Genomic DNA, 56,406 nt, shown 5'->3' with positions numbered 1-56,406 from the left:
CGCCTCGGCGGTCGCCACGCACCGGGTCAGCGGCGAGCTGACCACGGCCACGGCGCCCGGCGCCAGCGCGGCCACCCGGGCGGCGGTGGCCCGGATCTGGGCCCGCCCCCGGGCGGAGAGCGCGATGTCGCCACGACCGGAGTAGCGGCCCTGCTCGGTGTACTCGGTCTCGCCGTGCCGGACCAGCACCAGCCGGGTCCCGGTCAGGCTGGGCCGCGGCTCCCACGAGGCGGGCGCCGCCGTCGCGTCGCTGCCGGTGGCCCGCGCGGTGGCGGCACCGGCGGCGACCTCGCGGGCCCGGGCCCGGGCCGCCGAGTCGGGGGCGGCGACCTCCCGGGGCGGCTCGACGATCCGCGGCTTCTCGATCGCCGGCGGGGCGGACGCGCCGGCGGCTGCGGCGTCCATCGCGGCGTTGGCCAGCGCGTCGGCGTGCCGGTTGCGCTCCCGGGGAATCCAATTGAACCGGACGGCGGCGAAGCGGGCGACCAGCCCGGCCGCCTGCGCGGCGAGCGGGCGCAGCCCGGGGTGCTTGATCTGCCAGCGGCCGCACATCTGCTCGACCACCAGCTTGGAGTCCATCCGGACGTCGACCTCGGCGGCGTTCAGCTCGGCGGCGGCCTCCAGCCCGGCGATCAGACCCCGGTATTCGGCCACGTTGTTGGTGGCCACCCCGATCGACTCGGACCGCTCGGCGAGCACCTCGCCGGTCTCCGGGTCACGGACGACCGCGCCGTAGCCGGCCGGGCCGGGGTTGCCCCGGGAGCCGCCGTCCGCCTCGATCTGCACCACCCGTGCCGCCATCGCCGGTTACAGCCCCGACTCGTTGGTACGGACCATGATCCGCCGGCACTCCTCGCAGCGGACCACCTCGTCCGGTGCCGCCTTGCGGATGCGGGCCAGATCGGCGCCCGAGAGCTCGAGCCGACAACCGCCGCACCGGCCGGCGGTGAGCAGCGCGGCGCCGAGCCCGCTCTCCTCGCGGATCCGGTCGTAGAGGGTGACCAGGTCGGCCGGGAGGTCGGCGGCGAGCGGCTGGCGGGCGGAGCGCTTGAACTCCTCCTCCTTGGCGATCTCGGCCAGGCTCTCGTCCCGGCGCTGCTCGGTGGCCGCCCGCTTCTCCCGGGCCTCGGCCAGCCGCTGCTCCACGCCGTCGAGCACCCCCTGCGCGGTCTCCCGCTGCTCCATCAACTCCAGCTCGGCGTCTTCCAGGTCGCTCTGGCGGCGGTTCAGCGACGCCAGCTCGTGCTGCAACGCCTCCAGCTCCCGGGCCGGGCCGGTGCCGGCGGCGAGCCGGGCCTGGTCCTTCTCCTTGCGGGCCCGCACCTGGTCGACGTCCTTCTCCAGCCGGGCGATGTCCCGGTCCAGGTCGTCGACCGCCACCTGGGCACGCACCCGCTCGTCCTCCAGCCCGGACAGCTCCCGGGCGAGGCCCTCCAGCTCGGCCCGCTCCGGCAGCGCCCGACGGCGGTGGGCGAGCTGGGCGAGGGTGGTGTCGATCGCCTGGAGGTCGAGCAGGCGGCGCTGGACCTGGGGGTCAGCCTTCACGGTCGGGGCTCCTTGTCGTCCACAGCGGGTGCGGAGGCGTGTACGGTCCACGGGTCGGTGTCCAGGTCGGACACCAGCGTCTCGACGCCCGGCGTCTCCCGCAGGAGCGCGGCCAGGTCGTCCAGCCAGGGTCGTTCGGTCGCCCAGTGGGCGGCGTCGAGCAGGGCGGGGCCTTCGGCGGCGAGGTGCTCGCCTGCCGGGTGGTGCCGCAGGTCGGCGGTGAGGTACGCGTCCACCCCGGCGGCGGACGCGTCGGCGAGGAAGGCATCTCCCGAGCCGCCGCTGACCGCAAGGGTACGCACCATACGCCCCGGGTCGCCCGCGGCGCGAACGCCCCAGGACGTGGCGGGGAGCACGGCGGCGGCGTGCCGGGTCAGCTCGGCGAGGGTCATCGACCGGGGCAGCTCGCCGATCCGGCCGATCCCCCGGCCGGGCCCGTGGGCGGGCGAGCCGGGCGCCGCCGGGTGCAGCGGCCGCAGCCCGGTCAGCCCGAACCGGGCCGCGAGGGCGTCGGAGACGCCCGGGGCGGCCGTGTCGGCGTTGGTGTGTGCGACGTAGAGCGCCACGCCGGCGCGGATCAGCTGGTGCACGATCCGACCCTTGTACGTGGTCGGCGCGACCGAGGAGACCCCGCGCAGCAGCAGCGGATGGTGGGCGACGATCATGTCGGCCCCGGCGGCGAGCGCCTCGGCCACCGTCTCCGGCACCACGTCCACCACGCAGAGAATCCGGCGTACCGGGGCAGACGGCTCACCGAGCACCAGACCGACCCGGTCCCACTCCTCGGCCCAGACCGGCGGGTAGCGCCGTTCCAGCTCGGCCACCACGTCGGTCACCGTCGGCCCGGATCCGGTTGTGCTCACGGCGGGCCAGCTTACCGGCGCGGGCGGTGCCGGGCGGCCTCCCCCGCCGGAGCGGGCCGATCGGCCTCGACGGCCCCCGCCCGGGTGGGGCGAGGGCCGGAGCGCCGGCTCAGACCAGCGGGCAGAGGCGGGCCCGCAGCGCGGTGAGGCCGACGTCCCAGGGGAAGGCCTGCATCCGCCGCTCCCCGGTGCCGGGCGCGTGCAGCGGAAAGACGTGGTCGCCGAAGACCACCGTGATCCCCCACTCGTCCAGTCGGGCGAGGCCGGCCCGGAAGGCCGGGTGGGCGGCCATGGCGGCGTTGGTGAACGGCACCGCCACGATCGGCAGGCCCAGGCCCTGCCCCTCCACCAGCAGCCCGAGGGCGAGGGTGTCGGTGATTCCGGCCGCCCACTTGTTGACCGTGTTGACCGTGGCCGGGCAGACGATCATCGCGTCCGCCGGCGGCAGCAGGTCCGGGTCGCTGGGTTGCTTGTAGTGCGTCCGGACCGGGTGACCGGTCTGCCGGGCCAGCGCGGGCTGGTCGACGAACTTCGCGCCGTCCGGTGTGGTGATCACGCACACGTCCCAGCTGTCCTGCTGGGCCAGGTCGACGAGACGACCGACGTGACGGGCCAGCGGCGAACCGCAGGCGATGACGTAGAGCACCTCGCGGCGCCCGTTGCTGGACTGCGGGCCGGACATCAGGCCGGCTCCGCGCTCATACCCCTACTCCCATGTGCTCAGCCAACTCCGCAATCGGAGAAGGCGGCGCACCACGTGTGCGACGGAGGATGTCGGACATCACCTCGTGCGCGATCGGCCGGCAGCGGATCTCGGACGGGGCGAGCCGGTCGCCGCGCAGCAGCATCTCGCCCGCGTTGGCCACGTCGCCCACCTGGGCGAAGCCGCGAGCGATGTCGAGCAGGTGGTGCGCGCGCCGCTCGGGCAGCAGCGCGTTGAACGCCGGCTCCTGGATCCGGAGCTGGTGCACCTCCACCGCCCGGCCACCGTCGCCCAGCTCGACGGCCGCCGCGGCCCGGTGCAGCTCGAGGTTGGTGGGCCCGAACGAGGTCCAGTAGTGGTTCTGGTCGCTGCCCAGCAGGGTGGCCGCCTCCTGGGCGCCATTGATCAGGTCGTCGACGGTGGCCGTGTCGCCGATCCGGGAGGCGGCCATGGCCCCCTGGAGCAGCAGCATGCCGTAGACGGAGAGCCGGGCCGGGGAGACGTCGTTGCCGCCGCCGGGGGCGAGCCGGTTGGCGATGGTGACGTTGAGCTCCAGCGCGGGGCGGGCCCGGCCCATGGCGACGAGGGCGTTGCAGACCCGGGTGGTGGCGATGCCGGCGAGCAGCGGGTCGTCGGCCCGCTGGGCGACCGCCATCGACCGGTCGGCGGCGAGCCAGGCCAGCTCGCACTCACCCAGCTTGCGCAGCACCGAGGAGGCGATCTGGTACACCTGCCCGAGCAGGTGGGCGGCCTCGCGGCCGTCGTCGCCGCCGAGGCCGGCGTCGGCCGCCTGGGCGTCGCGCAGCAGCTTCGGCAGGGCCCGGGTGAGCATCCCGTAGCGGCCGTACTGGTAGGTGAGCCAGGCGTGGTTGACGGCCTTGCGCATGTCGGCCAGCGGCGGCGGGTAGGGCGCGGCGTCGAAGTACGCGCTCATCGAGTCGTACCGCTCCAGGGCCGCCCGGATCTCCTCGACCTCGACCTGGTCGATGCAGTTCAGCGCGTCGGTGCGCCGCTCCGGGTCCTTGCCGAGCAGCAGCTGCACGTCGACCTGGAGGATGTCGGCGATCTCGTAGAGGACGGAGAACTTGTCCAGCCGGCGCACCCCGCGCTCGACCTTGTCCACCCAGCTCTTCGACTTGCCCAACCGGTCCGCGAAGACCTGCTGCGACATCTTGCGCCGGCCGCGCCAGTAGGCGACCCGACGGCCTATGGGTAGCTCGTCCATCTCCTGGTCCCTCCCCCTGACTGAGATACCGGCCGATGGCCGGCCACCCCTCGCGGTCGCGGCGCGCGGTGCGTCGTCTCAGGTTTTCGCTGGTCGCACAGCCAGTGCGTCAGCCGTACAGCCAGTCCTCGTACTTTTCGTGCAAGTTGCATGAGCCGTTCGTCAACTCAACGATCGCGGGTTACGGCAGTGACGGTGCTCGACGTAGGACGTGGTGCCCGCGGGGCCCGACGAGGGGAGATGGCACAGATGTGGGGGAATGTCGGCCCACGGGTCGCGGAGTTGTCGCCACTGGAACGGGTCCGGCTGCGCCGGGTCGCGGTGCGGTACGCCGCACACGGCTGGGAGGTGACCCCGGGGGCGTGTCTGGCCCGCAGCCGCTTCGTCTGCGGGCGCGCCGGCTGCCCGACGGTCGGCTGCCATCCCGCCCTGGAAAACTGGGAGAACGCCGCCAGCGCCGACCCGGCCCGGGTGGCGACCTGGTGGCGCGACCGGCCACACGGGGTGCTGTTGCCCACCGGACGGGCGTTCGACGTGCTGGAGGTCCCCGCCCACCTCGGCCGACGGGTGCTGGACGCGGTGCAGACCCACCCGGCCGGCACCGGCGTACGCGGCCCGGTGCTGGTGACCCCGACCGGGCGGTGGATGTTCCTGGTCCGCCCCGGCGACCCGCTCCGGCCGGAGCTGGAGCACTGCTTCCACGTTGTCCGGCACGGACCCGGCTCGTGGATACCGGCTCCGCCCACCCGGCTGCCCGAGGGCACCGTCCGCTGGGCCGTCGCGCCGGAGCAGGCCCGCTGGCAGTTGCCCGACTCGTACCTGGTGCAGAACACGCTGATCGAGGCCCTGCGTGCCACCGGGGTCACGCTCACCTCCGACCTGTTCCCCGGCCACCTGCCGCTGCCCCGCCGCGGCGTCTGAGCGGGTCGCGGGGGCGGCAGCGTCGCCGGGGCGCCTCCCCTCGTTGAGCACGGCGACGGCGCGAACGCGCCAGGAGCGGGGGGAATGATGTCCAGCGACGACACCGCATCGCAGACCGGCGGCAGCGAGCCTCCGTACCGCAGCCGCCCGCGGCACCGCTGGGCCGGCACCCGACCCGCGGGTTCGCGACCCGGCCGACCCCGACCGACCGGTTCCCGCCCCGCCGGTACCCACCGCCCCATCCGCTGACCCAGCGGAGATCGCGCGGGGCGGTCAGGGGGCGAGCGGAAGGCTGCTGGAGCGGAGCAGCCGGGCGTCGTCGGTGACGATCGCGTGGCTGTGGCCCGGGAGCTTGTCCAGCCAGCCGATGCCGGCCACTCCCATCGCCAACGCCGCGGTGGCGTAGGCGTCGGCCACCGCCAGGTCCGGGCCGACCACGGTGACCGAGCGCAGGCCGCTCGCCCGGGCGCCCCGCCTCGGGTCCAGCACGTGGTGGCCACGCTCGTAGACGCCCGAGGTGGCCACCGCGAGGTCGGTGCCGGTGAGCACCAGGCAGGTCGCCCCCGCGTCCCACGGATGTCGGACGCCGACCCGCCACGGTCGCCCCGCCGCCGAGTACCCACGCAGCCGGACGTCCCCGCCGGCGTTCACGCAGTGGTTGACCGCGCCGGCCGCGAGCAGCCGGTCCGAGGCGACCTGGGCGGCCCACCCCTTCACGTAGCCGGACGGGTCGAGTCCGCCGGTGGCGTACGCGTCGAAGAAGCCGTCGGTGGCCCCCCACAGCTCGGCGCAGGCCGCCAGCACCGACCGCAGGTCCGCCGACGCCTCGGAGAGCAGCAGCTCACCACGGTCGAAGCGGCGCACCTCGCTGTCCTCGCGGTACGTGCTGAACCGGGCGTCCACCTCACGCATCCAGTCGAAGACCTCGTCGGCCAGCTCGTGCAGGGTGGCACCGGGCAGGTCGTCGGCGAGGTCCAGGCTGATCGCCGTACCCATGATCTGCTCGACCCGGCGCAACCCGGGCCGGGTCAGCGGCGCGGTCATCTCAGCGGGCCTGCTCGATGGCGGCCCGCAGCGACTGCTCGTACGACGCGCTGGTCTCGGTGGCCCCCGAGACGGTGTCCAGGTCGGCGCTCTGGTTGCGCACCACCTGCCCCGACGTGCCGTTGTACGCCCGCCGCACGTCGTCGCTGTGCCGCTCGGTCTCACCCGGCCCGCTCGGCAACTCCAGGGTGAGCGCCTCGACGATCCGGCTGCCGGAGAGGACGATCTGCACCTGGACGTTGCCGTACTCGTTCTCGACAATCGGCCCGGTCACCCGGCGGGTGGTCGGCTGCGGCGGCTTGCTGGTCGTGGTCCGGGGCGCGGCCGGCGCCTTGCTGGTGGGGCGGCTGGCCGGCGCCTTGGTGGCGCTGCGGCTGGGCCGGGGCGACCCGGCGACGCCGGTCGGCGTGGCGCCCGGCGCCGGGCTCTCCGCCGCGGGTGGGGCCGACCCGGCCGGCGCCGGGCTGACCGGCTGACCGGCCGGCACCTCCTGGGCGACCTGGCTGGTGCCGGGCGAGCCCTTCAGCACCACCAGCGCGGTGGTGCTGGCCGCCAGGCCGGTGATCGCGAGGAACGCGCGGCGCATGGTGATCGTCCTTCTACAGCTCGAAGGTGGCCAGGTGGATCTGCCGGCGGGGCACGCCGGCCCGGCGCAGCGCGCGCACCGACTGCTCGACCAGCCCGGGCGGCCCGCAGAGGTAGACGTCCCGCGCGGTCAGGTCCGGCACCAGCTGGCGCAGGCCGTCGGGGCTCATCACCTGGCGGGGGCCGGGGTCGTCGCGGGAGCCGATGACGTACCAGATGTCGGTGTTCCGGGCCTGGGCCAGCCAGTCCAGTTCCCGGCCGAGCAGCACGTCGGCCGGGGTGCGGGCGCGGTAGATCAGCGCCGCGCCGGGCGGCAGCTCCTCCAGCATTGCCCGGATCGGGGTGATCCCGCTGCCACCGGCGATCAGCAGAGCCCGATCCCGCAGGCGGTGCGCGGCGGTGAAGGTGCCCGATGGCCCCTCCGCCCAGACCCGGGTGCCCGGGTCGAGGTCGCGCAGGTCGGCGGTGTGCGTGCCGACCACCTTGACGGTCAGCCGGAGCCACCGGCCGTTGGCGGCGGCGGAGACGGAGAACGGGTGCGACTGCCACCAGCAGCCCGGGGTGAGGAACCGCCAGCGGAAGAACTGCCCGCCGAGCAGCGCCAACCGGTCCAGCCGCGCGCCGGTGAGGTAGATCGAGATGGTGTCCGGGCTCTCCGCCACCACGTCGGCGACCCGGAGCCGGTGCCGCAGGTTGAACCGCAGCGGCACCACGATCCGGCCCCAGCCGAGCGCGGCGACCACCAGCACGTACATCGCGATCCACCCGGTGCGGACCGGGCCGGGCTGGAACAGCTGCGCGCCGTTGCTGAACTGGTGGCCGAAGCCGAGCAGCAGCACCAGGTAGCTGGAGAGGTGCAGCACGTGCCAGAGCTCGTAGGGCAGCGCGGTGCGGATCGCCCGGACGCTGGTGAAGCCGACCAGCACCATGATGCCGGTGGCCAGGAACGCCCCGAGCATGTCCTCGTAGTCGCGCAGCAGCACGCCGGCCTCGGTGAGCACCGAGTGGTCCCGCAGGCCGGCGTAGCCGAGCAGGATCAGCGACAGGTGCGCGAGCACCGCGACCAGCAGGGTGGCGCCGACGTCGCGGTGCCAGCGGGCGAGCTGCTCGCCGCCGATCCACCGTTCCAGCACCGGCAGCCGACTCATCATCAGCACCTGCACCAGCAGCAGGTAGCCGGCGACCAGGCCGCTGATCCGGCCGGCCGCGGTGAGCGTCGCCGCGGTGGAGCGCAGCGAACCGGCGGGAGTGTCCAGCCACCAGGGCAGCACGCTGGCGAGCAGGCCGGCCACGAGCAGCGCGGCGAGCAGCCGCCGGCCGCCGGGTCCGCGTCGCGCCGGCACCTGCGGCGGTACGGGCGCAGCCGACCGGCCGCCGGACCGGGACGGGGTCCCGGTGCGGCGGCCGGCGGCGTGGGTGTGCTGGTAGGTCACGCGTACAGCTTCATCGGGGCGTACTTCTGCCGGGGGAAGACCTTGTCCACCTCGGCGTTGGTGAGCCCGAACCGGCCCTGCGCGACCGCGCCGTAGACGTTGAACATGTTGTTGTACTCGGGCACGTCACCGGAGTCCAGCTTGTCCAGACCGTTCCAGGTGCCGAGCAGCGAGCCGGCGAGCTTCTTCCCGGAGAGCAGGGTGATCACGCCGCCGTGGCCGTGGTCGGTGCCGCCGCTGTTGGAGCCGACCCGCCGGCCGAACTCGCTGGACACCATGATCGTCACGTCGGCGGCCTTCGGGCCGAGGTCGGTGAAGAACGCGGCCATCGCGCTGGCCAGCTCGTTGAGCCGGCGGTGCAGCTGGCCGCCGGAGCGGGTGCCCTGGTTCTCGTGGGTGTCGTAGCCACCCATGCCGACGGTGGCGACCCGGACGTTGGCGCCGCCCTTGATGAGCTGGGCGAGCTGCTGGAACGCGTTGCCGACGCCCTCGTACTTGACGCCCTCGGCCGGCTGGTAGGGCTTGGCGGCGAGCTTCTGCGCGGTGGCCAGCGCGCCGAGGCCGTCCTGCACGGCCTCCTCGACCGGGTGATTGATCCCGGTGAAGAGCCCCCTGATGGCCTTCTCGGTGGCGGCCCGGAACCGGTCGTCGCCGTTGAGCCGCAGCGAGCCGACGCTGTTCAGCGAGAGCGCGCCGTTGTTGCCGACCAGCGAGCGGGGCAGCGTGCTGCCGACACCGACGCTGCGGAACGCGGTGCCCTTGCCGAGGTTGTCGACCAGGCCGTCGAGCCAGCCCCGGCCGCCGGTCTCGTTGGGCAGCCCGCCCAGGTTGCAGGCGTCCGCCGCCTGGAAGTGGCTGCGGGACAGCCGCTCGTCGGAGACCGCCGGGATGAAGCCCAGCTGGCCGGCCTTGAGCCACTGCTCCAGCGGCTTGAACGCGCTGGTCAGCTTGAAGCCGCGGCCCAGGGCCAGCGAGTCGTCGCCGAGCAGCAGGTCGGGGCGGGCCTTCGCGAGCACCGGGTCGTTGTCCGGCGCGACCAGGCTCAGCCCGTCCAGCCCGCCGTAGAGGAAGACGTGGATCAGGGTGCCGGTCTTGGTGGCCGCGAACGAGGCCGAGGTGGTGACGAACTGGGCGGTGGCCAGCGCGGTGGCGGTGGCGGCGGCGCCGGCGACGAAGGTCCGCCGGGTGACGCCGCGACCGTCCTGCTGGGCCTCCTCCAGGTCCTCCAGCCGGCGGTAGCGGTCCCGCTCGGCGGCGTTCTCGGCGGCCACGACGTCGGCCTCCGCCCGCAGCAGCGCCTCGGCCGGGTTGTCGGCCAGCCGCCGCAGGTCAGGGCATTCGGGGTGCAGGGGGTAGGTGTTGTACACAGTCTTCTCCATCGGGTGCCTCACCGGAGGTGGTGCTGAGGGGACGCGAGGATCGCCCGCGCGACGGCGGTGATGGCCCCGTTGAACGTGGCGTCGACCTTGGCGGTCGCCGACACGTCGGCCACGCCGAGGATCAGGTTCTTCTCCCGGGCGGTGAGCTTCTGGCCGACCAGACGCAGGGCGAGCGCGTCCACGTACGCCCCGGCGGTGGCCGGCGGCTTCGCGACCAGCTTCTCCGGCTTCACGTACGTGAACTGGGTGCGGTAGCCGGCGACGAGCTCGCCGGCCTCGTTCCACCCGTTGACCATCGTGCCGGCCGAGGTCCACGCGACGTAGACGTCCGGGTAGCCGTCCGGGGTGGGCTGGCCCATCGGGAACTGCCCCAGCTCCCGCATCTTGTCGGAGACCTGCCGCAGGCCCCGGGCGAACGGGGTGCGCTTGTTGTCGCCGTTGTCGTGCTTCGGCGACGCCTCCGGCGAGACGCCGAGGGCGCGGTACGTGGCGACCAGGTACTCCATCGGCCGGCGGACCTTCTGCCCCACGGCGGCCCAGAACTCCGAGGAGCTGAAGAGCGTCATCAGCACCGGCTTGATCATGCCCTTGTTCGCCGTGTACGTCTTGGCCAGCCGGTCCACAAGGGACTTCGGCGGGGTGTCCGAGACGAACCGGGTGGCCAGGCTCTGCGCCACGTACTTGGCGGTCGACGGGTGCAGCGCGATGTAGGCGATGTAGGCGTCGATCGCCGCGTCGGCCTTCTTGGGGTCCTTCGAGTTGTTGGCGTGGGTGAACCCGAGGATCTTCACCTTGCCGACGTAGTGCCGGTCGGCCCGGAAGATGTACTTCCCGTCCTCGACGCCGCGGCCGGTCTGCAGCAGGGCCGCCTGCCGGACGTCCTTCTCGGTGTAGCCGCCGTCGACGCCGACCGAGTAGAGCTCCAGGTTCTCCCGGGCCAGGTTCTCGTTGACCGCGTCGGCGCGGGAGTCGTTCTGGTTCAGGTAGAGCAGCAGCGCCGGGTGCTTGTTCGCCGCGACCAGCATCTCGGGGTAGCTGCCCAGCGCGTGGGCCCGGATGACGTCCCGGTCGAACGAACTGCGGTAGACCTCGCCGCCGTCGAACTCCGCGGCCACGTGCAGGAAGTCGTTCCAGAAGTCGACCATCACCTCGAAGAGCTGGCGCTTGGACCAGATCTGCCGGGCGACCGTGGCGTCCACCATCTCCCGCTCCGGCTGCGCGCCCCGCTCGTTGAGCTGGTCCCGCTGGTCGCGCAACTGCTGCACGGAGAGCTTCTGGGTGGGCAGGTCGGCGAGCTTCAGCTCGGCCCGGCTCGGCTCGATCTTCTCCGGCTCGAACTGTGCCCGGATCCAGGCGTCGATGCCCTGCCGCTTGATGTCGGCGAGCAGCTGGGGCGTGGGGCCGAAGGTGGCCCGGCGGGCCAGGTGCAGCACCGGGTCCTTGGCGAGCACCGTCTTCACGGTCACCTTGGTCTCGGCGGCCGCGGCGGCCGGCCCGGAGAAGGTACGGCCACCGGCCGGCGCGTTCTTCTTCAGCGCCTCGCCGGCCCGCGAGCCCATGTAGCTCTCGTTCTGCTCGGTGTAGGTCCGCACCGTGCTCGGCTGCTGCCCGCTCGGGCGGGCGGCGGTGCCGTCGGTGACCGTGGTGCCGGTGGCGTCACCGGCCGCGGCGTCGCCGCCGAAGAGGCCACGCACCTGCGGGGTCATCGCCAGGGCGGCGCCGCCGGCGACCACCGCGGCGGTGCCGCCGAGCGCGACGAGGGCCTTCCGACGGCCGACGCCACGGCCGGGCCCGTCCCCGTCGTCCAGGTTGGGCAGTCCGGCGCCGGCGGTGCGGGCCGGGGCCGGCCGGCCGAGACCCTCGGGGCCCACCCACTGTGGTCCGCGCGGCGCCGGGTCCGGCTGGCCTGCGAAGTGGTACGAGGTGCGCGGGTCGGCCTGCGCCGGGTAGCCGCCCTGGTGCGGGTGCGGCGTGTCGTACCCGTACGGAGCGGAGGCGGTCAGGTCCTGGTACCCGTCGGAGGAGGGGTGCTGCTGTGCGTCCCAGCCGCGGTCGTCCCGCGGTCGACGTGGTGGCACATTCTGGTCGGCCATGTACCAATCCCGATTTCTGCTGAGCGCCGGCACGACTGCGATCGGGCAGGGATGGCAGCGGCGGCGACTGATGCCTGAGGGGGTTGCTACGGGAAGGTAACCAAGGGGTCTGGCCCCGACAAGGCGAGCGGAATGCCCTCGTGAGGGCACTTAAGACAGCCCTCAGCACAGGGTCCGGGTAGGTGCCGGACGACCACCCGGGCACGAACGCCCCCAGCAGGGGGTACGTGTACCGCGACGGCGCCGATGTGACACTTTCGCCGGGCTGGACGCTTCCTGCACCGTTCACCACCACAGCGAAACTTAAGGATCGGATAAGCCAGGACTGAGACGCTCAGAGCAGCCCGTGGCGGGCACGTGGCGCAGGCCGGGCGGGGAAAAGGACCAGCGGAGGGCGGCGTGAGCCGCCGTCGCAGCGGGTATGCCGCCGGACCGCTGAACGCGTGAGGGGGCACCGCCATGCTCAGCAAAGAGGATCAGCGCAGGTTCGAACAGATCACCCGCCAGCTCCGGGAGAGCGACCCGGCGTTCTTCGCCCGGTTGGACAACCGGGCCAAGGGTCGCCGCGGCCGCTACCTGCTGCTGCTGACCATCGTGCTGTGGGCCTCGCTGCCGGCGATGACCGTGCTGGCAGGGCGGCTGGCCGGCGCGATCTGCGCCGTGGTGCTGGTGGCCAACGCGGTGCTCATGTGGCGCTTCCGCCGTCGCTGGCTATGACCGCCCGGGCTGGTCGGCGCGGCTTCACCGGCCGAACGCCTGATACGCCCGGCGTAGCCGCTCCACCAGCCCGGGCCCGCCGATGGCGGGAGCCGGCGGGCCGAGCTGCCGCAACAGCAGATCCGGTCCGGTGGCCAGGCTGGGCGGCCGGTCCGGCAGCGGCACCGGTGGCAGCCAGAACCGGTCCGCCGCGTCGGCCAGTGGCGTCGACGGCAGGCCGGCAAGCGCCCGGGCGGCGCCCACCGGCGCGCCCTCGACGGGCTCGGCGACGACCGGCGCGGGCACATCGTCCTGCTCGGACGGTGCCGGGGCGCCGGTGGCCGCTGCCCGCAGGGCGCGCAGCCGGCCGAGCAGCTCGGCCCGACCCCGCCCGCGCCAGTGCAGCAGCTCGAACGGGTCGGCGTCGAACGCCTCGGCGAGCAGGTAGAAGGTGGCCGCCAGGTGTTTGCACGGCACGGCGAAGTCCGGGCAGTCGCACCGCTGGGCCAACTCGTCGACCCCGGCCGGAAAGAGCGGTGCGCCCGCCGCGGCGAACAGCTCCTCCAGCTCCGCCGGCAGGTCACCGGCGAGCAGCCGGGCGCTGAAGAAGGCCTGACCGGCCAGCTCGGCCTCGATCCGGTCCCAGAACTCGGGCGGGAACGCGGAAAGTCCGATGTGGACAGTGTACGGTCGCGGTCGGGAACCCTGCACGACCGCGGTCACCGCACCGGGGGCGATGTCGAGGCTGACCACCTGGCCGGCGCGCGCGTACGACCGGCCGCGGGTGAGCCGGGTGCCGAGCGCGAAGGACTCCAGCACCTCCAGGAAGCGCCGCGACCACCAGGACCGGCCGATCGCGCCCCGGGTGCTGCGCGCCTTGAGCCCACCGTCCACCCGGCGGGGCCGGCCGAAGTCGGCGAACCGGCCGGTGGGCGTCCCGCCTCCGCCGTCGGGACGGACCGCTCGCTCACTCACTCGACCACCGCCCCGGACTCCAGCGCGAAGAGCTCGCGCAGCTGCCCGGTGGAGAGCTCGGTGATCCACTGTTCGCCGCTGCCCACCACCCGGGACGCGAGGTTGCGCTTGTCGGCGATCAGCGCGGCCACCTTCTCCTCCACCGTGCCGGCGCAGACGAACTTGCGGACCTGCACCCGCCGGCGCTGCCCGATCCGGAAGGCCCGGTCGGTGGCCTGGTCCTCGACGGCGGGGTTCCACCACCGGTCGACGTGCACCACGTGGTTGGCCGCGGTGAGGGTGAGCCCGGTGCCGCCGGCCTTCAGCGAGAGGACGAAGATCGCCGGGCCGTCCGGGGACTGGAACCGGGTCACCATGGCGTCCCGGTCGGCCTTGCCGACGCCGCCGTGCAGGAACAGCACCTCCCGGCCGAACCGGGCGGAGAGGTGCCCGCGCAGCATCCCGCCGAACTCCGCGTACTGGGTGAAGAGCAGCGCCTTCTCCCCCGCGGCCAGCACCTCGTCCAGGATCTCCTCCAGCCGGGCCAGCTTGCCGGAGCGACCGTCCAGCGCGGAGCCGTCGCGCAGCAGCTGGGCGGGATGGTTGCAGACCTGCTTGAGCCGGGTCATGGTGGCCAGCACCAGCCCGCGCCGCTCGATGCCGTCGCTGGACTCGATCTTCGCCAGCATGTCGTCGACGACGGCCCGATAGAGCGAGGCCTGCTCCGCGGTGAGGTTGCAGACCACCTCCATCTCCAGCTTCTCCGGCAGGTCGGTGATGATCGACGAGTCGGTCTTGAGCCGGCGCAGCACGAACGGGCCGGTGATCCGGCGCAGCCGCTCGGCGACCTCGGCGTCACCATGCCGCTCGATCGGCTCGGCAAACCGCTTCCTAAAGGTCGCCGCCGGGCCGAGCAGGCCGGGATTCGCGAACTGCATGATCGACCAGAGGTCGGCGAGCCGGTTCTCCACCGGCGTGCCGGTGACCGCCACCCGCTGCCGGGCCGGCAGGGCCCGTACCGCCTCGGCCTGCCGGGTCGAGGCGTTCTTGATCGCCTGCGCCTCGTCCACCACCACCCGGTGCCAGTCCACGCCGGCCAGCGCGACCGCGTCGCGGGCCGCCACCGAGTAGGTGGTGAGGACCAGGTCCGCGCCGTGCACGGCCGCGGTGAACTCCGCGCCCCGCGCCCGTTCGGCGCCGTGGTGCACGTGTACGCGCAGCTCCGGCGTGAACCGGGCCGCCTCCCGCTGCCAGTTGCCGACCAGCGACATCGGGCAGACCAGCAGGGTCGGCCCAGCCTCCGGCGGGTCCCCGGCGAGCAGCGCGAGCAGCTGCACCGTCTTGCCCAGGCCCATGTCGTCGGCGAGCACCCCACCGAGCCCGAGCGACTGGAGGAAAGCCAGCCAGGCCAACCCCCGCCGCTGGTACGGGCGCAGCGTGCCGCGGAACGTCGAGGGCGGATCGAGCGGGGTGAGTCGCCGCTCCACCGCGCCAGCGAGCAGGTCACCGAGCGTCCCGTCGGCGGTCACCTCCAGCACCGGCAGCGCCGCGCCGTCGTCGCCGTCGGTGAGCCCGAGCCGGAGCAGGTCGGCGACGGTCAGCTCGCCGGCCGAACGGAGCAGCCGCAGCCCGGCGGCGAGCCGCTTCGGGTCCAGCTCGACCCAGCGCCCGCGCAGCCGCACCAGCGGGGTCTTCAACTCGGCCAGCGCGGCCAGCTCGTCGGCGGAGAGCGGCTGGTCGCCGAGTGCCACCTCCCAGCGGTAGTCGACCAGCGCGTCCAGGCCCACCCCGGGACCCGCTGCGGCGACGGTGCCGGGGGCGGTCCTGCTGCGCGCCCGCAACCGCGCGCCGAGCCGGGACGACGGGCGCTGCCACCAGGACGGCAGCAGCACGCCGAAGCCGGCGGCGTGCAGCACGGGCGCTCCCTCGCGGAGGAACCGGTGCGCGCCCTCGACATCCAGCTCCAGCACCTCGGGGGCGGCGGTGCGCAGCGCCGGGTCGAGGTCCGGCCAGAGCCGACTGGCCCGACCCAGCTCGGCGAGGAGCGTCTCCTGCGCGCTGGTCGCGGGGCCGGCCAGCGCGGCCACCGCCGCCGGCTCCCGCCACACCCGCCCGGCGTCGACGTGCAGGCTCGGTTCGTCGGCCGCCTGGAGCCCGAACTCCAGCCGCCAGCCGGCGAGTGCCGCGTCCGCCTCCGGGTGATCGGGGCGGCCGGCGCCGGAGTCCGGGCCGGCCGAGGCGCGCGGGGCACCGCTCGCGGCGGCCCCGCCGGTGCCGGCCGGGCCGCCGCCGACGGTCACCACCACCGGTTCGGTGATCTCGGCGGCGGGCTCGACCAACCGGAAGCTGGCCCTTACCGCGCCACCGGCCGCGTCCCGCTGCCAGGCCTCCAGCTCCGCGCGGAGGGTGGCCAGCGCGGCCGGGTCGGCGGTGAAGTCCCGGTGTGGTCCGGCGAGGGCGGCCAGCCAGGCGGGCACCGCGCCGCCGGGCCGTACCCCACGGGCCAGCGAGGTCTGCGCGAGGGTGGCCCGGGCGGCGGCGTCGGTCAGCGCGTCCAACGCGTCGGCGACCAGTTGGCCGACGGCGATCGCCGGCTCGGCGGCACGGGCGGCCGGTGGCACGGCGAGCGCCAGGGACCGCGCCCAGGCGGCGTCCGTGCCGGTGAGCAGCGGCCGCCACACCGCCCGCGCCGGCACGCCGGCGTCCGACGGGGAGGTCCACCCGACCGCACCGTCGGCGTCGAAGTCGGAGTCGGCGGGCGCGGCCGGCCGGGCGGCTGACCCGGCGGTGCTCGCCGGGAGAGCGTCGGCGAGACCGGGAAGGATCCGGCCTCGGGTCACCAGGTCGGCCGCGAACTCGGCCAGTTCGGCGAGGTGCCGCAGGGTCGCCCCGGGCACGGCCGGCAGCTCGACCAGCGCGCGCAGCAGCGACAGGGCGGCGTCCGGGGCGTACCGCAGCACCGGAACCCGCCACCCGGCGAGGGTGACCCGCCCGCGGGCCGGGGTGGCCACGGCGGTCCGGACCAGCTCCGGCGAGTCGGCCGGTGAGCCGGCCCGGGTCGGCAGCGTGAGCAGCGCGGTGCCGAGCGCGGTCGGCTCGGCGGCCTCGGCGAGCGCGGCGGCCAGGGTGGGGTGGTCGGCGGCGAACGGGTGCGGGCGCTCCCGCGGGGCCCGGCCGGGGCGGCGCGGCGCCTGCGCCGGCAGCGTGCTCTCCTCGGCCCAGACGGCGAGCTCGGCCTCGGCCGGACCGGGTCGCCACAACCCGTGGATGACCAGCACGCACTCCCCCTTACGACGCCCGGGCCCAGGATAGGCGGCGCCGGCCGGCTAGCGTCGGCGCCATGTTCGACCTCCTCGTCGTCGGCGGGCTCGGGGTGGATGTGCGGGTCAGGGTGCCCGCGCTGCCGCTGCCGGCCGCCGACTCCCTCACCGTCGACCCGGTCGAGCTGCGGATCGGCAACACCGGCGCCGGGGTGGCGCTCGCCGCACACGCGCTCGGGCTCCGCGTGGCCCTGGTCGACGTGCTCGGCGCGGATCCGGCCGGTGACGTGGTCCGGACGGCGCTGGCCCGCACCGGGGTGCATCCGGTGCTGCTGGCGGGCCCGGCCGGCACCCGCCGCTCGGTGAACCTGGTCGACCCGGCCGGGCGGCGGATGTCGCTCTACGACCCTCGCCCCTGGCAGGGCCCGCCGCCGCTGACCGGCGCCGAGCTGGCCGCGCTGGTCCGGGACGCGCGGCACGTACACCTGTCGATCATGGATTGGGCGACCGGCCTGCTGCCCGACCTGCAGGCCCCACGCGGAGTCGGCGTCAGCACCGACCTGCACGACTGGGACGGCGAGAACCCCTACCACCGGCCGTTCGCCGAGTTGGCCGACCTGGTCTTCGTCAGCGGGGTCCGGCTCGGCGAGCGGGCCGCGGCGGTCGCCGCCGGCCTGGCGCCGCGCACCGTCGTGGTGACCCGGGGCGCCGACGGCGCCGAGCTGCACCTCGGCGGCGACGCCCCGACGCCGGTGCCGGCGGCCGTGCCGCCCGCGCCGGTGGTGGACACCAACGGCGCCGGGGACGCGTTCGCGGCCGGCCTGATCGCCGCCCGGCTGGATGGCGCGGCGCTCACCGACGCCGCGGCGTACGCCGCCCGGGTGGCCGCGGCAGCCTGCACCCACGACGGGATGGAGTATCCGCCCGGGCTGCTCCCCGCCGGCTGAGCTGGCCGGCGCTCAGATCGCGCCGGTCTGCCCGTCGGTCAGCTCCCGCAGGATGTCGGCGTGGCCGACGTGCCGGGCGGTCTCCTCGATCATGTGCACCAGGATCCAGCGCACCGAGACCTCGCCGAGCTGCGGGTGCGGCACCACGTGGTCGAGGTCGAAGCGTGCGGCGACCGCACGGGAGCGGGCGCACGCCTGCTCGTAGCCGGCGGCGATCCAGTCGACGGTGTCCTCGTCGGTGACCGTGAAGCTGGCCACCGCCTCCTCCTCGGTGGTCAGGTAGACGTCGCCGGGGCCGGGGGCGAGCAGGCAGGGGAACCAGTTGCGCTCCACCATCGTGAGGTGCTTGACCAGGCCGGCGACGGTGGTCGCCGAGGGCACCAGCCGGCGGGCCGCGTCGGCGTCGGAGAGGCCGCGCAGCTTGCGCAGCAGCACGCCCCGGTGGAAGTCGAGGAAGGATTCGAGCACGGCCCGCTCGTCGCCGGTGCGCGCCAGCACGGGTCCGAGCGTGGGGTCGATCGTCGTCTCCGCCATGACCGGACGCTACCCGCGCATCCCCGCCGGGCGCTGCCCCGCTAACCACTGCGCGGGCCCGCCGGGGAGGGCAGGATGGGCCCATGGCCTCAACGGTAGAGATCCCACTGGTGGGTGGTGTGGCCGACGGTCAGAGCGTCACCGTCGAGCTGGACAGCAACGGCCGCCCGCCGCTGACCCACCACCACCTCGGCCCGGGCGGGCTCGCCGAGGCGGAGATCTACGAGTTGGAAGCCACCGTCGACGGGGCCCAGGACTGGCGCTACTGCTGGCGCGGCCCGGCGGTCTGAGCCGGGCCGGGTGAGCCGGGCCGGTTTCAGGCGCGGGTGAGCCGGCGGGTACGCAGGCTCTCCAGCACCCCCCGGGTCACCTCGGAGGTGCCGCGGGCCTGGTCGCACACCTCGGCGACCCGGCGGGCGGTGGCCTCGGCGCGCGCCTCGCGCTCGTCCCAGAGCCGGTCGACCTCGGCGAGCAGCGGGCCCTCCACCTCCCGCTCGACCCCGCGCAGCGCCGGCACGCCGAGCCGCTGGGCCAGGTCGAAGACCTTCCCGGCGTACGGCAGCGGGAGGAACGGCGTACCCACCATCGCGGCGAAGATCAGGAAGTGCAGCCGCATGCCGACGGCCAGGTCGAAGTGGCGCATCAGGCCCAGCACCTGCTGCGGCGAGTACTTGCCGTGCAGGATGCGGCCGCGCTCGGCGGCGATCATGTGCGACAGCACGCCGTGCGAGTGCCGGATGTCGTCGCGCTCCATCGGCACGAAGAGCACGTACGCGTCGATCCGGTGCACCAGGAAGTCGCCGATCTGGGCCAGCAGGCGGTGGTAGCCGTCCACGTCGAGCCGCTCGGCGGCCCGCCCCGGCTCCCGCACGCTCATCCCCACCAGCCGCCGGCCGGCCGGCACACCCTCCTCGCGCAGCAGCTCGGCCGGGAAGTCCTCCGGTTCGAGCAGGAACGCCGGGTCGGCGGTGACCGTGATCGGGTTGATCAGCCCGGCCTCCTCCAGCACCATCCGGGACTCCTGGTCCCGGACGGTCACCTGGGTGGCGCCGGCGAGCGTCTCCCGGACCATGCCGGTGTCCACCCCGTCGCTGAGCGGCCCCACCCCCACCGCATAGGTGATCAGCGGCAGGCCCCGCTCCTGGGCGACCCGGACCACCCGCAGGTAGCGGCGGGCCTCCCGGTCGTACAGGATGCCGCCGCCGCCCAGGATCAGCAGGTCGAGCTGGGCCAGGACCAACGCCGAGTCGGTCCGGCTCACGCCCTCCCAGGGCACCGCCTCCACGTCCGGATGGGCGACCCGGGTGTGCGCGGGGTTGCGGGAGAAGACGATGATCCGGGCGTTGGGCTCCTGCTGGCGCAGGTCGGTCAGCAGGCCGGTGAGGATCGCCTCGTCACCGAGGTTGCGACCGCCGTACGAGCCCAGCACACCGATGGTCAGTCCGGCCCCATGCGTCATCCGTCGCTCCTCCCGGGTGCGTCGGGGCCAGGGTTCCCGCTGGACCGGCGAACAGTCCTCGGCGCAGGTCAGCGCGGGGCGACGGGGCCGGCCGGCGGGCCGGCGGAGACCGGCTTGGCCATCTGCTGGGCGGTGACCCGGAAGCCGAGGCTCTGGTAGAGCCCGATGGCGACGGTGTTCGAGCCGAACACGTTCAGCCCCAGCTCGGCCACGTCGAGCTGGGCGAGTTCGGCCTCGATGAGCTGGATCATCCGCCGGGCGTGGCCACGTCCCCGGTGCGTCTCGTGCACCTCGATGTTGGGGATCCAGGCCCGTCCGGAGCCGGGCGGCGCGTCGGACGCCCCGGCCGTGCCGGGCAGGGTCACCCAGATCCAACCGACCTCGACGTCACCCACCCGGGCCACCCGCAGCAGCACCCCCGGGGTGGCCGCGCCGTCCGGCAGCAGGTCCCGGATCTGGGCCGCCGCGCGGGCCTGCGCGTCGGCCGGGCTCATCGCCCGGTGCCGGGACAGCTCCTCGGCGTACGAGCGCTCCAGCGCGCCGCTCAGCCGCGCCAGCTCGCCGGCCGTCATCGGGGTCAGCGTCAGCTCCATCGGCGTACCACCCTCTCCTCAACCGTCCAGCGCGTAGTGCAGCAGAGCGACCGGGAACCCGCCACCCGGTAACCGGCGCGGGGCCGTGGTGCAGCCGATCGGAGGGCGTCCAGGAGCGCGAAGGCTGACGATGATGGCGGGGTGAGGATCGCGCACGTCAGCGACAGCCACCTCGCCAACATCGAGGGGGTGGCGACCTCGGTGGGCGCCACGGTCGCGTTGCTGCGCGCCGCCGGGCACGAGGTCACCCTGCACTGCCCCGGCCCGCTGTCCCGGCGGCGGCGCCCTGGCGAGCTGCCCTCGGTGCCGGTGCCCACCCGGCCGTACCGGCTGGCGCTGCCCCGGCTGCCGGACGCGCCGGTGGACGTGGTGCACGTGCACACCACCGGCCCGGTCGGCGTGGCCGGGCTGCGGTTCGCCGCCGCCCGGGGCCTGCCGGTCGTGTTCACCTGGCACACCGACCTGGTCGCGTACGCGGCGTACTACCCGGAGATACCGATCGGAGCCGGGTACGCCGGCCTGCGACTGGGGCTGCGCTGGCAGGCCCGGGACCTGTGGGCGCTGGCCCGTCCCGGGCCGGGCCGGCAGGCGCGGCTCGCCGAACTCGGCCGGTGCCTGCTGGCGCACACCGCCGTGCTGCTCGCCCCCTCGGCGAAGACCGCGGCCGCGATGGCGCCGATGGCCGGCCCGACCCGGATCGTGGTGCTGCCCACCCCGGTCGCCGCGCCCGCCGACGACGCCGACGACCGGCGGCGGCTACGGACCCGACTGGACCTTCCCGCCGACGCCCCGGTGCTGCTCGCCGTGGGCCGGGCCACGCCGGAGAAGAGTCCCCGACTGCTGCTCGCCGCGTTCGCCCGGGTGCGGCGCGAACTGCCGGACGCCCGGCTGGTGCTGCTCGGCGTGCGGCGCCACCGGCCGGCGGTGCGCCGGGCCGCCCGCCGGCTCGGTGTCGCCGACGCGCTGCACCTGCTGCCGCCGGTGCCACGCGAGCGGGTCGGCGCCCACTACCGCGCCGCTGACCTGCTCGCCTTCACCTCCACCACGGACACCCAGGGGCTGGTGCTCGGCGAGGCCGAGGCCCACGGGCTGCCGGTGGCCATGGTGGACGCCGGGCTCGCCACGCGCCCCGGCACCGGCACCACCCGCCCGGTCGCCGCCGGCACGCCGGAGGCTTTCGGGGCGCTGCTCACCCGGCTGCTCACCGAGGTCGAGCTGCGGCGGCGGGTGATCACCGAGGGGCGGGACAGCTGTGCCGCGTGGACCGGCCAGCGCTACCTGGCCGAGTTGACGGCGATCTACGCCGCGGTCGCCGGCGCAGGCTCGTAGTCGCGCCTGTCGATACGCCGGTGGTAGCGTCCGCGCGTGTCCGGCCGGATCCTGCGGGGAAGCATCGTGGTGGTGCTCGCGGTCGGGCTGGCCCTCGCCTTCGTCGCCGCCCGCGAGGAGCCGGTGGAGCTGCTCTGCTACTTCACGATCCAGGTCGACCTGGCCTACCTCGCCGTGCTGCTGCTCGGCGGCGGCGACCGGTTGCGCACCGCGCTCACCGTCTATCTGCTCGTCACCGGCCTGGTCTTCGTCCTGGTGCTGGCTAACCCGTGGAGCGGCTACGCCATGGTGGCGACGGCCGACGCCCGGGGGCCGGTCTCCGACGCCGGCAACCTGCTGCTGCACGCGGTGGCGCCACCGCTGGCCGCCGCCGACTGGCTCGCCCGCCGTCCCCGGCTGGCGCCGACCACCGCGTACGCGGTCGGCCTGCTCGGATATCCGCTGGTCTGGCTCGCCCTGATCCTGGTCCGGGGCGCGGCGTTCAGCCGGGCCGAGGACCGCTACCTCTATCCCTTCCTCGACGTGCCCCGGCTCGGCTACCCGACGATCGCGGTCAACGCGCTGGTCTTCGCGGTGCTGGTGCTGCTGCTCGGCCTCGGCGCGGTCCGGCTGTCGCGCCACCGACCGGGCCCGCTGCCCGGCGGATCGCCCGCCGCCTGAAGCGGCCACCGGCGAGGTCCGGGGCGGCGGCCCGTCGACACCGGTAATCACGTTGCCCGGCGGCGCGCCCGTCGCGCACCGTGGGCGGATGACGGCTTCGATCAGGACCCGGCTCGGCTGGGCCGAGCTGCCCGAGCACGTCCGGGCGGCGGTGCAGGAGATCCTCGGTGACCGGGTGGTCGAGGCGGTCTCCCAGCCCGGCGGCTACTCTCCCGGCTCCGCGGACCGGGTCCGCACCGCGACCGGCCGGCGGGCGTTCGTCAAGGCGGTCAACCCGGCGCGCAACCCGGACAGTCCCCGGCTGCACCGCGCCGAGGCCCAGGTGGCGACCGCGCTGCCGGCGTCCGCGCCCACGCCCCGGTTGCTCGGCTGCCACGACGACGGCGACTGGGTGGCCCTGGTCTTCACCGACGTGGACGGTCGACACCCGGCCACCCCGTGGCGGGCCGACGAGTTGACCGCCGTGCTCGCCGCGCTGGAGGCGATGGCGGTGGCGCTCACCCCGGCCCCGGTGCCGCAGGTGCCGACCGCCGCCGAGCGGCTGGCGCACGACTTCGCCGGCTGGCACCGGATCGCCGCCGACCCACCCGCGAGCCTCGACCCGTGGGCCCGCGCGCACCTGGACGAGCTGCGCGCCGCCGCCGACCGGGGCCTCGCCGCGCTGTCCGGTGACACGCTCTGCCACCTCGACGTCCGGTCGGACAACCTGCTCGTGGACGCGGCCGGTGCGGTCACCGTGGTGGACTGGCCGTGGGCCTGCCGCGGGCCGGCCTGGCTGGACACCGCGCTGCTGCTGGTCAACGTGCGGCTGCACGGCGGGCACGACACCGAGGCGTTGCTGCGCCGGCTGCCGCTCACCGCGGACGTCGACCCGGACGTGCTGACCGGCACGTACGCGGGCCTGGCCGGCTTCTTCACCGACGGGGCCCGGCGGCCCGCGCCGGCCAACATCCCCACGGTGCGCGCGTTCCAGCAGGCCCAGGGCGACGCTCTGCTGCCCTGGCTGGCCGCCCGCCTCTCCTGACCCCTCCGGGGGCCGCCGCCCCGGCCGCGCGGTCGTGGCGCTCTGCTGGACCGGTCATGGTGAAGGCGGGAATCGGACCTGGTGGTGGCCGGCGAACGAGACGTCCGATCATCGCCAGACGTACCGCCCCCACGCTTCCATGATCGTCACATGACGACGAAACTCGACGGAAAAGTCGCCCTGGTCACCGGTGGCGCCCGGGGCATCGGAGCGGGCATCGCGCTGCGGCTGGCACAGGACGGCGCCGACGTGGCGCTCACCTACCGGCAGAACGCGGACCAGGCCACGGTGGTGGTGAAGCGGATCGAGGCGCTGGGCCGGCGTGCGCTCGCCCTGCCGGCGGACAGCGCCGACCCGGCGGCGGTCCGGGACGCGGTGGACCGGACGGCGGCCGAGCTGGGCCGGCTGGACATCCTGGTGAACAACGCCGCGGTGTTCCTGGTCGGCGGCATCGACGAGCTGGGCGTGGACGAGCTGGAGCAGACGCTCGCGGTGAACGTGCGGGCGCCGTACCTGGCCGCGCAGGCCGCGGCACGGCACCTGGCCGACGGCGGGCGGATCATCAGCATCGGCAGCAACGTCGGCGAGCGGGCGGTCTTTCCCGGGCTCGCGCTCTACTCGATGAGCAAGACCGCGCTGACCGGGTTGACCCGCGGCCTGGCCCGGGAGCTGGGGCCGCGCGGAATCACGGTCAACCTGGTCAACCCCGGGCCGACCGACACCGACGCCAACCCGGCCGACGGCCCGAACGCCGCCGCGATCGCCGGCTTCACCGCCCTGGGCCGCTACGCTCGCCCCGCCGACATCGCGGCCACCGTCGCGCACCTGGCCGCACCCGAGGCCGGGTACGTCACCGGCGCGGTGGTCAACGTGGACGGCGGCTTCACCAGTTGATGGAGAGCCGGGCGCGGCGGAAAACCCGTCGCGCCCGGCCTCAACCATTCGCGCGGCGGGTGGCGTCTGTCCCGGTGAGGGGGTGGGCATGACCGAGACGTTCCACGAGTTCGTGGTGCACCGAACGCCGGCCCTGTCCCGGACCGCCTACCTGCTCACCGGCGACCACCAGCTCGCCGAGGACCTGGTGCAGGCCGCGCTGGCCCGCACCTACCGGCACTGGCGGCGGATCCGCGGCGGCGACCCGGAGGCGTACGTCCGGAGGGTGATGTACCACCAGCAGGTCTCCTGGTGGCGGCGGCGCCGGGTCGCCGAGCGGCTGGAGGCCGAGCCCACCGAGCGGGCCGGCGCCGACCACACCGAGACGACCGCGCTGCGGCTGACGCTGACCGCGGCGCTGCGCCAGCTCACCCCGCGCCAACGGGCCGTCATCGTGCTGCGCTACTACGAGGACCTGACCGAGGCGCAGGTCGCCGAGGTGCTCGGCTGCTCGGTCGGCACCGTCAAACGGCACGGTCACGACGCAGTACGCCGGCTGCGGCTCATCGCCCCCGATCTCGTCGACGGCACCCCGGAGAGGAGCACGCGATGACCGCCCGGCTGCGCGAGGCGTTGCGCGTCACCGCGGACGGGGTGCCGGGCTATCCGGTGTACGAGCGGGCGCTGGCCACCGCACACCGCTCCCGCCGCCGGCGCACCGCCGCCGCCGCGGCACTCGTCCTGGTCGTGCTGGCCGGGGTGGCGCTGCCGCTGGCGGGTACGCCCGCGGTGGACCCGGCGACGGGCGCGCGGGCCGCGCTGCCCGACCGGATCGGCCTGCCGCCGCTCGGTACCCGGCACGCCAGCGACCGACCCGCGCTCGGGCCCGCGTCGGTCATCTTCACCGGCCAGGCGCCCCGCCTGCAGGGCTGGAACGAGGACGGCATCGTCGGTGTCGTCGGCGCCGACGCCGACCGCTACCGGATCTTCTCGATGGGATTCGAGGCGCCGGCCGGCGACCAGGTCCTGCTATCCCCCGACGGCCGGTACGTGGCCCGGCCGGCGGGCGATTCCGAACGCCCCCGGGTCGACGTGATCGACCTGTCCACCGGGGGTACCCGACGCCTGCCGAGCAGGGTCGCCGACAGCGTGCTGACCACGCCGGTCGGCTGGTCGCCCGGCGGTGCGCGCCTGGTGGTCCGGGACACCGTGCCGGTCGCCTTCGACGGGGCGACCTACCGCTCGGTGCTGAGCATCGTCACCCTCGACGGCGAGCGGTGGAGCCAACTGGCCAGCGGCGCGCAGGAGGCGAGCTTCGGCTCGGTCGTCGCTTTCTCCGCCGACCACCTCGCCTACCAGTACGGGCGCACGGTGGCCGTCACCGACCTCGACGGACGGGAACTCTCGTCGTTCGCCCTGCCGGCCGAGAGCTGGCTCGCCGGCAAGGGCGCATGGACCCCGGACGGCCGGTTGACGCTCGCCACTCGCCAACCCGGCAGCACCGAGTGGAGCCTGCGCCAGGTCGATGCCCGGACCGGCAGCGGCAGCGGCAGCGGGTCGCTGCCGGCGGTCTCCGACGTGACCGCGATTCGGCTGCTCGGCTGGCGACCGGACGGCTCGGCGCTGGTCGTCGCGTACCAGCCGGAGCCGGCGTCGCCCGCCCGGTTCGACCAGCCGCTGGAGCTGGACCAGCGCGTCGCGTACGGGCACGTCAGGTCGGTACGCCTGCTGGCGTTGACGCCGGGAGCGGCCGAGCCGCACACCGTGACGACCGCACCCGAGCAGGTGCTCGCCATCGACGTCGCCGACGAGGTCGTCCGGAGTGGCCGGGTCCGGGACGCGGAGCCACCGGGCGGGGTGGGGCTGCGGTTCTGGCTCTGGACGGGTCTGATCTTCGTGCTGGTGATCGGGTTGGCCGGCTACTGGAGCCGCGGTTGGCGGGCGGAGCGCCGGGAGCGTCGGCGGCGCTTCAGGCCGGAGCCGCGACAGGGTGGTTGAGGAACGGCAGGACCACGGGCGGCAGGGCGGGTGAGTTGACGATGTCGTAGTGGGTCAGCCCCGGCAGCACGGCCAGTCGGGCGGCCGGTCGGTCGGTGCCGTCCCAGCCCGCGTCGCGGTGACCGCCACCGAGCAGCCCGAAGAACGCCGCCACGTGGGCGGTCGGGATCGAGTCGGCGTCGGCGAAGACCAGCAGGGTGGGCAGGGCCAACGCGGCCACCTCGGCCGACCAGTCGTAGTCGCGGCGGAGCAGGTCGCCCGACTTGGCCCAGAGCCGTGGCCAGTCGTCGGGGCGGGGGGCGATCCGCGTGTAGAGCTGGTGCGGCGGGGTTCCCCGCATCCGCTCGCCGGCCTGCTCGTCGTGCCCGGCCATCGCGGCCAGCACCCCCGGATACCAGCCGGCCCGCCGGCAGGGGGCGGAGACCACCACCAGCCGGCGGATCAGCGCCGGGTGCTGGATCGCCACCCGCAGCGCCACCCCGCCGCCGAGCGAGTAGCCGAGCAGGTCGGCCGCGGGCAGGTCGAGGTGGCGCAGCAGGGCGGCGACGTCGTCAGCCATCGACTCGTAGCGCAGCGGCCGGTCCGCGTCGGCGGTGTGGCCGTGGCCCTGGAGGTCGACGCCGACCACCCGGTGCCGCTCGCTGAGGGCCGGCAGCATCGGGGCGAAGGTCTCGGCCGCGCCGAAGCCACCGTGCAGCAGCACCAGCGGGCGTCCGTCGCCGTGCGACTCGTACCAGAGCCGCAACCCGTTGACCTCGGCGTAGCTCACTGCGGCACCTCCCGTCCGCTCTGATCCAACACCGGATTGCGGACCGGCACGCCTGATCGCGGGCGTCGCGGGTATCCGCGGCGACAGCACCTGCCGGACGCGCAGTCACAGGAGGCACCGTGACCCTCACCGCCCCCACCGCGACCATCGGCCTCGACACCGCCGCCGAACTGGCCGCCCAGCTACGGGTGGACTCGGTCCGTTCCAGCACCAGTGCCGGCTCCGGGCATCCGACGTCCAGCATGTCGGCGGCCGACCTCTTCGCCGTGCTCGCCAGCCGGCACCTGCGCTACGACTGGGACGACCCGCGGTCGCCGGCCAACGACCACCTGGTGTTGTCGAAGGGCCACGCCTCCCCCCTGCTGTACTCGCTCTTCAAGGCCGTCGGGGTGATCTCCGAGGACGAGCTGATGCACGGCTACCGTCGCCTCGGGCAGCGCCTGCAGGGCCATCCCACTCCCGCCCTGCCCTGGGTCGACGTCGCCACCGGCTCGCTCGGTCAGGGGCTGCCGGACGGCGTCGGGATCGCGCTCGCCGGAAAGTACCTGGACAAGCTGCCCTACCGGGTCTGGGTGCTCTGCGGCGACAGCGAGTTCGCCGAGGGTTCCATCTGGGAGGCGCTGGACAAGGCCTCCTACTACCAGCTGTCCAACCTGGTCACCATGGTCGACATCAACCGGCTCGGCCAGCGCGGTCCCACCGACCTGGGCTGGGACGTCGACGTGTACGCCCGCCGGGCCGAGGCGTTCGGCGCCCGCGTGCTGGTCGTCGACGGCCACGACCTGACCGCCGTCGACGACGCGCTCACCGCGGCCGGGGACCCGGCCGGGCACCAGCCGACGGTGATCCTGGCCCGGACCGTCAAGGGCCGCGGCTTCGCCGAGGTGGAGGACAGTAACGACTGGCACGGCAAGCCCTTCCCGCCGGAGATGGCCGACCGGGCGATCCGTGAACTCGGCGGCGTACGCAACCTGACCGTGCGCGGCCCGCGCCCCGCCGCCGGCAGCATCAACGGCGCCAGCCCCGCCAGCGACCCGGCGGCCCGACCCGTCACGACCGAACCGACCCGGCGCACGGCACCGGCGAGCTACGGCGTGGGCGAGCCGGTACCGACCCGCAAGGCGTACGGCGACGCGCTGGCCGCGCTCGGCGCCCGTGACCCGCGCATCGTCGCGCTGGACGGCGAGGTCAGCAACTCGACGTACGCCTTCGAGTTCGCGCGTGCCCACCCCGAGCGGTACTTCGAGATGTTCATCGCCGAGCAGCAGATGGTCGCGGCCGCGACCGGCCTGGCGGTGCGCGGCTACCGCCCCTTCGCCTCCACCTTCGCCGCATTCCTGACCCGGGCGTACGACTTCATCCGGATGGGGGCCGTCTCCGGCGTCGACCTGTGCCTGGTCGGCTCACACGCCGGCATCGAGATCGGCCCCGACGGACCCTCACAGATGGGGCTCGAGGATCTCGCCATGATGCGGGCCGTGCACGGCTCGACGGTGCTCTACCCGAGCGACGCGACCAGCACCGTCGCCCTCACCGAGGCGATGGCCTCCACCTCGGGCATCAGCTACCTGCGCACCACCCGCGGCAAGTACCCGGTGCTGTACCCCGACGGGGAGACCTTCCCGGTCGGCGGGTCCAAGGTGCTGCGCTCGTCCGACGATGACGCGGTCACCCTCATCGGCGCCGGGGTCACCCTGCACGCCTGCCTCGCCGCCGCCGACGCCCTGGGAGACGAGGGGATCAGCGCCCGGGTCATCGACTGCTACTCGATCAAACCGATCGACGACGCGACCATCACGGACGCCGCGCTCGCCACCGCCGGCCGGATCGTGGTCGTCGAGGACCACCACCCGGAAGGCGGCCTCGGGTCGGCGGTGAAGGACAGTCTCGTCGCCGACGGCCGGGTACGCCCGGCACTGGTCCACCTCGCAGTACGGGCCATGCCGGGATCGGGGTCGAGCAAGGAACTCCTCGCCTGGGCGGGCATCGACGCCGACCACGTCACCTCCGCCGCGCGGTACCTGGTGAGCGGCTGACCTGCCCGACGGACGCGAGGACGCCGTTCCGTCAGTCCCGTCACCTACCCTCGTTGCGTGGCCGTCCACGAGCTCACCCGCGCCGACGCGCGCCGCATCGCGATCCGGGCGCAGCTGCTGGACAGCGCGCGGCCGACGGACCTGCTCGGCGTCGTACGCCGGTTGACGCTGCTCCAGATCGATCCCACCGCCGCCATCGCGCCGAACGCCGACCTGGTGGCGTGGAGCCGCCTCGGTTCGTCCTACTCGCCGGCCCAGTTGCGCGCCGCCCTCGACGACCGGGCGCTGCTCGAGCTTCGGGCGATGATCCGGCCCAGCGAAGACCTGGCCCTCTACCGCGCCGAGATGGCGGGATGGCACGAGGAGGTGGGGCGGCCCTGGCAGCGGGCCCGCCGCGACTGGGTGGCGGCCAACGACGCGTGCCGCCGCGACATCCTCGACCGGCTCGCCGCCAGCGGGCCACTGCCGTCGCGCGACCTGCCCGACACCTGCGTGGTGCCGTGGAAGTCCACCGGGTGGACCAACAACCGCAACGTCACCCAGTTGCTGGAGCTCATGGTGGCGCGGGGCGAGGTCGCGATCGCCGGGCGGCGGGGCCGCGACCGGCTCTGGGATCTGGCGACCCGGGTCTACCCCGACGACCCGGTGGTCCCCGCCGACGAGGCGCTGCGCGTCCGCGACCGACGGCGGCTGCGCGCGCTGGGCATCGCCCGCGCCCGGGCCCCGGAGGCGCCGGGCGAGCCGGCGGACGTCGGCGAGGCCGGTGAGCCCGCCGCGGTGCAGGGCGTCCCGGGCCGGTGGCGGGTCGACCCGGCCCACCTGGGTCAACCGTTCTCGGGGCGGACGGCGCTGCTGTCGCCCTTCGACCGGCTGATCCACGACCGCCGGCGCACCGCCGAGCTGTTCGGCTTCGACTACCAGTTGGAGATGTACAAGCCCGTCGGCAAGCGCCGGTGGGGATACTTCGCGCTGCCGATCCTCTCCGGCGACCGGCTGGTCGGAAAGCTCGACGCCACCGCCGACCGCCGAGCCGGCGCGCTCCGGGTCGACGCGATCCACCAGGACGTGGCCTTCGACAAGGCCACGGCCGCCGCGGTCGACGGCGAGATCAAGGAGTTGGCCGACTGGCTCGGTCTCGACCTCCTCCTGCCCGGTCAGCGGGGTCCTGACCGGGCGGGGAAACCTGGCTAGGGTTGCCGGATGACCCGATACGCCGTCGGTCTGCCCAACGTCGGGCCCTTCGCCGACCCGCTCGCCCTGGTCGACCTGGCCGTCGCGGCCGAGGAACACGGTTGGGACGGGGTCTTCCTCTGGGACCACCTGCTCTACCACGACGACTGGCCGGTGGTGAACCCGGTCGTCGTCGCGTCCGCGATCGCGGCCCGCACGAAGCGGATCAGGCTCGGGGTGCTCATGGCGGCCCTACCGCGTCGGCGGGTGCAGACGGTGGCTCGGGAGACGGTCACCCTGGACACGCTCTCCGGCGGCCGGCTCGTCTTCGGCGCCGGCATCGGCTCGATCGACGCCGAGTACGCCGCCTTCGGCGAGGATCCCGACCTGCGGGGCCGGGGCAGACGCCTGGACGAGTCCCTGGAGCAGCTCACCGCGCTGTGGTCGGGTGCGGAGGTGCCCGTGCCGTCCGGTGCGCCGGTGCGGATGCTGCCGACACCGGTGCAGCAGCCGCGCATCCCCGTCTGGTGTGCCGGCCGGTGGCCCAACCGGCCAGGCGTGCGCCGGTCGGCCCGCTGGGACGGCGTGGTGCCCACCTTCGCCCACGCCGGCCGTGACATCCCCGTGCCGGTCGAGGACTTCGCCGACGTGGTCCGCTTCGTGGCCGCCGAGCGGGGCTCGCTGGACGGCTTCGACATCGGGCTCGAAGGCTGGACGTCGCCGGGAAACGCCACGGAGATCATCACGCCGTACGCGGCCGCCGGCCTGACCTGGTGGATCGAGGCGATGGGCTGGTGGCGTGGTGGCGTGGACGCCGCCCGTGACCGGATCCTGGCCGGCCCACCCCGCTGACCGGAGAAGTTCAGGAGTCGGCCGGTACCCCGGCTTCGAGTTGCCCGATCAGCGGGGCGAGGAGTTCGTTCAGCTCGCGAGCCACGGCGGCGACGGCTGTGCGCGCTGCCGGCGGCACGGAATCGTCCGGCCCCTGCGGAGCCGGCGGCAGACCATCGAGCGGGACCGGTGCGTCCACCCGCAGTGTCGCTCGCAGGTGCGGGCTACGGGTCAGGTCCTGCTCCGACGGGGTCGTGTACTGGCCGAACAGCTGCGGCCAGTCCCGCCAGCCCCGGTCGCGCTGCCACTGCCTGGTCCAGGTCAGTTCGGCCGGCCACCGCGAGATCACGGTGACCGCGCAGGTCAGGCTCCCGTCCCATGGGCTTCGCGTGCAGGTCGCGGAGAGGATCCGTCGGTGCCAGCGGACGTAGCCGGGTGACAGCTCGGCGGCCAGCCGCCAGGCTGCCACCGCGAAGGCGACCGGCGCGATGTCGCCCCACGTCTCGCCGAACTCGTCGATCCGGGCGAGCACCTCGGCCTCGTAGCGACCGCGCCCGTCGGCGCCGCGCTCGCGGTCGAAGTCCTCGTCGAGCCAGAAGACCCGCGGTTCAGCCATCGACATCCCCATTCCGGCCGGCGTCGACGCCGGGGCCGCCGCGAAGCCGGTCGAAATTTCCCCGTCGTACCCGTCCACACGGAACCTACCGGGGCCGCGCGCCTCGGAGCATGCCTCGCACCCCGCCGTGTCCCGCCGCGTGTCGGAGACCTGGCCCGCTCCGGCCGATGCCACGGGCCGTCGACCCGATCGCCGCCCACGGCCGGGGGTGACCAGGCATGGTCGCGGCGGTAACGGGAATCGGAGAGCCGCCAGCCGGACCGATCGAGGAGGGGCGTCATGACGGACCGATCGCGCACCGGGTCGGATCGGGGCCGCCCGCAGGACTCGATGCCGCAGGGGCGGGACGTCCCGCCGGGGGGTGGCGTGGCCGTCGTGGAGCTGTTCACCTCCCAGGGCTGCTCGAGCTGTCCGCCGGCGGAGGAGGTGCTGACCGAGATCGAGCGCGATGCCCGGGAGCGGGGACAGCCGGTCTTCGCGCTCGGGTTCCACGTCGACTACTGGGACTACCTGGGCTGGCCCGACCGGTTCGCCGACGAGGCGTACAGCGCTCGGCAGGAGGCGTACGCGCGCGCGTTCGGCACCGGCCGGTTGTACACCCCGCAGATGGTCGTCAACGGCACTGTCGAGTTCATCGGCTCCGACCGCCGACGAGCGGCGACCGCGATCGCGTCCGCCCTGACGGCGGCGGCTCCCACGCCGCTCGCGCTGTCGGTCGAGGCGGCCGGGGGTGACGGGCGCCGGGTGGTGGTGGACTTCCAGACCGAGCGGCCGCCGCAGCAGGCGGTGCTGAACGTGGCGGTCGTGGAACGTGCCCTGGAGAGCGAGGTCGCCCGGGGTGAGAACGCCGGGCGGACGCTGCGGCAGGACAACGTGGTGCGCGCCTTCATGTCGCTCGGCCTGGACGTGGAGCGTGGGCGGTTGGAGCTGGAGGTGCCGCCCGATCTCGACCCTCGACAGGCCTCGGTGGTCGGCTACGTGCAGCACGACGGCGCCAGGGCCATCGTCGGCGCCACGGCCGTCGACGTGCCCGCCGAGGCCTGAGCGCTGGTAGGAGGCTCGCGGCAACCGTCGCAGCATCTCCGCCGGGGCGTCTGGTGGCTACCCGAGCGCCTGCCGGGCGGCCTCGCCCATGGGGTCGTCGCGGGTGGGCAGCCCGTGCATGGTCGGCAGGACCTCCTCCCGGAAGACGCCGTGCAGCCGCCGCAGTTCCCGCGCCGGATGCTCGGCGTCGTCGACCCGCACGTCCCAGAGCGGGTATGGCTGATCGCCGATCACCGTCACGGTCGCCGACCGGGCGCCGTGCCGGTCGCCGCCGGCCTCCTCGCCGGCCTCGATGGCCAGCACGAGCCGCTCCGCCAGGTCGAGTTCCCGGCTCTCCTCGAACACCCGGACGATCTCCGCGAGGGTCTCCGGGCCGACCAGGCGGTTGCCCTGCACCGCGTAACCCGGCCCGGTGTGGTGCCCCGCCCAGTCCCTCGTCCGGGAGCCGGTGAAGGCGTACGAGCGACCCCGACGGTCGACCATGCCGACCTGCCGCACCTCCCGACCCGGATCCCGGGCCAGCAGCTCGGTCAGGACGTCCTGCGGCGAGCGGCCCTCGCCGAGCAGCGGCAGGCCGTCGTAGGCCAGGAAGGGGTTGGGGGTGGCCTGGGTCGCCACCGCACCACCATCGGAGTGGACGTGGGCGACGAGCTTGCCGACCGCGGGTCTGGCCGTCAAGGCTCCCACCCCGAGCTGACCGGTACGCGGACACCGCGCGGCGATCGAGAAGGTCACGCTCGGCTGTACCCGGACGAACGCCCGCCATGCCGGAGCCGACCTGCGCAGGCGTGCTGCTGATCGTTGATCTCCTTTAGCATCGTCGGCATGGCAACGCGGCTTGTTCAGATCAACATGAAGGCTCGGGACGACTCCGCGCTGGGCGGTTTCTGGGCGGAGGTGCTCGGCTGGGGAATCTCCAGCGAGGGACCCGGCGTGACCAACCTGGAACCCGAGGGCTTCGTCTACCCCGACCCCGTCGCTGTCTGCCTCGACCTCATCGTCTCCCCGGAACCCAAGACGGTGAAGAACCGCGTGCACGTCGACCTCGCCACCACGTCGGCGGCCCATCAGGCGGACATGGTCACGCGTCTCAAGGATCTCGGCGCAACACCCGCCGACGTCGGCCAGGGCGACGTCCCGTGGACGGTCATGGCCGACCCGGAGGGCAACGAGTTCTGCGTGCTGGACCCCCGACCGCTCTACCGGGACACCGGACCGATCGCCGCGGTAGTGGTCGACTGCGCGGATCCGCGAGCCATGGCCCGCTTCTGGGGCACGGCCATGGACTGGACCCTGCACGAGGTGACCGACCACAGAGCGGTACTGCGCTCCGCCAAGGGCGTCGGCCCCTATCTGCAGTTCCTCCGCACACCCGACGTGAAGACCGTGTGGAACCGCGTCCATCTCGACGTCCGCCCGTACCCAGGTGACGACCCGGAGGCCGAGGCGGCCAGACTGCGGACTCTCGGTGCCACCGCCATCGACCTCGGCCAGAACGACGTCCCGTGGACGGTCCTCGCCGACCCGGAAGGCAACGAGTTCTGCCTCCTCGCCCCGGCCTGACCCGAACCCTCTTCATCCGCTCACTACGGCCACGAGTCCGGAGGTCGCGACGCGCCCTGGGCGGCCCCGCTGCGTCGCGAACGCCGTCCGTGTGACGCGGCCGCACGATCCAGTCAACGGCAGCACGTCCGCGGTCCCCGCCGGTGCCGCATGTCAGAATGCCCCCAAACCTGGAGCAGAGCTGGCAGAACGGGCGAGCCGATGACGACGCGCAGGGCGGCCGAGCTGGTGCGGAAAGCCGGGGACCCGCAGCGGGCCACGTTCTTGGAACTCTTCTTCGACCTGGTGTTCGTCCTCGCGCTCGCTCAGCTCTCGCGCGGCCTGGCCGAGGATCTCGGGTGGAGCGGTGCCTTCCGGACGCTGGTGCTGTTGGGGGCCATCTGGTGGGTTTGGTCCAGCACCGCGTGGCTGACCGACCGGACGGACCCGCAACGACTGGTGATCCAGGCGCTGGTCATCGCGACCATGGTCGGCAGCCTGGTGATGGCGGCCGCGGTGCCCGAGGCGTTCGGCGACACGGGCCTGATCTTCGCGGGCGCCTACGTCGCCATCCAACTCGGCCGCGGTCTCGTCCTTGTGGTCGTTCTGCGTGGCCACGAGCTGCAGCGCGTCGGCGTGCGCGGGCTTTTCTGGTACGGCCTGTCGACGCTGCCGTGGATCGCGGGGGCGCTCATGCACGGTACGGCGCGTGGCGCGCTGTGGGCACTCGCGGTGGTTCTTGACCACACGGCAGGCAGAATCGGCTTCCCCACCCCGGGGGCGGGCCGAACGCCCAGCCAAGACCTCGTGATCTCAGGCGAACACCTGTCCGAGCGCTACCGGCAGTTCTTCATCATCGCGCTCGGCGAGCTGATCCTGGTCACCGGCCTGGCGCTGAGCAGCAGCGGCTTCGCGCCGGACACGGTTGCCGCGTTCGCAGTGTCGATCGCGACCACCGTGCTGCTGTGGCGGATCTACATCTACCGCGCTGGGCAGGTCCTGGCGGAAGCGATTGCCGTGTCCGCCGACCCGGTCCGCCTCGCCGGATCGGCGTCATACGCCCACCTGGCCATGGTGGCCGGCGTGGTCGCCGCAGCCGTCGCCGACGAACTTGTCATCGCCCATCCACTCGGGCACACCCCACCGGCCTGGATCGCCGTCATCCTCGGCGGACCCGCGCTGTACCTGGCCGGGCGCGCCCGCTTCGAGCACGCGGTATTCGGCCGCGTGTCCCTGTCCCGAACGATCGGCGTCCTTGCGCTGGCCGCCCTGACACCGGCGATGCTGCCCCTGCCGCCGGTCGTGGTCGCCGCCGCCGCTGCCCTCGTGCTGACCGGGATCGCCATATCCGACGCAGCCCGCGCCCGCAGACGCCCGTCCGAGCCGCCGTCACCACCCGGCTAGCCGGATGTGAGGATGGATCTTCGCGCTGGTGTTTGTGCTGGTGGTAAAGGGTGGGCGCGGCAGGTTTCGAACCTGCGACCCCTCGCTTGTAAGGCGAGTGCTCTCCCACTGAGCTACGCGCCCGGAACGCCCGTGCGGCGGGCCGGTGGCTGGCAAGCTTACCTGCTCGCCGCCGGTCCGTTCGCACGGCGTGGCCGGTTGACGATCAGTCGGCGGCCTCGGTCAGCGCCTTGCGCCAGCGGACCTGGTCGCGGGGCTCCCCGGGCATGTTCTGCTCGGCGAAGCGGACCACGCCCGCCTTGTCGATCACGAAGGTGCCCCGGTTGGCGACGCCGGTCGCGTCGTTGAAGACGCCGTACGCCTGGGCGACCGCGCCGTGCGGCCAGAAGTCGGCGAGCATCGGGAACTGGTAGCCCTCGCGGTCCGCCCACACCTTGTGGCTGTAGACCGAGTCGACGCTGACGGTCAGCACCTGGACCTCGTCGTTGACGTACTCGTCGAGGTTGTCCCGGACCTCGCACAGCTCGCCCTGGCAGACGCCGGTGAAGGCGAGCGGGTAGAAGACCAGCAGCACGGTGCGCCTGCCCCGGAAGTCGGCGAGCCGTACCTCCTGGTTGTTCTGGTCCTTGAGCACGAAGTCCGGCGCCTCGGCGCCAACCTCGATGGGCATGCGGGAACTCCTCGGGTGGGTCCGGACGGCACCAGCGTGGCACACCCGGCGGGGTCCCCGCCGGGTGCCTGATCGGCTGCCGCTCGCCCTTGGTGCGACCGGCGACCGACGGCTACTTCTTGGCCTTGGCCCCGCGCCGCAGGACCAGGCGGGCGCCGGTCCAGTCGCGGCCGGCGTTGACCGTCGAGGTCTGCTGCAGCCCGGCCGTGGGGGCGGACTCGGCGATCTCGCTCGGCTCGACGTGCCCCTCGCGCCCCGCCTTCGGGGTGAGCAGCCACACGACCCCGTTGTCGGCCAGTGGGCCGAGGGCGTCGACGAGGAGTTCGAAAAGATCACCGTCGCCGTCGCGGTACCAGACGAGGACAGCGTCGACCACCTCGTCGGTGTCCTCGTCGACCAGCTCTCCACAGCGGTCGGTCAGGGCGTCCCGGAGATCCTGGTCGACGTCATCGTCGTACCCCATCTCCATGACGACCATCCCCGGCTCGAGTCCGAACCGGTCCGCCAGGCTGCGTACCCCGTCGGCGGCCTGACCAGCGGTCGCGCTCACTGTCGCGTGCCTCCTCATCTCGTCCCTGCCAGCGGCGCCCGCTCGACGCCGTCAGGCAAGTCCACACAGTTGTGGCCCCCCGCGCAAGTGGCGCACCGGGTGGAACGGAATTTACCGTGCCAGGAGCGTGCGGGCACCGTGGGTAATGGCTTCCTCGGAGACCAGAACCTGACGCGCGGCCGGACCTAATGGTACAAACGAGTCAAGTCCGGCTACTCGCCGCGCCGCCCCGACATATCCGGCATCGACCAGTGCCGCGATCACCCCTTCGCCCACGCCCCCGGACCGGCGGGTCTCGTCCACCACCAGCACCCGGCCGGTCGCGGAGGCCTCCCGGATGATGTCCGCCACCGGCAGCGGCGCGAGCCAGCGCAGGTCCACCACCCGGGTGCCGATCCCCTCGTCGGCGAGGGTGGCCGCGGCGCGCAGCGAGAGCCGTACGCCGTTACCGAAGGTGATGATGGTGAGGTCCTCGGCCGAGCCCACCCCGTACACCCGGGCCCGACCGATCGGCACGTGCCCGCTCACCCACGCGCCCGGCTCGGGATAGTTGGCCAGCCACTCCCCGTCGCCCTCGGCGTAGAGGTCCCGCGTGTGGTACAGCGCGATCGGCTCCAGGAACACGCAGACGCTGCCGTCCACCGCCGCGCTGGCCAGGCAGGTCCGTAGCATCGGCGCGGCGTCGTCGGGCCGCGCCGGCACGGCGATCACCAGGCCGGGCACGTCCCGGAGTACGGCCACCGAGTTGTCGTTGTGGAAGTGCCCCCCGAAGCCCTGCTGATAGGCCAGCCCGGCCACCCGCACCACCATCGGGTTGCGGAACGCCCCACGGGAGAAGAACTGCATGGTGGCCGCCTCGCCGCGGAGCTGGTCCTCGGCGTTGTGCAGGTACGCCAGGTACTGGATCTCGGGCACCGGGAGCATCCCGGCCAGCCCGGCGCCCAGCCCCAGCCCGAGCACCGACGTCTCGTCGAGCAGGGTGTCGAACACCCGCGCCGGCCCGAACCGGTCGCGCAGCCCCTTCGTCACCCCGTACACGCCGCCCTTGGCGGCCACGTCCTCGCCGAAGATCGCCATCTGCGGATGGTCGAGCATCCCGTCGGCCAGCGCGCCGTTGATGCTCTGCGCCAGCGTCAGCGGGCCGGTCAGCTCCGGCGGCTTGCCGCCGAACGCCTCGGCCCGCGCCGCGGCACCGGGCCCGCTGGCCCGGGCTGCCGCGTCGGCCACCGCCCGGGACACCCGCACCGGACGCCGGGGCGCCAGCGGGGCGACCACCTCGGCCGCGGCGACGAGCTTGGGCTCGCCGATCACCTCCTCGGCGAGCCGGCGTACCTGCCAGCCGATGTCGTCGTACCGGGCCAGCAGCTCCGCGCCGGTGGCCACCCCCGCCTCGACCAGCAGCCGCGCGGTGGCGACCAGCGGATCCCGGTCCAGGTCCGCGGCGACCTCCGCCGGGCTGCGGTACGCGGTCTCGGCGTCCGCGCCGGCGTGCCCCATCAGCCGTACCGTGCGCAGGTGCAGCACGGCCGGCCGGCGGTGCCGCCGCACCCAGGCCGCCGCCTCGCCCGCCACCGCGTACGCCTGCGCCAGGTCGCCGCCGTCGGCACTGAAGTAGCGGATCCCCGGCTTGGCCCGCAGCGTCGCCTCCACCCAGCCCTGCGGCGAGCGGACGCTGATGCCGAGGCCGTTGTCCTCGCAGACGAAGAGCACCGGGATCCGCAGCCCGGTGTGGTCGTACCACCCGGCGGTGTTGAACGCGGCGGTGGCGCTGGCGTGGTTGACCGAGGCGTCGCCGAACGAGCAGACGACGATGGCGTCCGACGGCCAGGGCGACTGCTCGGCGTCGCCGCCGATGCGCACCCCGCCGCCGGCCCGCTCCTGCCGGCGCAGCCGCTCCACGGCGAGCCCCATCCCGACCGCCCGGGGCAGGTGCGAGGCGATGGTGGAGGTGGTCGGCACGACGGCGAGGTCGGGGTGGCCGAAGACCTTGTGCCGGCCGCCGGCGATCGGGTCCTCGGCGGAGGCGACCATTCCGCGCAGCACGTCCCGGGCCGCCCCGGCGTACACCCAGGGGCGCTCGGGTCGGGCGGTCTCCCGGCCCGCCGCGTCGCCGTCCCCGCCCGGATCGGCCATGTCGGGGGCGTCGGTGTCGGGGGCGGCGGTGTCGCCGGTGATCGTGCGCGGGCCGGCGGGCCCGGTCGGGCCGGCGCCGGCCGCCGCCGCGGAGCCGGCCGCCGCCGCCGCGGGAGCCGATTCCCGGCCGGGCGGATCGGCGACCGCGCCGGACGGGTCGACCGGACCGCCGCCGTCCCCGGTGCCGTCAGCCGGTTGCGCGGCGGCCGGGGCGCCGGCGGAGACCGCGGCCTGACCGGCGCGGACGCAGTAGAACGCGCCGGAGCGGTAGTGCAGCAGGGCCGGGTCGGTGGGCCGTAGCGCCGCGGCGACCGCGGCGTTGCCCTCGTGACCGGCCGAGCCGATCGTGTAGAAGCCCTCGTCGAAGCTGCGCAACCAGCGCCCGGCCAGGTCGAGCTGCCGGCTGGTGACCTGCGCGTCGAAGAGGTCGAGTGCCTGCGTGCCGGTCAGCTCGACGCCGTCGGCAACCGGCTCGGCCGGGTCGCGCCCCTGCTCGGGGGCGGCCAGCGCCGCCAGCGTCTCCCGGAACCGGTCATCGAGATCGTGCGGGGTGGTCACGTCGACAGCATTACCGACGCGGGCCACGTCCGCCCACCCGGACACCCGCCGGCCCGGACCGGTCATCGCCTCCCGTGAGCGTCGGGACCGGTGGCACCACCGACCTTCGCCACCATCTCATGCGGCACGACCAGCTCGTCCGGCGCTTGCGCGGTGGGCAGTCGGGAGTCCGACAGCACCTGCCGCGGCCACCGGGAGCAACCGCCACCGCCGTCGATCATGCGTTGTGGTGCCCGATTTCTGCCGCCTCGCGGCCTTTGCGAGGCACCACAACTGCTTGATCGCCGAGGGTTGCGCGGATCTTGGGCGCGGGGCGACGGCGGGCGGCCCGGGGCGCGGCGCGGGGGCGGGGGCGGGGGCGCGGCGCGGGGCGGGGGCGGGGGTAGGGGTGGGGGTGGGGCCGGGGGGGGCGGGGGTGGAGGCGGTCAGCCGGGCAGGAAGGAGAACCGGACCTGGCGGGTGGGGTTGTCGCCGTTGGTGTCGACCAGGCAGATCGACTGCCAGGTGCCCAACGCCAACCGACCGCCGAGCACCGGCAGCGTCGCGTACGGCGGCACGAACGCCGGCAGCACGTGGTCGCGGCCGTGCCCGGGTGAGCCGTGCCGGTGCCGCCAGCGGTCGTCGGTGGGGAGCAGGTCGTTCAGCGCAGTCAACAGGTCGTCGTCGGAGCCGGACCCGGTCTCGATGATCGCCAGCCCGGCGGTGGCGTGCGGCACGAAGACGTGCAGCAGCCCGTCGCCCTGACCGGAGACGAACGCCTGGGCCTCCGCGGTGATGTCCCGGACGGCCGGCCGGGACCCGGTCTGGACGGTGATCACGTCACTGCGCATACGTCGCATTCTGCCGCAGCCCGCGGTCAGGAACCGCCGCCACCGCCGCCACCACCGCCGGAGTCACCGCCACCGCCTCCGGACCAGCCGCCACCGCCACCGGACCAGCCGCCGCCGGAATCGCCCCCGCCGGACCAACCACCACCGGAGTCACCGCCGCCGAACCAGCCGCCGCCCGAGTCGCCACCGGAGCCCTCGCCGCGGTGGTCACCGACCGAACCGCGATCACCCTCGCGGTGACTTCCACCATCGGACGTGTACGGGTAGTCGCTGGTCGAGTAGTAGGGCATCGGCGGGCTGCTGGTCTCGGCGTACCGGCGGCGCGGGCCGGGCACGCCGCGCGCCGCCCGGCGCGGCGCCGGAGCGCGCAGGCCGCCGCGCAGCCGCGCCGCGCCGAACAGCGCTGCCGCCAGGCCGAAAGATCATGATCGGCAGCGCGGCGGGATCACCCGCCAGCAGCACCGCCGCCGCGGGAACCACCGCGAGCGCCCCGGCCGTCAGGAGGAGGCCGCCGAGCGCCACTCGTCGCCCGTTCATGCCCGGCAGGGTAGTGAGCCCGGACAAGACGGGAGCGGGCGTCGTCGCGCTAAGTTACTGGCCGGTACCTGTGTTCAGCGTCGCGTCCGGGGGACCTAGACGTGACGACGGGTGCCACCAGGGGGCAGGATGGCGCTAGAGACCTATCCCACACACAATCGAGGGAACGCCTGTGGCTACGGAACGCAAGCGCCCGGTGATCAGCGACGGCCTGCCGAGCCAGCTTCCGGACATCGACCCTGAGGAAACCAGCGAATGGGTCGAGTCGCTTGACGGTGTCATCGACGAGCGCGGAACCAAGCGCGCCCGTTACGTCATGCTGCGCCTGCTCGAGCGGGCCCGCGAGCGCCAGGTCGGGGTTCCGCCCCTGACCACCACGGACTACATCAACACGATTCCGTCCGAGCGCGAGCCGTGGTTCCCGGGTGACGAGCACGTCGAGCGGCGGATCCGGGCGTACATCCGGTGGAACGCCGCGATGCTGGTGCACCGGGCGCAGCGTCCGGAGATCGGCGTCGGCGGGCACATCTCCACCTTCGCCAGCTCCGCCTCCCTCTACGAGGTGGGCTTCAACCACTTCTTCCGGGGCAAGAACCACCCCGGCGGCGGCGACCACATCTTCTACCAGGGCCACGCCTCCCCCGGCATGTACGCCCGCGCGTTCCTGGAGGGCCGGCTCAGCGACGACCAGCTCGACGGGTTCCGTCAGGAGCTGTCGCACCCGGGCGGCGCGCTGCCGTCGTACCCGCACCCGCGGCTGATGCCCGACTTCTGGGAGTTCCCCACCGTCTCGATGGGGCTCGGCGGCCTGAACGCGATCTACCAGGCCCGGTTCAACCGCTACCTGCAGCACCGGGGCATCAAGGACACGTCCCAGCAGCACGTCTGGGCCTTCCTCGGCGACGGCGAGATGGACGAGCCGGAGACGCTGGGCGCGATCGGGGTGGCCGCCCGCGAGGAGCTGGACAACCTCACCTTCGTGATCAACTGCAACCTGCAGCGGCTGGACGGCCCGGTCCGGGGCAACGGCAAGGTCATGCAGGAGCTGGAGGCGTTCTTCCGCGGCGCCGGCTGGAACGTGATCAAGGTGGTCTGGGGCCGGGAGTGGGACCCGCTGCTCGCCGCGGACACCGACGGCGCGCTGGTCAACCTCATGAACACCACGCCGGACGGCGACTACCAGACCTACAAGGCGGAGTCCGGCGCGTACGTCCGGGAGCACTTCTTCGGCCGCGACCCGCGGACCCGCAAGATGGTGGAGCACCTCAGCGACGACGAGATCTGGAACCTCAAGCGGGGTGGGCACGACTACCGGAAGCTCTACGCGGCCTACAAGGCGGCCACCGAGCACACCGGGCAGCCGACGGTCATCCTGGCCAAGACGATCAAGGGCTGGACGCTCGGCTCGCACTTCGAGGGCCGCAACGCCACCCACCAGATGAAGAAGCTGACGCTGGAGGACCTGAAGACCTTCCGCGACCGGCTCTACCTGGACATCCCGGACTCGGCGCTGGAGGAGAACCCCTACCTGCCGCCGTACTACCGCCCGGACGACAAGTCCGACGAGATGCAGTACCTCAGGGAGCGGCGCGAGCAGCTCGGCGGCTACCTGCCGTCGCGGCGGACCAGCTCGAAGAAGCTGACCATCCCGGGGCCGGAGCGGTTCGCCGACGTCAAGCGCGGCTCGGGCAAGCAGAAGGTGGCCACCACGATGGCCTTCGTCCGCCTGCTCAAGGACATCATGAAGGACAAGGAGTTCGGCAAGCGCTGGGTGCCGATCATCCCCGACGAGGCGCGTACCTTCGGCCTGGACTCGATCTTCCCGACCGCGAAGATCTACTCGCCGCACGGGCAGCGCTACACCTCGGTCGACCGGGAGCTGTTCCTGTCCTACAAGGAGTCGACGACCGGGCAGATCCTGCACGAGGGGATCAACGAGGCCGGCTCGGTCGCCTCGTTCACCGCCGCGGGCTCGTCGTACGCCACGCACGACGAGCCGATGATCCCGATGTACATCTTCTACTCGATGTTCGGGTTCCAGCGGACCGCCGACGGGCTCTGGGCGGCCGCCGACCAGATGGCCCGGGGCTTCCTGCTCGGCGCGACCGCAGGGCGGACCACGCTCAACGGTGAGGGCCTGCAGCACGAGGACGGTCACTCGTTGCTGATCGCCGCCACCAACCCGGCGGTGGTCGCGTACGACCCGGCGTTCTCCTTCGAGATCGCGCACATCATGGAGAACGGCCTGCACCGGATGTACGGCGAGGCGCAGGAGAACGTCTTCTACTACCTCACCGTCTACAACGAGCCGATCTTCCAGCCGGCCGAGCCGGAGGGCGTGGACGTCGAGGGCATCCTCAAGGGCATCCACCGCTACTCCCCGGCCCCGCAGGTCGACGGGGACGCGCCGAAGGCGAACGTCCTCGCCTCCGGCACCGGCATGCAGTGGGCGCTCAAGGCGCAGCAGCTGCTCGCCCAGGACTGGGGGGTGGCCGCCGACGTCTGGTCGGTGACCTCCTGGACCGAGCTGCGCCGCGACGCGGTCGAGGCCGAGGAGCACAACCTGCTCAACCCGGGCGCCGAGCCGCGGGTGCCGTACATCCAGCGCAAGCTGGCCGAGGCGGACGGGCCGAAGGTCGCGGTCAGCGACTTCATGCGGGCGGTGCCGGATCTGATCGCCCGCTGGGTACCCGGCGACTACACCTCGCTCGGCACCGACGGCTTCGGCATGTCGGACACCCGGCACGCCCTGCGCCGGCACTTCCACGTCGACGCCGAGTCGATCGTGGTCGCCACGCTGCGGCAGCTCGCGCTCCGCGGCGCGGTGCCGGCCAACGTGCCGGCCGAGGCGGCCAAGAAGTACGCGATCGACGACGTCAACGCGGCCCCGGTCGGCGAGACCGGCGGCGACAGCTAGTCCGCCCGATCAATCTCGAAGGGCCCGCGCCGGAAGGCGCGGGCCCTTCGCCGTCTGCGCACCGGCGGGTGCGACGGAGCGGCGGATGCGACGGAGCGGCGGTGGACCGACGTCCCTGGCGGGGAGGCCGGGCCACCGCCGTCGCGGGTGACGCCAGGACGGGTCCGGTCAGCCGACGGCGGCCAGGTCGGTCAGCCGGGCCAGCGAATCCTCCAGGTCGGCGCCGACCCTGCGCAGGCCGAGCCGGAGCAGGGCGGCCTTGACCGGGCCGGCCGGCCAGCGTACGACGATCAGCCGCACGACGGTGCCGCCCTGCTCCTCGTCGTCGGGAGTGAGCTGTACGTAGATCTCGGTGCGCGCCTCCGCTCGGGCGCCGGCACCCTTGGCGCGCTCGCGCCACCCGATCAGGGTCGGCTCCTGAAAGGCGATCACCTCGGCCTCATGCGCCGCGCCACGCCCGGCCTGGACCCGTTGCCGTCGTCCGAAGCCCTCTCCCGAGAGCACTTCGGCCGCACGGACCCCCGCCAGCCAGGCCGGCAACTGCTCGGCCCGCTGCACGACGTCCCAGACCGCTTCCACCGGCGCCGCCACGTGCGCACTGCGTTCCACGAGGATCATTTCCGTCTTCCTCCAGTGAGGACATCCCACGATATCGGCACTCTATGCGCAAATTCGGACGTACCTGGACGGGTTCGGAAAAAGACACGCCGAGAACCATTGCGCATCGCGCCATCGCGGCCTATGGCGCAATCCCCGACCGGGCCCTAGAGTCCCGAACACGTTTCACGTTGATCGGGAGGACGCATGCCGCCGACCGCACCGATGCCGCAGTTCCCCGCCGGCTTCCGCTGGGGCGTCTCCACCTCCGCGTACCAGATCGAGGGAGCGGTCGGGGCGGGCGGACGCGGGACGTCCATCTGGGACACTTTCGCCCACTCCCCCGGCCGCATCGCGGACGGCAGCACCGGGGACCTCGCCTGCGACCACTACCACCGGTACCGGCAGGACGTCGGGCTGCTGGCCGGGCTGGGCGTCTCGGCGTACCGCTTCTCCGTCGCCTGGCCCCGGGTCCAGCCGACCGGCGCCGGGCCGGCCCACCCGGCCGGGCTGGACTTCTACGACCGGCTGGTCGACGAGCTGCTCGCGCACGGCATCGACCCGGTGGCCACCCTGTACCACTGGGACCTGCCGCAGCCGCTGGAGGACGCCGGGGGCTGGCTGAACCGGGACACCGCCGCCCGCTTCGCCGCGTACGCCGACCTGGTCGCCGCTCGGCTGGGCGACCGGGTGCGGCTCTGGATCACGCTGAACGAGCCGTTCATCCACATGAGCCTCGGCTACGGGATGGGCGTGCACGCCCCGGGCCGGATGCTGCTCTTCGACGCCTTCCCCGTCGCCCACCACCAGCTGCTCGGCCACGGGCTGGCGGTCGACGCCCTGCGCGCCCGCACCGGCAGCCCGGTGGCCATCGCCAACAACTACTCGCCGGTGCGCGTCCTCGGCGACACCGACGCCGACCGGGCCGCGGGCGCGGCCTACGAGGCGTTGCACAACCGGCTCTTCACCGACCCGCTGCTCGGCCGGGGCTACCCGGACGGCGCGGCCGTCGACGAGTCCCTCGTCCGCGACGGCGACCTGGCGGCCATCGCCGCCCCGATCGACGTGCTCGGGGTCAACTACTACAACCCGACCGGGGTACGCGCACCCGAGGAGGGCTCGCCGCTGCCGTTCGAGCTGGTGCCGCTAAACGGCTATCCGCGGACCGCGTTCGACTGGCCGGTCGCCCCGGACGGGCTGCGTGAGCTGCTCGGCTGGCTGCGCGACAGCTACGGCGACGCGCTGCCGCCGATCGAGATCACCGAGAGCGGCTGCGCGTACGACGACGCGCCGGGACCGGACGGCCGGGTGCACGACCCCGACCGGATCGCCTACCTCGACGGGCACCTGCGCGCGGTCCGGGCGGCCCTCGACGACGGCGTCGACGTGCGCGGGTACTTCGTCTGGTCGCTGTTGGACAACTGGGAGTGGGCCGAGGGCTTCACCAAGCGGTTCGGCCTGGTGCACGTCGACTACGCCGACCAGACCCGCACCCCGAAGTCCTCGTACGCCTGGCTCCGCGACGTGATCGCGGCCGCCCGCCGGGGTTCGGCGCGGTGACCACCGTCGACCCGACCCCGACGTCGCTGCCGGCGGCGCTGGCCGAGCCGACCGTGCCGGTCCGGCGCAGCTGGATCGCCTTGATCTTCGCGGCCAACCTCGGGGTCTGGATGGCCTTCTTCACCCCGATCCAGGTGCTGCTGCCCCAGCAGATCGAGCGGATCACCCCCGGTGACAAGGAGGCGATGCTGGCCGTGGTCACCGGGCTCGGCGCGCTCGCGGCGGTGATAGCCAACCCCCTCGCGGGCGCGCTGTCCGACCGGACCTGCCTGCGGCTGGGCGGGCGCGAGTTCGGCCGTCGGCACGTCTGGACGGCGGGCGGCGCGCTGCTCGGGGCGGCGGCCCTGGTGCTGCTCGCTCAGCAGCGGACCGTGCTCGGGGTGACGGTGGCCTGGGCCGCCGCCCAGGTCTGCTTCAACGCGATGCTGGCCAGCCTCACCGCCGCCATCCCGGACCGGGTGCCGGTCGTCCAGCGCGGCGGGGTCTCCGGCTGGGTGGGCATCCCGCAGGCGCTCGGGCTGGTGGTCGGCGCGGTGCTGGTCACCGCCGTGGTCACCGGCAACGCCGCCGGTTACCTGGCGATCGCGGTGGCCATGCTGCTGCTGTCGCTGCCGTTCGCGCTCTTCACCGCCGACGACCCGCTGCCCCGCACGCACCGGCCGGCGCTACGGCCACGGGCCCTGCTGGCGTCGATGTGGATCAGTCCGCGCCGGCACCCGGACTTCGCCTGGGCCTGGCTCACCCGCTTCCTGGTCCAGGTGGGCAACGCGCTGGGCACCCTCTACCTGCTGTACTTCCTCACCGACGGGGTACGGGTGGCCGATCCCGAGGGCAGCCTGCTGGTGCTGATCCTGCTCTACACGCTCGGGATGATGCTCACCGCGGTGATCGCCGGCCGGCTCTCCGACCGCTCCGGACGGCGCAAGGTCTACGTGATCACGTCCGGGCTGATCATGGCGGTGGCCGCGGTGCTGCTCGCGGTCGCCCCGGTCTGGCCGATGGCGGTGGTCGCCGCGCTGCTGCTCGGCGCCGGCTACGGCGTCTACCTCTCGGTGGACGCCGCCCTCATCACCCAGGTGCTGCCCCGGGCCACCGACCGGGCCAAGGACCTCGGGGTGATCAACATCGCGAACTCCGCGCCACAGGTGCTCGGCCCGGCCCTCTCCGCGCCGATCGTGGTGCACCTGGGCGGCTACCCGACGCTCTACGCGGTGACCGCCGTGGTGACCCTGCTCGGCAGCGCCCTGGTCGTGAAGATTCGTTCCGTGCCCTGAGCGGCACCCCTTGGCCGAATGCGGTGGCGCAGCGCCGTAGGCTGGGGGCGTGACGGTACGTGTACGCTTCGCCCCCTCCCCGACCGGTATGTTCCACGTCGGCGGAGCCCGCTCGGCCCTGCAGAACTGGATCTACGCCAAGCAGCAGGGCGGGGTGTTCGTGCTCCGCATCGAGGACACCGACGCGGCCCGCAACAAGCCCGAGTGGACCGAGGGCATCCTCTCCGCGCTCGACTGGATCGGCATCAAGCGCACCAGCTACGAGGGCCCGCACTTCCAGTCGGAGAACGCCCACGAGCATCGCGCCGCCGCGCAGCGGCTCTACGAGTCGGGCCGGGCGTACTACTGCGACTGCACCCGGGAGGACGTCCAGGCCCGCACCGGCTCGCAGTACGCCGGTTACGACGGCTTCCACCGGGACAAGGGTCTCGGCCCGGGCGAGGGGCGGGCGCTGCGCTTCCGCACCCCGGACGAGGGCGAGACCGTGGTGGTCGACCTGATCCGCGGCGAGCCGACCTTCGAGAACAAGCTGATCGAGGACTTCGTCATCGCCCGGGGCGACGGCTCGCCGGTCTTCCTGCTGGCCAACGTCGTGGACGACATGATCATGGGGATCACCCATGTGATCCGGGCCGAGGAGCACCTGCCGAACACCCCGAAGCAGCAGCTGCTCTGGGACGCGCTCGGGGTCAAGCCGCCGATCTGGGCGCACGTGCCGGTGGTGGTCAACGAGAAGCGGCAGAAGCTCTCCAAGCGGCGGGACAAGGTCGCCCTGGAGGCGTACCGCGACGAGGGCTACCTGGCCGCCGCGATGCGCAACTACCTGATGCTGCTCGGCTGGGCGCCCTCCGGCGACCGGGAGATCGTCCCCTGGTCGGTGATCGAGCAGGAGTTCCGGCTGGAGGAGGTCAACCCCTCGCCGGCCTTCTTCGACGAAAAGAAGCTGCGCGCGTTCAACGGGGAGTACATCCGGGCGCTGCCGGTGGACGAGTTCGTCGCCGCCTGCCAGCCGTGGCTGACCGGCACCGGCACCATCGCGCCCCCGCCGTGGCAGCCGGCGGAGTTCGACGCCACAGCGTTCGCGGCCGTCGCCCCGCTGGCCCAGACCCGGATCGCCGTGCTCAGCGAGATCGTGTCGAACGTCGACTTCCTCTTCCTGGCCACCCCGCTGATCGACGAGGCGGCCTGGGCCAAGGCGATGAAGGAGGGCTCGGCGGAGCTGCTGGAGGCCGCCACGGCGGCGTTCGAGTCGTTGGCCTCCTGGGACGCCGAGTCGATCAAGTCTGCCCTGGAGGCGGTCGGCGCCGAGCGGGGTCTCAAGCTCGGCAAGGCGCAGGCGCCGGTCCGGGTCGCGGTCACCGGCCGCAGCGTGGGGCTGCCGCTCTTCGAGTCGCTGGAGGTGCTCGGCCGCGAGCGCACCCTCACCCGGCTGCGCGCCGCCCGGGTCCGCCTGGTCTGACACCCGTACCGGCGGCCGGGCCGCACCCGCACCGGACTTCCGGCTGTGGGTGCGGCCCGGCCGTCGGTCAGCCGCGGCTGGCGCGGCGGCGGAGCAGGATGCCGCCGGTCAACAGCGCGGCGAGCAGGACCAGTCCGCCGAGCGCCCAGAACCAGCCGCTGCCGCTGCCGTCCTCCTCCTCGGCGGCGGGCACGGCGGCCGCCGTCGGGCTGGCACCGTCCGGACCGGCCGTCGGCGAGGCCGACCCGGCGGGAGGCGAGCCGGCGGTCGAGCCGGCCGAGGGCGGCACGGCCGGGCCCGACGTCGGTGTGGCCGAGGGATCGGCCGGCGTGCCGGTGGTGAGGGTGAAGCGCACCTCGCCGGAGATCGGGTGTCCGTCCCCGGACGCCACCCGGTAGCCCACGGTGTAGAGACCGGCCTTGCCCGGCTTGAACGGCACACTCACCCGGCTGCCCGAGAAGCGCGGCGCCCCACCGGCCGCGACCACATTGTCCGGTCCGGTCAGTGTGATCTTCGTCGTACCCGGGTCCAGTCGGGACAGGAACCGGAGTTCGACGCGCGTCGGCGCGGTCGCCACCCGCGCGCCGTCGCGCGGATCGCTGCCGGTCAGCGAGTTGTGCGCCGCAGCCGGCTGCGCCGGCAGCAGCAACGACACACCGAGCGCCACGCCGAAGACCGCTGGCCCGAACCGCGCCACGCGTGCGACCCTGCCCCCCATGAACCCCTCCGTAAAGGTACGATCCGCGCGCTGATCAACGGCTCCTCATTGGTCGAGCCGAGATCGCACATAGTTCCAAATACTGTTCCAGGTACTGCAACCGATCAACATTCTGCGGAGTCTTTAGGTGGGGCGTCCGGCCAACGGGTCCGGTCGCCGTCGACCGACCGACACGTCAGGCGCAGCGAAGCCATCCATCGAACGGGGCGAGGAGGCGGCGATGGTCCGACAGGTGAGGCGGCTGATCGCCGTGCTGGCCGGGGCGCTCACGGTGGCCGTGTCGCTCGGCGTCGCCGGCCCGGCTCAGGCCGCCCCGAAGCCGCCGCCGCCCGGCGTCGACATCACCGGTACCGGGATGAGTGCGCCGCTGCGGCTGCGCTCGGACACCCAGCCGGCGCACGTGGTCGCGCTGATCGACCAGGTCAACTTCCTCGGCCGGATCGGCACGGCCAACGGGCCGAAACCGGCCGACCTCGGTCCGAAGTACACGGTCGTCGTGCTGGCCGGCGAGACGCCGAAGCAGACCTACGACCTCTACCCGAAGGCCGTCGGCGGGCCCCGGGTCTACCGGCCGGCCAAGCAGCCGGATTCCCGCAAGACCAGTGCCGGCTGGTTCCTCGGTCGACTCTCCATGTCGGAGACGCTGCGCACCGCCGGAGTGCCGCTGGAGCGGCAGTACGACACGGTCAGCGGCGGCGTCGGCGGCGGCGAGCGGGTGATCCCGGAGGACGCGATCAACCCGGGCCGGGACATCGACGAGGCGCTCAGCGAACTCCAGCGGCTGCTGCTGCTCAACGTCGCGGTGATGCTGGTCATCACCAGCGGCCTGGCCGGGATCGCGCTGCTCATCCGCCGCCGTACCCGCTGACCGGCCGTCCGGGTCGGTCAGCGCCCGTCGGGCGGAATCAGCACCAGCGGCGCGGCGGGTGCTCGCGACGAGCGCCACGCTGCCGGGGTCGCACGGGGCCGTGCCGGTGCGCACCGGCCCAACCCGGGAGGACGCTGCGGCAGCCCGGGCCCGTCGTCACCGGCTCGGGCTCGACCGCCGAGGGCAGCTCTCCGGAGCGCTGCCGGGGCACCGGGGCATCCTCCTCGGCCCGCTCGGCCGGCCATCCGCCGGTCGACTCCGCGGGCCAGCCGCCCACCGGCTCCGGCGTGAAGGGCGGCACCCCGCCGACCAGACGGCGGTGCTTGGCGCCCGCCTGCTGCTCGTGGTGGCCCGGCCGGCAGGGCTCACCCTGGGCGCAGCCGTGCTCGGCTTCCCCCTGGGTCATCCCGGTCTCCTCACGCTCGCGGTCGCCGTCGACGGTCGCGCCGACGTGCCCTGTCACCGTACTGGCCGGCCCCGACGTGCCGTGCAGCGCGTGCCGCCGCCAGCTCCCGGATACCTCCTTCGGGGGAGGCGGGCCGGCCTGACGTCCTCCCGGGGGCGGAGGGCGACCGGGCCCCGGTGTGGTGGGATCGGCCCATGCGACCGCCACCGTGGCTGAGCGCCGGCACCCCGGGACGGGATCTCGCTCTGGCCGGCGCGGCGCTGGCCGGCGGGCTGGTCCTGCACGGCCTCGGCTGGCAGCCGCAGATCACCCCGCATCCGGACGTGCCCGTCGCACTGTTCCTGCCACCGCTGGTGGCCGTCTGCGCAGCCGTGGCACTACGCCGGGTGTCCCCCGGCGCCAGCCTCGCCCTCGGCACGGCCGCCGTGGTCGCGGACACCCTGCTCGGCGGCTCGTTGGGGACCATCCTGATCTACACCCAGGTGCTCTACGACGCCTGCGTGCACGGTGGCGCGGCACTCTGGCGGTGGTTGCTGCGGATCACGGTCGCGCTGAGCCTGCTCGGCGCGGTGGCCGGAGTGGTGATCTTCGGGCACTGGCGGGGCGTCGCCCTCGGCGTGCCGTTCGCGCTGGCCGGCGTGCTGCCGGTGCTCACCGGGATCAGCGTGCGCCAGTACCGCGACCAGGCCGCGTCCGAGCGGGCCCGGGCCGAGCAGACCGCGCGCCTGACGGAGCTGGACCGGCGACAGGCGGTTGCCGCGGAGCGTGCGCGGATGGCCCGCGAGCTGCACGACGTGGTCGCCAACCACCTCAGCGCGGTGGCCATCCACGCCACCGCGGCGCTCTCCGTGCCCGGGCTGGACCGGGCCCAGGTCGAGTCGGCGCTGCGGGTGATCCGGGAGAACAGCGTGCAGGGCCTGGCCGAGATGCGGCAGATGATCGGCGTGCTGCGCGCGCCGGCCGAGCCGACCGGGCCGGCCGAGCAGTCCGGGCCGACTGGGCAGTCCGGGCCGGCCGCGCCGGCGTCGGTGGACGCGATTCCCGCCCGACTCGGTGAGCTGGATCGGCTGGTGGAGCGGGTTCGAGCCGCCGGGCTGACGGTCCGGGTGAGCACCAGCGGGGAACCGGCCGCGTTGCCGGTCGGGGTCGACCTCGCGGCGTACCGGATCGTGCAGGAGTCGTTGACCAACGCCCTGAAGCACGGCGACGGCGAGGCCGACCTGGAGATCGCGTACCGGCCGGCCGAGGTGGTGGTCACGGTGGAGAATCCGGTCCGCCCCGCGCACCGCGGCCTGCCCGGCGCGGCTCTGGTCGGGGCGGGCGCGGGTCTGATCGGCATGCGGGAGCGTGCGGTGGTGCTGGACGGCCGGTTCGCCGCCGGGCCACGGGACGGCCGGTGGCGGGTCCGGGCCAACCTGCCGACCGCCGAGCCGGCGTCGTGACCGGCCGGGTGGACGAGCCGATCGCCGGGCGTCGAGGGGTGCCGATCCGGGTGGTGCTCGCCGACGACCAGCCGGCGGTACGGGCTGGGCTGGCGCTGATCCTCTCCGCCGCGCCGGACGTCGAGGTGGTCGGCGCGGCCGGCGACGGCGACGAGGCGGTTCGGCTCTGCCGCGACCTGCGCCCCGACGTCGCCGTGCTGGACGTACGGATGCCGCGCCAGGACGGCATCGCGGCCACCCGCGAGATCGTCGCCGACGGGCACACCGACGTGCTGGTGCTGACCACCTTCGACCTCGACGAGTACGTCTTCGGCGCGCTGCGGGCCGGCGCGGCCGGCTTCCTCCTGAAGGACACCGACGCGGCCGGCCTGGTGGCGGCGGTACGGACGGTGGCCCGCGGCGAGGGGTTCATCGCCCCGGCGGTCACCCGCCGACTGATCCGGGCGTTCGCGGACAGCGTCCCGGACGCCCCGGAGGGCAGCCGGGCGGCGGTGGCCGCGCTCACCCCCCGGGAGCGGGACGTGCTGGCCTGCCTGGGGCTGGGCCTGTCCAACCAGCAGATCGCCGACCGACTGGCCCTGGCGGAGAGCACCACCAAGACCCATGTCAGCCGGATCCTGGCCAAGCTGGCGCTGCGTAGCCGGGTGCAGGCGGCCATCCTGGCCCAGGAGCTGAACCTGCCCGCGCCGCCAACGCCCTGACCGGTCGGGGTCGCCGGCAGCCCGGCCCGGCGTGGAGCCGCTGCTCAGGGCGTGTCAGGCTGATGCGGTGGGGAACGAGCCGGGCGACGCGGAGCTCAGTGCCACGCTGCGCCGGATCGAGCGGGCGGCGGGCGCGCTGGCCACCGGCAGCGTGGCCCGGATGGACGAGACGCTGCCCTGGTTCCGGTCCCTCCCAGCGGACCAGCGTTCCTGGGTCATGCTGGTGGCCCAGGCCGGCGTCCGGTCCCTGGTGCAGTGGCTGAGCTCCGGCGGCGGCAGCGCGGACAGCACCCAGGAGGTCTCCGACGAGGTCTTCGCCGCCGCGCCGCTGGAGCTGGCCCGTTCGATCACCCTCCAGCAGACCGTGGCGCTGATCAAGGTCACCATCGACGTGGTCGAGGAGCAGGTGCCCCACCTCGCCGCGAAGGGCGAGGAGCAGCAACTGCGCGACGCGGTGCTGCGCTTCTCCCGGGAGATCGCCTTCGCCGCCGCCCGGGTCTACGCCCGTGCCGCCGAGTCACGCGGCGCCTGGGACGCCCGGTTGCAGGCGCTGCTGGTCGACGCGCTGCTGCGCGGGGACTCCCCGGACGTGCTGGCCAGCCGCGCGGCGGCGCTGGGCTGGGCGGACGCCCCGCCGGTGGCGGTGGCGGTCGGGCGCTCCCCGGGCGGTGAGGTCTCGGCCGTGCTGCACACCGTCTACCGGCTGGCCCGCCGGATCGGGGCCGAGGTGATCGGCGGGGTGCACGGTGACCGGTTGGTCGTCGTGCTCGGCGGCGCCGCGGACCCGCTGGCGGCGGCGGACAAGCTGCTGACCGCGTTCGGCGAGGGCCCGGTGGTGGTGGGCCCGGCGGTGCCGAGCCTGGACGAGGCGACCGAGTCGGCACGGGCCGCGCTGGCCGGGTTCCGCGCGGCGCCGGCCTGGCCGACCGCGCCCCGGCCGGTGTCCGCGGCCGACCTGCTGCCCGAGCGGGCGCTGGCCGGTGACGCGGAGGCCCGGCGGCGGTTGCGGCACGACGTGTACGCGGTGCTGGTCCGTGCCGGCGGCGAGCTGCTGGAGACGCTGGACGCCTACTTCAGCGCCAGCGGCACGCTGGAGAGCGCCGCCCGGGCCCTGTTCGTGCACCCGAACACGGTGCGCTACCGCTTGCGCCGGATAGCCGAGGTCACCGGCTTCTCACCGCTGGTCCCGCGGGACGCGTTCGCGCTCCAGATCGCGCTCACCGTCGGCCGGCTCGACCCGGTGGTCCCGGTGGTCTCGGTGGTCCCAACCCAGACAATGAACCCAGCCAACACCAAAACCGTGCAGACAGGCGATGATCACCGCCGATCTTTGTAGGATCCCGACAAAGCTTCTAGTGCGGTTTGGTCGAGGGCGGCACAGCGCTACCCACGCGTATCCGGGAGAGTCATAGACGTGCTCGCCGTACTCTCGCCCGGCCAGGGCTCCCAGAAGCCCGGCTTCCTGACTCCGTGGCTCGACCTGACCGGTGCCGAGGCGCGGCTGCGCTGGTGGTCCGCGCTGGCCGGGGTCGATCTGGTGCACCTGGGCACCGCCGCCGACGCCGACGAGATCAAGGACACCGCGCGCACCCAGCCGCTGCTGGTCGCCGCGGCGCTGCTCGCCGCCGAGCACCTGCCGATGTACGACGTGAGCGTCACCGCCGGGCACAGCGTCGGCGAGCTGGGCGCGGCAGCGCTGGCCGGAGTGCTTCCCGCCGAGGCCGCGATCACACTGGCCGGCGTACGCGGGCGGGAGATGGCCGCCGCCTGCGCGCTGCAACCGACCGGGATGGCCGCCGTGCTGGGCGGGGACCCGGACGAGGTGCTCGCCGCGATCGAGACGCACGGGCTCCACGCGGCCAACCGCAACGGCGCCGGTCAGGTCGTCGCCGCCGGGGCGCTGGACGGCCTCGACAAGCTCGCCGCCGAGCCGCCGGCGAAGGCACGGATCATCCGGCTCCAGGTGGCCGGCGCTTTCCACACCCCGTACATGGCGCCGGCGGAGGCCGCGCTCGCCACGGTGGCCGGCGGGATCACCCCGGCCGATCCGGCCCGGATCCTGCTGTCGAACCTCGACGGCGCCGCGGTCAACCACGGTCGGGACATGGTGCAGCGGCTGGTCCGCCAGGTCACCGCCCCGGTCCGGTGGGACCTCTGCATACGCACGCTGGTCGATCTCGGGGTCACCGGCGTCATCGAGCTCCCCCCGGCCGGCACCCTGGCCGGTCTGGTGAAGCGGGAGCTGAAGGCCACCGGCGCACCGGAGATCGTCACCCTGAACACCCCGGACGACCTGCCCGCCGCCCGCGACCTCATCGCACGGCACGGCATGGCGCCGAGCCACAAGCCGACCATCCGGTTCCGGGTGGTGGTGGCCCGGGCCGCCGGCACCTTCGCGCCGGCCGAGGGCCTCGCCGAGGGTGCGACGCTCCGGTCCGGCCAGGTGATCGGTCACGTCGTCACCCGCCAGGGGCAGGTCGAGGCGACCGCGCACGGCAGTGGCGTGCTCACCGAGTGGCTCGCCCACCACGACGACCCGGTCGCGCCGGGCCAACCGCTCGCCCGCATCGGAGGACAGAACTAATGGCTGGAAGCCGGATCGTCGCCCTGGGGCACTACCAGCCCTCCCGGGTGGTCACCAACGACGACCTCGCCCGCATGGTCGACACCAACGACGAGTGGATCCGGGACCGGGTCGGCATCGTCACCCGGCGGATCGCCGACGGTGAGACGGTGGCTGACATGGCGGCCGCGGCCGCCGGCAAGGCGCTGGCGAACTCCGGTCTCAGCGCCGCCGACATCGACCTGGTCGTGGTCGCCACCTGCACGTCGGTCGACCGCAGCCCGAACGTGGCCTGCCGGGTCGCCGCCAAGCTCGGCATCACCGCCCCCGGGGCGTACGACATCAACACCGCCTGCTCGGGCTTCGCGTACGCGCTGGGCACCGTCGACCACGCGATCCGGGCCGGCGCGTCGCGCAACGCGATCGTGATCGGCGCCGAGAAGCTGTCCGAGTTCACCGACTGGACCGACCGCTCGACCTGCATCATCTTCGCCGACGGGGCGGGTGCCGCGGTGGTCACCGCCACCGGCGACGACGAGCCGGCCGGGGTCGGCCCGGTGGTCTGGGGCTCGGTGCCGGAGAAGAGCGATGCGGTCCGGATCGAGGGCTGGCGCCCCTACATCAAGCAGGAGGGGCAGGCGGTCTTCCGCTGGGCCACCACCGCACTGGCCCCGCTGGCCCTGCAGGCCTGCGAGCGGGCCGGGGTGGCCCCCTCCGAGCTGGCCGCGTTCGTGCCGCACCAGGCCAACGCGCGGATCATCGACGGCATCGTCAAGCGGCTCGACATCCCGAACGCGATCATCGCGAAGGACATCGTCGAGTCCGGCAACACCTCCGCGGCGAGTGTGCCGCTGGCCCTGTCCAAGCTGGTGGAGCGGCGGGAGGTGCCCTCCGGGGCGCCGGTGCTGCTCTTCGGCTTCGGCGGCGGCCTGACCTACGCCGGCCAGGTCGTCCGGTGTCCCTGAGTCTCGCCTCGGCGCGCACGCGCCGAGGCGAACGCCGGTCGGCGCGGCCCGCCCCCCCCCGCCACCCCCCCCGAGAGGGCCCACCCCCCCAAACCCCCGCCGAGATCACCCCCCGCCCCGCCCCGCTC

Annotated in this window: 51 protein-coding genes, 1 tRNA gene and 2 pseudogenes (1 of these 54 only partly in view); 26 read left to right on the top strand and 28 right to left on the bottom strand. The window is 74.0% G+C overall.

Going from position 1 to position 56,406, the window contains the following annotated elements:
* The 5 genes from ACIBBA_RS29625 to ACIBBA_RS29605 all read right to left on the bottom strand — a co-directional run.
* Positions 1–801: the 5' portion of a bifunctional RNase H/acid phosphatase gene (locus tag ACIBBA_RS29625; protein ID WP_396701583.1), read on the bottom strand. Its footprint begins 423 nt before the window's first position; the window shows 801 of its 1,224 coding nt (coding positions 1–801); it begins with the start codon at positions 799–801; the stop codon falls past the left edge of the window.
* Positions 802–807: 6 nt separating this feature from the next.
* On the bottom strand, positions 808–1,545 hold the full coding sequence (locus ACIBBA_RS29620; RefSeq protein WP_357049781.1) for a C4-type zinc ribbon domain-containing protein: 738 nt from the start codon (positions 1,543–1,545) through the stop codon (positions 808–810).
* Positions 1,542–2,372 carry a Nif3-like dinuclear metal center hexameric protein gene (locus tag ACIBBA_RS29615; protein ID WP_396701626.1) on the bottom strand — a complete coding sequence of 277 codons (831 nt, stop codon included), beginning with the start codon at positions 2,370–2,372 and terminating at the stop codon, positions 1,542–1,544. The genes ACIBBA_RS29620 and ACIBBA_RS29615 overlap by 4 nt, the downstream gene beginning before the upstream one ends.
* A gap of 145 nt (positions 2,373–2,517) precedes the next feature.
* A complete protein-coding gene (locus ACIBBA_RS29610) occupies positions 2,518–3,090 on the bottom strand; it encodes a flavoprotein (protein WP_396701581.1) in 573 nt (190 codons plus the stop codon).
* A 16-nt stretch (positions 3,091–3,106) separates the two neighbouring features.
* A complete protein-coding gene (locus ACIBBA_RS29605) occupies positions 3,107–4,336 on the bottom strand; it encodes a helix-turn-helix domain-containing protein (protein WP_396701579.1) in 1,230 nt (409 codons plus the stop codon).
* Between the two features lie 249 nt (positions 4,337–4,585).
* Here ACIBBA_RS29605 and ACIBBA_RS29600 point away from each other — a divergent pair, with 249 nt between their 5' ends.
* A complete protein-coding gene (locus ACIBBA_RS29600; RefSeq protein ID WP_396701624.1) occupies positions 4,586–5,257 on the top strand; it encodes a bifunctional DNA primase/polymerase in 672 nt (223 codons plus the stop codon).
* 273 nt (positions 5,258–5,530) lie between these two features.
* Here the strand turns inward: ACIBBA_RS29600 and ACIBBA_RS29595 are convergent, their stop codons facing one another.
* From ACIBBA_RS29595 to ACIBBA_RS29575, 5 genes are read right to left on the bottom strand one after another with little or no spacing between them, the layout of a single operon-like run.
* Positions 5,531–6,253 (bottom strand): FAD:protein FMN transferase, encoded by a 723-nt coding sequence (locus tag ACIBBA_RS29595; RefSeq protein ID WP_396701622.1) that lies wholly within the window; start codon positions 6,251–6,253, stop codon positions 5,531–5,533.
* Positions 6,254–6,302: 49 nt separating this feature from the next.
* On the bottom strand, positions 6,303–6,887 hold the full coding sequence (locus tag ACIBBA_RS29590; RefSeq protein WP_396701577.1) for an FMN-binding protein: 585 nt from the start codon (positions 6,885–6,887) through the stop codon (positions 6,303–6,305).
* A 13-nt stretch (positions 6,888–6,900) separates the two neighbouring features.
* Positions 6,901–8,319 carry a ferric reductase-like transmembrane domain-containing protein gene (locus ACIBBA_RS29585; protein ID WP_396701575.1) on the bottom strand — a complete coding sequence of 473 codons (1,419 nt, stop codon included), beginning with the start codon at positions 8,317–8,319 and terminating at the stop codon, positions 6,901–6,903.
* Entirely contained in the window at positions 8,316–9,698 is a 1,383-nt protein-coding gene (locus ACIBBA_RS29580) for a DUF1501 domain-containing protein (RefSeq protein WP_350874169.1), read from the bottom strand. Before ACIBBA_RS29580 ends, ACIBBA_RS29585 begins: the two co-directional genes overlap by 4 nt.
* A gap of 8 nt (positions 9,699–9,706) precedes the next feature.
* Positions 9,707–11,791 (bottom strand): DUF1800 domain-containing protein, encoded by a 2,085-nt coding sequence (locus ACIBBA_RS29575; RefSeq protein WP_396701573.1) that lies wholly within the window; start codon positions 11,789–11,791, stop codon positions 9,707–9,709.
* 459 nt (positions 11,792–12,250) lie between these two features.
* Between ACIBBA_RS29575 and ACIBBA_RS29570 the strand changes: the two genes are divergently transcribed.
* The gene (locus ACIBBA_RS29570; protein ID WP_350874167.1) at positions 12,251–12,508 is read left to right on the top strand and encodes a DUF3040 domain-containing protein; all 258 of its coding nucleotides are present in this window, start codon (positions 12,251–12,253) and stop codon (positions 12,506–12,508) included.
* Positions 12,509–12,532: 24 nt separating this feature from the next.
* On the opposite strand, the gene ACIBBA_RS29565 is transcribed toward ACIBBA_RS29570, so the two are convergent.
* The 3 genes and pseudogenes from ACIBBA_RS29565 to ACIBBA_RS29555 form a co-directional block, all read right to left on the bottom strand.
* The gene (locus ACIBBA_RS29565) at positions 12,533–13,462 is read right to left on the bottom strand and encodes an SWIM zinc finger family protein (protein WP_396701571.1); all 930 of its coding nucleotides are present in this window, start codon (positions 13,460–13,462) and stop codon (positions 12,533–12,535) included.
* Positions 13,459–15,612, bottom strand: a pseudogene (locus tag ACIBBA_RS29560) (DEAD/DEAH box helicase); the annotation flags it as partial. The pseudogene ACIBBA_RS29560 and the gene ACIBBA_RS29565, both read right to left, overlap by 4 nt.
* A gap of 150 nt (positions 15,613–15,762) precedes the next feature.
* A pseudogene (locus ACIBBA_RS29555) lies at positions 15,763–16,719 on the bottom strand (ATP-dependent helicase); the annotation flags it as partial.
* Between the two features lie 62 nt (positions 16,720–16,781).
* On the opposite strand from ACIBBA_RS29555, the gene ACIBBA_RS29550 reads away from it, so the two are divergent.
* Positions 16,782–17,648, top strand: coding sequence for a carbohydrate kinase family protein (locus ACIBBA_RS29550; protein ID WP_396701569.1), 867 nt, complete (start codon positions 16,782–16,784; stop codon positions 17,646–17,648).
* 12 nt (positions 17,649–17,660) lie between these two features.
* On the opposite strand, the gene ACIBBA_RS29545 is transcribed toward ACIBBA_RS29550, so the two are convergent.
* Positions 17,661–18,182: a DinB family protein gene (locus tag ACIBBA_RS29545; RefSeq protein ID WP_396701567.1), complete on the bottom strand. Its 522-nt coding sequence runs from the start codon at positions 18,180–18,182 to the stop codon at positions 17,661–17,663.
* A gap of 83 nt (positions 18,183–18,265) precedes the next feature.
* Between ACIBBA_RS29545 and ACIBBA_RS29540 the strand changes: the two genes are divergently transcribed.
* On the top strand, positions 18,266–18,472 hold the full coding sequence (locus tag ACIBBA_RS29540) for a hypothetical protein (protein ID WP_396701565.1): 207 nt from the start codon (positions 18,266–18,268) through the stop codon (positions 18,470–18,472).
* Between the two features lie 26 nt (positions 18,473–18,498).
* On the opposite strand, the gene ACIBBA_RS29535 is transcribed toward ACIBBA_RS29540, so the two are convergent.
* Positions 18,499–19,641: a polysaccharide pyruvyl transferase family protein gene (locus ACIBBA_RS29535; protein ID WP_350874161.1), complete on the bottom strand. Its 1,143-nt coding sequence runs from the start codon at positions 19,639–19,641 to the stop codon at positions 18,499–18,501.
* 68 nt (positions 19,642–19,709) lie between these two features.
* On the bottom strand, positions 19,710–20,234 hold the full coding sequence (locus tag ACIBBA_RS29530; protein ID WP_396701563.1) for a GNAT family N-acetyltransferase: 525 nt from the start codon (positions 20,232–20,234) through the stop codon (positions 19,710–19,712).
* A 141-nt stretch (positions 20,235–20,375) separates the two neighbouring features.
* On the opposite strand from ACIBBA_RS29530, the gene ACIBBA_RS29525 reads away from it, so the two are divergent.
* From ACIBBA_RS29525 to ACIBBA_RS29500, 6 genes are all read left to right on the top strand, one after another.
* Positions 20,376–21,563: a glycosyltransferase gene (locus ACIBBA_RS29525; protein WP_396701561.1), complete on the top strand. Its 1,188-nt coding sequence runs from the start codon at positions 20,376–20,378 to the stop codon at positions 21,561–21,563.
* A gap of 36 nt (positions 21,564–21,599) precedes the next feature.
* Positions 21,600–22,223, top strand: coding sequence for a Pr6Pr family membrane protein (locus ACIBBA_RS29520; RefSeq protein ID WP_396701560.1), 624 nt, complete (start codon positions 21,600–21,602; stop codon positions 22,221–22,223).
* 88 nt (positions 22,224–22,311) lie between these two features.
* A complete protein-coding gene (locus ACIBBA_RS29515; protein WP_396701558.1) occupies positions 22,312–23,247 on the top strand; it encodes a phosphotransferase family protein in 936 nt (311 codons plus the stop codon).
* A gap of 150 nt (positions 23,248–23,397) precedes the next feature.
* The gene (locus tag ACIBBA_RS29510; RefSeq protein WP_396701556.1) at positions 23,398–24,141 is read left to right on the top strand and encodes an SDR family oxidoreductase; all 744 of its coding nucleotides are present in this window, start codon (positions 23,398–23,400) and stop codon (positions 24,139–24,141) included.
* An 88-nt stretch (positions 24,142–24,229) separates the two neighbouring features.
* On the top strand, positions 24,230–24,733 hold the full coding sequence (locus ACIBBA_RS29505; protein ID WP_396701554.1) for a SigE family RNA polymerase sigma factor: 504 nt from the start codon (positions 24,230–24,232) through the stop codon (positions 24,731–24,733).
* A complete protein-coding gene (locus tag ACIBBA_RS29500; protein ID WP_396701552.1) occupies positions 24,730–26,118 on the top strand; it encodes a TolB family protein in 1,389 nt (462 codons plus the stop codon). The genes ACIBBA_RS29505 and ACIBBA_RS29500 overlap by 4 nt, the downstream gene beginning before the upstream one ends.
* On the opposite strand, the gene ACIBBA_RS29495 is transcribed toward ACIBBA_RS29500, so the two are convergent.
* Positions 26,090–26,887 carry an alpha/beta fold hydrolase gene (locus tag ACIBBA_RS29495; RefSeq protein ID WP_396701550.1) on the bottom strand — a complete coding sequence of 266 codons (798 nt, stop codon included), beginning with the start codon at positions 26,885–26,887 and terminating at the stop codon, positions 26,090–26,092. The two genes, ACIBBA_RS29500 and ACIBBA_RS29495, sit on opposite strands and share 29 nt — an antisense overlap.
* Before the next feature lie 119 nt (positions 26,888–27,006).
* Between ACIBBA_RS29495 and ACIBBA_RS29490 the strand changes: the two genes are divergently transcribed.
* From ACIBBA_RS29490 to ACIBBA_RS29480, 3 genes are read left to right on the top strand one after another with little or no spacing between them, the layout of a single operon-like run.
* Complete coding sequence (locus ACIBBA_RS29490; protein ID WP_396701548.1) at positions 27,007–28,923, top strand: transketolase; 1,917 nt, start codon at positions 27,007–27,009, stop codon at positions 28,921–28,923.
* A 57-nt stretch (positions 28,924–28,980) separates the two neighbouring features.
* Positions 28,981–30,114 (top strand): DNA glycosylase AlkZ-like family protein, encoded by a 1,134-nt coding sequence (locus ACIBBA_RS29485; RefSeq protein ID WP_396701546.1) that lies wholly within the window; start codon positions 28,981–28,983, stop codon positions 30,112–30,114.
* A 9-nt stretch (positions 30,115–30,123) separates the two neighbouring features.
* Positions 30,124–30,945, top strand: a complete 822-nt coding sequence (locus tag ACIBBA_RS29480) for an LLM class flavin-dependent oxidoreductase (RefSeq protein WP_396701544.1) — start codon at positions 30,124–30,126, stop codon at positions 30,943–30,945.
* 10 nt (positions 30,946–30,955) lie between these two features.
* Here the strand turns inward: ACIBBA_RS29480 and ACIBBA_RS29475 are convergent, their stop codons facing one another.
* A complete protein-coding gene (locus tag ACIBBA_RS29475; RefSeq protein WP_396701542.1) occupies positions 30,956–31,540 on the bottom strand; it encodes a hypothetical protein in 585 nt (194 codons plus the stop codon).
* Positions 31,541–31,819: 279 nt separating this feature from the next.
* Here ACIBBA_RS29475 and ACIBBA_RS29470 point away from each other — a divergent pair, with 279 nt between their 5' ends.
* A complete protein-coding gene (locus tag ACIBBA_RS29470; RefSeq protein WP_396701540.1) occupies positions 31,820–32,584 on the top strand; it encodes a DUF1223 domain-containing protein in 765 nt (254 codons plus the stop codon).
* A 57-nt stretch (positions 32,585–32,641) separates the two neighbouring features.
* Here ACIBBA_RS29470 and ACIBBA_RS29465 read toward each other — a convergent pair whose 3' ends face one another.
* The gene (locus ACIBBA_RS29465) at positions 32,642–33,319 is read right to left on the bottom strand and encodes a DUF1028 domain-containing protein (protein WP_396701538.1); all 678 of its coding nucleotides are present in this window, start codon (positions 33,317–33,319) and stop codon (positions 32,642–32,644) included.
* 90 nt (positions 33,320–33,409) lie between these two features.
* Here ACIBBA_RS29465 and ACIBBA_RS29460 point away from each other — a divergent pair, with 90 nt between their 5' ends.
* The gene (locus ACIBBA_RS29460) at positions 33,410–34,147 is read left to right on the top strand and encodes a VOC family protein (RefSeq protein WP_396701536.1); all 738 of its coding nucleotides are present in this window, start codon (positions 33,410–33,412) and stop codon (positions 34,145–34,147) included.
* Between the two features lie 201 nt (positions 34,148–34,348).
* Positions 34,349–35,530, top strand: coding sequence for a low temperature requirement protein A (locus tag ACIBBA_RS29455; protein WP_396701534.1), 1,182 nt, complete (start codon positions 34,349–34,351; stop codon positions 35,528–35,530).
* A gap of 51 nt (positions 35,531–35,581) precedes the next feature.
* On the opposite strand, the gene ACIBBA_RS29450 is transcribed toward ACIBBA_RS29455, so the two are convergent.
* From ACIBBA_RS29450 to ACIBBA_RS29425, 6 genes are all read right to left on the bottom strand, one after another.
* A tRNA-Val gene (locus tag ACIBBA_RS29450) sits at positions 35,582–35,653 on the bottom strand.
* Between the two features lie 82 nt (positions 35,654–35,735).
* The gene (locus ACIBBA_RS29445; protein WP_396701532.1) at positions 35,736–36,200 is read right to left on the bottom strand and encodes a peroxiredoxin; all 465 of its coding nucleotides are present in this window, start codon (positions 36,198–36,200) and stop codon (positions 35,736–35,738) included.
* 112 nt (positions 36,201–36,312) lie between these two features.
* Positions 36,313–36,750, bottom strand: a complete 438-nt coding sequence (locus ACIBBA_RS29440; RefSeq protein ID WP_350874143.1) for a DUF3052 domain-containing protein — start codon at positions 36,748–36,750, stop codon at positions 36,313–36,315.
* A 111-nt stretch (positions 36,751–36,861) separates the two neighbouring features.
* On the bottom strand, positions 36,862–39,333 hold the full coding sequence (locus ACIBBA_RS29435; RefSeq protein ID WP_396701620.1) for a transketolase C-terminal domain-containing protein: 2,472 nt from the start codon (positions 39,331–39,333) through the stop codon (positions 36,862–36,864).
* A 533-nt stretch (positions 39,334–39,866) separates the two neighbouring features.
* A complete protein-coding gene (locus tag ACIBBA_RS29430) occupies positions 39,867–40,271 on the bottom strand; it encodes a YjbQ family protein (protein ID WP_396701530.1) in 405 nt (134 codons plus the stop codon).
* A 26-nt stretch (positions 40,272–40,297) separates the two neighbouring features.
* Positions 40,298–40,606 (bottom strand): hypothetical protein, encoded by a 309-nt coding sequence (locus tag ACIBBA_RS29425; RefSeq protein ID WP_396701528.1) that lies wholly within the window; start codon positions 40,604–40,606, stop codon positions 40,298–40,300.
* 374 nt (positions 40,607–40,980) lie between these two features.
* Here ACIBBA_RS29425 and aceE point away from each other — a divergent pair, with 374 nt between their 5' ends.
* Positions 40,981–43,725 carry a pyruvate dehydrogenase (acetyl-transferring), homodimeric type gene (gene aceE / locus ACIBBA_RS29420; RefSeq protein WP_396701526.1) on the top strand — a complete coding sequence of 915 codons (2,745 nt, stop codon included), beginning with the start codon at positions 40,981–40,983 and terminating at the stop codon, positions 43,723–43,725.
* A 168-nt stretch (positions 43,726–43,893) separates the two neighbouring features.
* Here the strand turns inward: aceE and ACIBBA_RS29415 are convergent, their stop codons facing one another.
* Entirely contained in the window at positions 43,894–44,343 is a 450-nt protein-coding gene (locus ACIBBA_RS29415) for an SRPBCC family protein (protein WP_396701524.1), read from the bottom strand.
* A gap of 186 nt (positions 44,344–44,529) precedes the next feature.
* Here ACIBBA_RS29415 and ACIBBA_RS29410 point away from each other — a divergent pair, with 186 nt between their 5' ends.
* Genes ACIBBA_RS29410 through gltX form a run of 3 tightly spaced genes read left to right on the top strand, consistent with a single transcriptional unit; the run spans position 44,530 to position 48,615 of the window.
* Positions 44,530–45,882 carry a GH1 family beta-glucosidase gene (locus ACIBBA_RS29410; RefSeq protein WP_396701522.1) on the top strand — a complete coding sequence of 451 codons (1,353 nt, stop codon included), beginning with the start codon at positions 44,530–44,532 and terminating at the stop codon, positions 45,880–45,882.
* Complete coding sequence (locus tag ACIBBA_RS29405) at positions 45,879–47,156, top strand: MFS transporter (RefSeq protein ID WP_396701520.1); 1,278 nt, start codon at positions 45,879–45,881, stop codon at positions 47,154–47,156. Before ACIBBA_RS29410 ends, ACIBBA_RS29405 begins: the two co-directional genes overlap by 4 nt.
* 49 nt (positions 47,157–47,205) lie before the next feature.
* Positions 47,206–48,615 (top strand): glutamate--tRNA ligase, encoded by a 1,410-nt coding sequence (gene gltX, locus ACIBBA_RS29400; RefSeq protein WP_396701518.1) that lies wholly within the window; start codon positions 47,206–47,208, stop codon positions 48,613–48,615.
* A 67-nt stretch (positions 48,616–48,682) separates the two neighbouring features.
* On the opposite strand, the gene ACIBBA_RS29395 is transcribed toward gltX, so the two are convergent.
* A complete protein-coding gene (locus ACIBBA_RS29395; protein ID WP_396701516.1) occupies positions 48,683–49,312 on the bottom strand; it encodes a copper resistance protein CopC in 630 nt (209 codons plus the stop codon).
* Positions 49,313–49,553: 241 nt separating this feature from the next.
* Between ACIBBA_RS29395 and ACIBBA_RS29390 the strand changes: the two genes are divergently transcribed.
* Complete coding sequence (locus tag ACIBBA_RS29390) at positions 49,554–50,201, top strand: hypothetical protein (protein ID WP_396701514.1); 648 nt, start codon at positions 49,554–49,556, stop codon at positions 50,199–50,201.
* Positions 50,202–50,238: 37 nt separating this feature from the next.
* Here the strand turns inward: ACIBBA_RS29390 and ACIBBA_RS29385 are convergent, their stop codons facing one another.
* Positions 50,239–50,607, bottom strand: a complete 369-nt coding sequence (locus ACIBBA_RS29385; RefSeq protein ID WP_396701512.1) for a hypothetical protein — start codon at positions 50,605–50,607, stop codon at positions 50,239–50,241.
* A gap of 194 nt (positions 50,608–50,801) precedes the next feature.
* On the opposite strand from ACIBBA_RS29385, the gene ACIBBA_RS29380 reads away from it, so the two are divergent.
* The 5 genes from ACIBBA_RS29380 (at position 50,802) to ACIBBA_RS29360 (ending at position 56,278) form a co-directional block, all read left to right on the top strand.
* The gene (locus ACIBBA_RS29380) at positions 50,802–52,049 is read left to right on the top strand and encodes a sensor histidine kinase (protein ID WP_396701510.1); all 1,248 of its coding nucleotides are present in this window, start codon (positions 50,802–50,804) and stop codon (positions 52,047–52,049) included.
* 38 nt (positions 52,050–52,087) lie between these two features.
* Positions 52,088–52,750, top strand: a complete 663-nt coding sequence (locus ACIBBA_RS29375; RefSeq protein WP_396701618.1) for a response regulator — start codon at positions 52,088–52,090, stop codon at positions 52,748–52,750.
* 31 nt (positions 52,751–52,781) lie between these two features.
* Complete coding sequence (locus tag ACIBBA_RS29370; protein WP_396701508.1) at positions 52,782–54,086, top strand: PucR family transcriptional regulator; 1,305 nt, start codon at positions 52,782–52,784, stop codon at positions 54,084–54,086.
* A gap of 78 nt (positions 54,087–54,164) precedes the next feature.
* The gene (locus tag ACIBBA_RS29365; protein WP_396701506.1) at positions 54,165–55,334 is read left to right on the top strand and encodes an acyltransferase domain-containing protein; all 1,170 of its coding nucleotides are present in this window, start codon (positions 54,165–54,167) and stop codon (positions 55,332–55,334) included.
* Complete coding sequence (locus ACIBBA_RS29360) at positions 55,334–56,278, top strand: beta-ketoacyl-ACP synthase III (protein ID WP_396701504.1); 945 nt, start codon at positions 55,334–55,336, stop codon at positions 56,276–56,278. Before ACIBBA_RS29365 ends, ACIBBA_RS29360 begins: the two co-directional genes overlap by 1 nt.
* Positions 56,279–56,406: the final 128 nt, after the last annotated feature.

The organism is Micromonospora sp. NPDC051006 (assembly GCF_044456245.1).
Classification (GTDB): domain Bacteria; phylum Actinomycetota; class Actinomycetes; order Mycobacteriales; family Micromonosporaceae; genus Micromonospora.
This window is presented reverse-complemented; position numbering and strand designations above follow the sequence as displayed.

Coding starts and splice junctions, on each gene's coding strand:
- ACIBBA_RS29515 (WP_396701558.1), top strand. CDS start 22,312: ATGACGGCTTCGATCAGGACCCGGCTCGGCTGGGCCGAGCTGCCCGAG.
- ACIBBA_RS29390 (WP_396701514.1), top strand. CDS start 49,554: ATGGTCCGACAGGTGAGGCGGCTGATCGCCGTGCTGGCCGGGGCGCTC.
- ACIBBA_RS29595 (WP_396701622.1), bottom strand. CDS start 6,253: ATGGGTACGGCGATCAGCCTGGACCTCGCCGACGACCTGCCCGGTGCC.
- ACIBBA_RS29575 (WP_396701573.1), bottom strand. CDS start 11,791: ATGGCCGACCAGAATGTGCCACCACGTCGACCGCGGGACGACCGCGGC.
- ACIBBA_RS29510 (WP_396701556.1), top strand. CDS start 23,398: ATGACGACGAAACTCGACGGAAAAGTCGCCCTGGTCACCGGTGGCGCC.
- ACIBBA_RS29545 (WP_396701567.1), bottom strand. CDS start 18,182: ATGGCGGAGACGACGATCGACCCCACGCTCGGACCCGTGCTGGCGCGC.
- ACIBBA_RS29540 (WP_396701565.1), top strand. CDS start 18,266: ATGGCCTCAACGGTAGAGATCCCACTGGTGGGTGGTGTGGCCGACGGT.
- ACIBBA_RS29360 (WP_396701504.1), top strand. CDS start 55,334: ATGGCTGGAAGCCGGATCGTCGCCCTGGGGCACTACCAGCCCTCCCGG.
- ACIBBA_RS29530 (WP_396701563.1), bottom strand. CDS start 20,234: ATGGAGCTGACGCTGACCCCGATGACGGCCGGCGAGCTGGCGCGGCTG.
- ACIBBA_RS29380 (WP_396701510.1), top strand. CDS start 50,802: ATGCGACCGCCACCGTGGCTGAGCGCCGGCACCCCGGGACGGGATCTC.
- ACIBBA_RS29475 (WP_396701542.1), bottom strand. CDS start 31,540: ATGGCTGAACCGCGGGTCTTCTGGCTCGACGAGGACTTCGACCGCGAG.
- ACIBBA_RS29470 (WP_396701540.1), top strand. CDS start 31,820: ATGACGGACCGATCGCGCACCGGGTCGGATCGGGGCCGCCCGCAGGAC.
- ACIBBA_RS29430 (WP_396701530.1), bottom strand. CDS start 40,271: ATGCGCAGTGACGTGATCACCGTCCAGACCGGGTCCCGGCCGGCCGTC.
- ACIBBA_RS29580 (WP_350874169.1), bottom strand. CDS start 9,698: ATGGAGAAGACTGTGTACAACACCTACCCCCTGCACCCCGAATGCCCT.
- ACIBBA_RS29480 (WP_396701544.1), top strand. CDS start 30,124: ATGACCCGATACGCCGTCGGTCTGCCCAACGTCGGGCCCTTCGCCGAC.
- ACIBBA_RS29600 (WP_396701624.1), top strand. CDS start 4,586: ATGTGGGGGAATGTCGGCCCACGGGTCGCGGAGTTGTCGCCACTGGAA.
- ACIBBA_RS29410 (WP_396701522.1), top strand. CDS start 44,530: ATGCCGCCGACCGCACCGATGCCGCAGTTCCCCGCCGGCTTCCGCTGG.
- ACIBBA_RS29570 (WP_350874167.1), top strand. CDS start 12,251: ATGCTCAGCAAAGAGGATCAGCGCAGGTTCGAACAGATCACCCGCCAG.
- ACIBBA_RS29550 (WP_396701569.1), top strand. CDS start 16,782: ATGTTCGACCTCCTCGTCGTCGGCGGGCTCGGGGTGGATGTGCGGGTC.
- ACIBBA_RS29610 (WP_396701581.1), bottom strand. CDS start 3,090: ATGTCCGGCCCGCAGTCCAGCAACGGGCGCCGCGAGGTGCTCTACGTC.
- ACIBBA_RS29605 (WP_396701579.1), bottom strand. CDS start 4,336: ATGGACGAGCTACCCATAGGCCGTCGGGTCGCCTACTGGCGCGGCCGG.
- ACIBBA_RS29505 (WP_396701554.1), top strand. CDS start 24,230: ATGACCGAGACGTTCCACGAGTTCGTGGTGCACCGAACGCCGGCCCTG.
- ACIBBA_RS29445 (WP_396701532.1), bottom strand. CDS start 36,200: ATGCCCATCGAGGTTGGCGCCGAGGCGCCGGACTTCGTGCTCAAGGAC.
- ACIBBA_RS29385 (WP_396701512.1), bottom strand. CDS start 50,607: ATGACCCAGGGGGAAGCCGAGCACGGCTGCGCCCAGGGTGAGCCCTGC.
- ACIBBA_RS29535 (WP_350874161.1), bottom strand. CDS start 19,641: ATGACGCATGGGGCCGGACTGACCATCGGTGTGCTGGGCTCGTACGGC.
- ACIBBA_RS29455 (WP_396701534.1), top strand. CDS start 34,349: ATGACGACGCGCAGGGCGGCCGAGCTGGTGCGGAAAGCCGGGGACCCG.
- ACIBBA_RS29460 (WP_396701536.1), top strand. CDS start 33,410: ATGGCAACGCGGCTTGTTCAGATCAACATGAAGGCTCGGGACGACTCC.
- ACIBBA_RS29590 (WP_396701577.1), bottom strand. CDS start 6,887: ATGCGCCGCGCGTTCCTCGCGATCACCGGCCTGGCGGCCAGCACCACC.
- ACIBBA_RS29500 (WP_396701552.1), top strand. CDS start 24,730: ATGACCGCCCGGCTGCGCGAGGCGTTGCGCGTCACCGCGGACGGGGTG.
- ACIBBA_RS29415 (WP_396701524.1), bottom strand. CDS start 44,343: ATGATCCTCGTGGAACGCAGTGCGCACGTGGCGGCGCCGGTGGAAGCG.